This is a genomic window from Ruegeria sp. AH12 (assembly GCF_056541465.1).
Window position 1 is genome coordinate 56,578 of the sequence record NZ_JBQFYL010000011.1, and the last position, 56,476, is coordinate 113,053.

Genomic DNA, 56,476 nt, shown 5'->3' on the forward strand with positions numbered 1-56,476 from the left:
CCTGCGGGAAGTGCGCGACGCGCAGTTCGATTAAGAACCGGCAAATGGCGCATCTGCACCCCAAAGCTGCTTGACCCGCGCGTCCCGTCCGCAGGCTTTGCGGTAGGCTTTGTAGGCGTTCTTTTGGCGCTTGGGTCCAAAGCGGGTGAACACAACCTTTTCGCCCTTGTAGTAATCCTGATGATAGGCCTCGGCCGGATAAAAGGTGGTTTCCTGCAGGATCGGCGTCACTACGGTTTGGCCGAGCGCGGATTGGGCATCAGCCTTTGCTTGCTCGGCTAAGGTTTTTTCGCCTGTGTTAGAGACGAATATCGCCGTGCGATAGCTATCTCCCCGGTCACAGAACTGTCCGCCCGCATCGGTCGGATCAACAGAACGGAAGAACATGTCCAACAAGGTATCCCGAGAGACTTTGCTAGGATCAAAGGTGATCTGAACCGCCTCATAATGGCCGGTTCCGCCCTTGGTCACGTCCTTGTAGTTGGGGTTGGCGGTGGTGCCACCGGTATATCCGGACACCGCGCCAATTACGCCGGGTACAGTTTCAAAATCGGATTCGACACACCAGAAACATCCGCCCGCGACCGTTAGCGTCTCGGTCCCTGCGGCAGAACCCGGCAGGGCGCGCAGTAGTGCCGCCAGCAAGATCAGGACAAAAAGTACTGAGGGTTTTATACAATCGAGATAAGCAGTCCGTGTCATGGCAGGTCTCCTTCCGAGACCAAGCTGCCTGTAGACGCCCCGCCTTGCAATGCGCTGACATCGATTGTCACGCGCTGGTGAGACGATTTTATCGTCTATCCCAGCAGCTGCCCCAGCTTCATCGCAATACCCATATTGCCCGAAATCTTCAGCTTGCCCATGGCCACGCCGGTCATTGGATTCAGCTTACCAGTCAGCAATTTGTTCAGGTTGTCCTGCGAGATACGGATTGTACAATCGGCCTCCTGATCCTGCGTGGTGGCCTGATTGTCGGCCAGCACGATGACACCCGCCTCGCCGCAATCGAACTTGAGCGAGCCATCAAAGCTTTTGCCGTTCAGCCCTTTTTGAATTCCGTCGGCGATATCTTGCAGCATTGCGCGTCCTTCCTTGATTGACGCATGCGTAAAGATAACCCGTTGAGACAGGCAAGCTTGACCTGACGGGAAGTGGTGAACAAAAAACCCGGCACTCTTTTTGGGTGCCGGGTTTTTTTGTGGCTCTGCGAGCTGCCTTACTTACTCAGACGCTTGTCGCGTGCTGCCAGAAGCTTGAGCCGCAGCGCGTTCAGCTGAATAAAGCCTGCCGCGTCTTTCTGATCGTAGGCACCGGCGTCTTCTTCGAAGGTCACGTGCGCCTCGGAATAGAGCGAGTGATCCGACCAGCGGCCCACGGTCGAGGCGAGGCCCTTGTAGAGCTTCACCCGCACGGTGCCGGTGACATGCTCCTGGCTCTTGTCGATGGCCGCCTGCAGCATCTCGCGTTCGGGGCTGTACCAGAAGCCGTTATAGATCAGCTCGGCATATTGCGGCATGAGCTGGTCTTTCAGATGCATCGCGCCACGGTCCATGGTGATGGATTCGATACCACGATGTGCTTCCAGCAGGATGGTGCCGCCGGGCGTTTCATAGATACCGCGCGACTTCATGCCAACGAACCGGCCTTCGACCAGGTCCAGACGACCGATGCCGTGCTTGCCGCCATATTCGTTCAGCTTGGTCAGGATGGTGGCCGGGCTCATCGCCTCGCCATTGATGCTGACCGCGTCACCCTTTTCAAAGCCGATTTCGATGAATTCCGGCTCATTCGGCGCGTCCTCAGGGTGGACGGTGCGCTGGTAAACATAGTCGGGCGCCATATCGGCTGGGTCTTCCAGAACCTTACCCTCGGAAGAGGTGTGCAGCAGGTTGGCATCGACCGAAAATGGAGCTTCGCCGCGTTTGTCCTTGGCAATCGGGATCTGGTTCTGTTCGGCAAATTCCAGCAGCTTGGTGCGGCTGGACAGGTCCCATTCACGCCACGGCGCAATGACCTTGATGTCGGGGTTGAGCGCGTAAGCCGCCAGTTCGAACCGCACCTGATCGTTGCCCTTGCCGGTTGCGCCGTGGGCAACGGCATCAGCACCAGTGGCCTCGGCAATCTCAACCAGACGTTTCGAGATCAGAGGTCGCGCGATCGAGGTACCCAGCAGATACAGGCCTTCGTATTGCGCATTGGCGCGGAACATCGGGAAGACGAAGTCGCGGACAAACTCTTCGCGGATGTCCTCAATATAGATGTTTTCGGGCTTGATCCCCAGCAGCTCGGCCTTCTGACGAGCGGGCTCCAGCTCCTCGCCCTGACCCAGATCGGCGGTGAAGGTCACAATCTCACAGCCATACTCGGTCTGCAGCCATTTCAGAATGATCGAGGTATCAAGGCCACCGGAATAGGCCAGAACAACTTTCTTGGGCGCGGACATCTGATTTCCCTTTGTGCGAAGAACGACTGGCCCCTAGCGGGTTTTGAGCGCGGGGGCAAGTTGTGTGCGCTGACCATGCATGTGAATTGCGATGGCGCACCCAGAAACAGCGCCTGGATCGCGTAGGATACCTATTTTGAAAACATGAGGTCGTACACATATGTATTCCTTGCTCTTTTAGTCGGGATAGGCCACTGAAACGGTCATGACTGACTTCATGACTCGTGCCGGAACCGCCGAACAGGCGATGCGTACCGTGTTCCCTGCAACACCGTTGCAGCGAAACGCGCATTTGTCCGACCGTTATGGCGCGGATATTTGGCTGAAGCGCGAAGACCTCAGCCCAGTGCGGTCCTACAAGATCCGTGGGGCGTTCAATGCGATGCGCAAACAACAGGGGCAGGACCTGTTCGTTTGCGCCAGCGCGGGCAATCATGCGCAGGGCGTGGCCTATATGTGCAAGCATCTGGGCGTGAAGGGCGTGATCTTCATGCCGGTGACGACCCCACAGCAAAAAATCCAAAAAACCCGCATCTTTGGCGGTGACAATATCGAGGTTCACCTGACCGGGGACTATTTCGACGACACATTGGCCGCGGCGCAGGCGTGGTGCGCGGCGCAGGGCGGGCATTTTCTGTCGCCCTTCGACGATGAGGATGTGATCGAAGGTCAGGCCTCCTTGGCGGTCGAGATCGAAGAACAGTTGGGTCAAGTACCCGACCATGTGCTGCTGCCTGTGGGCGGCGGTGGCATGTCCGCTGGTGTGGCGACCTGGTTCGGGGACCGCACCCATTGCCTGTTTGTCGAACCCAAGGGCGGCGCCTGTCTGCATGCGGCGATGGCGGCGGGGCATCCGGTGGCGCTGGACCACGTGGACAACTTCGTCGATGGCGCAGCGGTTGGAAAGATTGGGGCCAAGCCATTCGAACTGCTGAAATCGCGGCATTTGTCAGATGTGCTGGTCCTATCCGAAGACCGCATTTGTACCACCATGATCGAGATGCTGAATGTCGAGGGCATCGTGCTGGAACCCGCAGGCGCACTGGCAATCGAAGCGATTGCAGATGTGCAAAGCTTTATTCGTGGCAAAACTGTTGTTTGCGTGACATCAGGCGGCAATTTCGATTTTGAACGCCTGCCCGAGGTCAAGGAGCGCGCACAGCGCTATTCCGGGGTCAAGAAATACTTCATTTTGCGCCTGCCGCAGCGCCCTGGCGCGTTGAAAGAATTCCTGAACATTCTCGGCCCCGAGGATGACATTGCCCGGTTTGAATATATGAAGAAATCCGCGCGCAACTTCGGGTCAGTCCTGATCGGGATCGAAACCCGCAAGCCCGAGAATTTTGCACGCTTGTTCGCGCATCTGGATGAGGCCGGGTTTACCTATACCGATATCACCGAAGATGAGACGCTGGCACAGTTCGTGATCTAGGTCAGTTTGCTAGGTAATTCGGCCTGAAACACAGATTTGGATGCGTCATAAGCGGCCAGGATTTCGGCCAGATCAACCTCTGCCGCTTGCCCGGCCGCGGCACGCCGCTCGCCATCCTGACAGAGTTTCGAGAACTGATCGAACCCCAGGCTCATGGCGCTGCCTTTCAGGAAGTGCAGGTTCTGTTCCAACTCAAGCCGTTCGGTATCGGCATGCAGGCGTGCGATCACTTCCTGCACCTCGTCCAGAAAGATTGCGATGACCTCATCAATCTCATCTGCGCCGACCTCGTCCCGCAATTGTCTGACTCGGGGCCAATGGATCATCGTCATCCTCCTGCAAAGGAATTGGGTTGATCTTTGCTAGCGCGGATCAGGTAAATGTGCGGTTAAGGCCAAAGACCATGGGACCTTCACGGGATGTTAAACCCCAGCGCGATAGGTTTGCCGCGTCCCTAAAAAAGGAAGCCTGGGGTTAAAGGGTGTCAGCACTAAGTCTTGAGCAAACCGGTTCTGAACTGGATTTCGGTGCGATCCGAAAGGTGCTAGTCGTGGATGACAGCCGCCTGCAAAGGCGCATTCTGGTGGCCTCGCTCAAGAAATGGGGATTTGAGGTGCTTGAGGCTGATAATGGTGAAAAGGCCCTTGAGCTTTGCGCCGAGTTTGCGCCCGATCTTGTGCTCAGCGATTGGGTCATGCCAGGCATGAGCGGACTGGAGTTCTGCCGTGATTTCCGCGCGCTCGATTCTGAACACTACAGCTATTTCATCCTTCTGACATCGAAAAGCGAAAAGCAGGAAGTCGCGCGTGGGCTGGATGCCGGGGCGGATGATTTTCTGATCAAGCCGCTAGAGGCTGATGAGCTGCGGGCCCGTATTTCTGCAGGCGCACGCATATTGGATATGCAGAGAGAGCTTTCGGATAAGAACCGCCTGATTGAATCTGCACTTGACGAACTGAAGCTGGCCCATGATGCGATCGACAAAGACCTGAAACAGGCCCGCAAGATACAGGAATCACTGGTCCCGGAATTGACGCGAGAGTTCGGTGTTTCCCGGGTCAGTCTGTTGTTGAAGCCCTGCGGTCATATTGGCGGCGATCTGGTGGGCATGTTCTCGCCCGGTCCGAACCGATTGGGATTCTACAGTATCGATGTCTCGGGCCATGGGATCACGTCAGCGATGATGACCGCGCGACTTGGCGGCTATCTGTCCAGCCAGCATTTCGATCAGAATGTGGCGCTGGAAAAGCGGATGAACAAGTTCTATGCGCTGTTGCCACCGCAGCAAGTGGCCGAAACGCTCAATTCACGTTTGATGGTGGACACCGGGATCGAGGAATACTTCACCATGGTCTACGCCATTGTCGATCTGCGCAGCGGGCATATGAAAATGGTGCAGGCCGGACATCCGCACCCCTTGCTGCTGAGGCAGGATGGCAGCACCGAATACCTTGGCGATGGCGGCCTTCCCATCGGATTGATCCCAGATGCGAGTTTTCATCAGATTGAAACAAAGCTGAATCCGGGTGACCGGCTTTTGCTGCATTCCGATGGTTTCACGGAATGTCACCTGGCAGAAGGCGGGTTGCTGGAGGAAGAGGGGCTGCGTGAAATGGCGTTGGACTGTGCGTCTGGCCAGGGTGGATCAGAATTTCTGGATGATATGTTCTGGCGGCTGACCCAGCGCATGCCGCCCAACGAAGGCATGGGAGATGACGTTTCGGCGGTATTTTTTGAATATAACGGGCACTAAAGACCGTTCAGGTGCTGGGCTGCAAAGTGGCGGTCGCCGTCATTTCCCAGCAGCTCAACCGCATCCGCGCTGTGCATCCAAAGTGCCTCGTGAAAGGCTTCGGTTGGCGGGCCCAATTGCAGGACAGGGCGGGCGCGGTAAATCAGGCAGACCTTCTCGGCCCATAAATCGTATTCAGGCATATAGGTGAAGCGGCGAAACGCACCGATGCGTTCCGGCGTGGCGATGCGCCATCCGGTTTCCTCATAAACCTCACGATGCAGCGCGGTAATGGGCGATTCGCCGGGATCAATGCCACCGCCCGGCAGTTGCAGATCGGGGCCCGGTTCGGTCTGGCAGGTCAAAAGCAGGTGCTTTTCACGCGGAAGCAACGCATAAACGCCCACCCGCCGCGTATAGGATCGCCCGGGTTCAGGGCTTTCACCAAACCGTCTGATCATGTATGGCCCCTTAAAACCCAAACTCTGTGACCTATATGGTGCCGGTATGCCAAGCTGTGGCGTGTAAGGAAACCCCATGTCTCTTGGAACAAAAATCGCGTGGGACGATACCGTCCTGCCCTTTCAACTTGATGTGTCGGACATGCGTGGCCGCGTCGCCCGCCTGGACGGGGTGCTGGATGGCATCCTGAAGCAGCATGACTATCCCGAACAGGTCGAGGCGCTGGTGGCCGAGATGGCTTTGCTGACAGCATTGATTGGCCAAACCGTTTCGCTGCGTTGGAAGCTGTCCTTGCAGGTTCAATCCAAGGGCGCGGTGCGCATGATCGCAACCGACTATTATGCGCCCACTGTCGAAGGTGAACCGGCGCGTATCCGCGCCTATGCCAGCTTTGACCGGGATCGACTGACCAAGAGCGCCCCCTTTGATCAGGTGGGCGAAGGGTATTTCGCGATCATGATCGATCAGGGCGAAGGCACGCAGCCTTATCAGGGTATTACTCCGCTGGACGGAGCGTCGATCAGCGCCTCGGCCGAGGCATATTTCGCCCAGTCCGAACAGCTGCCGACCCGTTTCTCGCTGAGCTTCGGCAAATCGACCGAACCTGAAGTGGGTGAGCATTGGCGTGCCGGTGGAATCATGTTGCAGCACATGCCCAAAGCTTCGCCCTTTGCGGCCTCGGGCGAGGGGACGGGTGAAATCCTCACCGCCAATGATCTGGTCGACGGCGAAGAAGGTGAAAACTGGGGCCGGGTCAACATCCTTCTGGATACGGTTGATGATCTGGAACTGATCGGCCCATCGATTGCGCCGACCGATCTGTTGATCCGCCTGTTTCACGAGGAAAGCCCACGCGTCTATGACGCGCAGATGGTACAGTTTGGCTGCACCTGCTCGGAAGAACGCGTTCGTCAAAGCCTGTCGATCTATTCGGCTAGGGACATCGAAAAGATGACAACGCCCGAGGGCATGGTCACTGCCGATTGTCAGTTCTGCGGGGCGCATTATGTGCTGGACCCTGCGACCGTTGGTTTTGATGCGGAAGACGCCAGCGGTGCATGATCCGACGGATCAGATTGCTGCGGCGTTGCAGCGTCCGGGCCATGGGTCTAGTGACTTTGATCTGAACCCCGAAACCGTGCGTCCGCCCGGGCGCAAATTGCGCCCGGCTGGGGTTCTGGTGCCGATCTCAGTTTCCGGGGATGTGCCACGTTTGGTCCTGACAAAGCGGTCATCGGCTTTGAAACACCACCCCGGCCAGATCGCCTTTCCTGGCGGCAAGCAGGATGAGGGCGATGCCGATATCACCGCTGCCGCACTGCGCGAAGCGCATGAGGAAATTGGCCTGCATCCAGAGTTGCCCGAAGTGATCGGCTTTCTACCCAGCCATGAAACCGTGACCTCGTTCGCTGTTACCCCGGTTGTGGCCATCATCCGCCAGGGTTTTGATCCAGTGCCTGAGCCGGGCGAAGTGGATGAGGTTTTCTCAGTTCCACTTGCACATCTGCTAAAGCCCGAGAATTATGTGATCGAGTCGCGCCGGTGGCGTGGCCAACGGCGAAAGTATTTCGCTGTTCCATACGGTCCTTATTACATCTGGGGCGCGACGGCTCGTATATTGCGCGGGCTTGCAGCACGGGTAAGTGAATGAAGCAGATCAGCGCGCCTTGGGTTTCGGACCCAGCGACTCAGGCGGTTTGTGAAGCCCTCACCAAAGGCGGGGCGCAGGCCCTGTTTGTGGGCGGATGCGTGCGTAACGCCCTGCTGGGCGCGCCCGTTTCGGATATTGATATTGCAACGGATGCCTATCCCGAACGGGTGATCGAACTGGCCCAAAAGGCTGGCCTTAAGGCGATTCCAACGGGGCTGGAACACGGTACGATCACCATCGTTTGTGACCATGTCCCACATGAGGTCACCACCTTTCGACGCGATGTGGAAACCGATGGTCGCCGTGCGGTTGTGGTCTTTGCTGACACCGTTGAAGAAGATGCCGCGCGCCGCGATTTCACGATGAACGCGATCTACGCGCAGCCCGACGGCACGGTGCTGGACCCGCTGTCAGGCTTGCCTGACCTTCAGGCGCGGCGCGTGCGGTTTATTGGAACCGCTGAGAACCGCATCCGCGAGGATTACCTACGCTCGCTGCGCTATTTCCGGTTTCATGCTTGGTACGGCGACGCCGATGCTGGGTTTGACGCGGATGCGCTCGCTGCGATTGCGTCCAATCTGGATGGGCTGACATCGCTGTCTCGCGAACGAGTTGGGGCTGAGCTGATAAAACTGCTAGGCGCGCCAGACCCTGCGCCTTCGGTGGCCGCGATGCGCCGTGCAGGTGTCTTGGCGCATCTGTTGCCCGGTGCAGATGACCGCGCTTTGGCCCCGCTGATCGCCATAGAACAGGCCGCCGGTACCGTGCCTGATCCGGTGCGCAGGCTGGCAGCAATTGCCACACCCGAGGATGCCGCGACACTGCGCTTGAGTCGGGCGCAACTGCAACGCATGACCCGAATGCGCGAGGAGGCGCAGGCCTCGACCAGCATCGAAGAGTTGGGCTATCGCTACGGTGACGACGGAGGCCTGCACGAAACCTTGCTGCGCTGTGCCTTCTTCGAACACCCCTGGTCCGAGGACTTACGCCAAGCTCTCCATCATGGTGCAGCAGCGCGTTTCCCGATCAGCGCCGCCGATCTGATCCCCGACTTTACCGGCCCCGCTCTGGGCAAGAAGCTGGCCGAGCTTGAGGCGCGTTGGATCGCGTCTGACTTCACCCTGACCCGCGCAGAATTGCTGACCAGCTGAACGAAGTCTCAAAAAGGGATGACAAACGATTTCGTTTGTGGTTACGTGCGCCTGACTCATGGATGGAGGAATGCGAATGTATTACGGGATCTGGTTCGGCTAAAGCCAGGGCACTTACCCCGTAAAGGGTGGTGTTCAGGCGCCATTCTTCTTCGCATGTCTGTATTTCTGCTCAATCGGAGCACTCTCCATGTTTCGCTATTTCGAAAACCTCGTTGACCCTTTTGTCGCCTATCGTGAAACCGATACGCCGCCGACGCGGCTGTGGCCGTTCATGCTGGACTACTCGCGCCCGTTTTTCCGGGTGTTCTTTTGGGCTGCATTGATTTCCATCATCGTGGCCGCTGTTGAGATAGGGTTGATCTACTATATGGGCCGCGTTGTTGACCTGTTGGGTGGCACCCCGGAAGAGGTCTGGCAAAACCACGGGACCGAGCTGTTGTTAATGGCAGGCTTTATCCTGCTGTTGCGTCCGCTGTTGCATTTGGTCGATGTGCTGCTCTTGAACAACACGATCCTGCCGAACTTTGGTACGCTGATCCGCTGGCGGGCACATAAACACGTTCTGCGTCAGTCCGTTGGCTGGTTCGAGAATGACTTTGCAGGCCGTATTGCCAACCGGATCATGCAGACCCCGCCTGCCGCGGGCGAGGTGGTGTTCCAGGTCTTTGATGCGATTTCGTTCTCGCTTGCCTATCTGATCGGCGCGGCGATCTTGCTTTATGCGGCTGATGCACGCCTGCTGATCCCTTTGCTCATCTGGTTTGCGTTCTATGGGCTGCTGGTGCACTGGACGGTGAAACGAGTCGGCCCCGCGTCTCAGGCTGCATCTGATGCTCGTTCGACTGTCACGGGCCGGGTTGTCGACAGCTACACCAACATCCACTCGGTCAAGATGTTCGCTCATGGCCGACAGGAGCTGGATTATGCGCGTGAAGCGATCGAGGAAACGCGTCGGACCTTTCAGGTCGAGATGCGGATATTCACGATCATGGATGCGGTTCTGGTTACTTTGAACGGCTTTCTGATCGTTGGGGTTGTTGGCTGGGCGATTGCTCTTTGGATGCAGGGTACCGCTTCGGTTGGCGTTGTTGCGGCTGCAACGGCGCTGACCCTGCGCTTGAACGCGATGACCGGATGGATCATGTGGGCGCTGACCAGCTTCTTCCGTCAGCTTGGTATCGTGGCCGAGGGGATGGAGACGATTGCTCAGCCAATCGACCTGCTGGATGTACCGGCCTCACAACCCTTGCAACTGAGCAAGGGCCAGATCGAAATCAGCGATCTGTCGCACCATTATGGTCGTGAAACGGGTGGTTTGGATCACATAAACCTGACCATTCAGCCGGGCGAAAAGATCGGTCTGATTGGCCGATCTGGTGCAGGGAAATCGACCCTAGTTAAGCTGCTTTTGCGGTTTTATGACGTCGAGAAAGGCGCGATCCTGATCGATGAACAGAATATTGCGCAGGTCACACAAGACAGTTTGCGCGGGCATATCGGCATGGTTCAGCAGGACAGCGCGTTGTTGCACCGGTCGGTGCGCGACAACATCCTCTATGGTCGTCCGGATGCGACTGAAGAACAGATGATTTCCGCCGCGAAGCAGGCCGAGGCGCACGAGTTCATTCTTGACCTGCAAGACCCGCAGGGGCGCACCGGATATGATGCGCATGTGGGTGAGCGGGGCGTGAAGCTGTCCGGTGGTCAGCGACAGCGGGTGACCCTTGCACGGGTGATTTTGAAGGACGCGCCGATCTTGTTGTTGGATGAGGCGACATCCGCGCTAGATTCCGAGGTTGAAGCGTCCATTCAGGAAACCCTCTACGGCATGATGCAAGGTAAAACCGTGATCGCCATTGCCCACAGGCTCAGCACCATCGCTCAGATGGACCGTATTCTGGTTATGGATGCAGGCCGGATCGTGGAAGAGGGCGCGCATGCTGACCTGTTGGCGCAGGGCGGCCTTTACGCGCAGTTCTGGGCGCGGCAATCTGGTGGCTTTATGAACCCGGAGGCCGCTGAATGAGGGTCGCTGACCTCATCAACCCGTTCAAAAACATCGAGACGCCCCCGCCGCAAACGTTGGGGGCGTTCATTCGCTGGGCACTATCCGGTGCCTGGCCCATGCTTTTTGTCGCGGCCTTCTTCTCGGCCGCAGCGGGCACGATGGAGGCGGGAACAGCCTGGATTCTGGGCCGCGTCATCGATGTGGCCACGACCAGCGGACCGGACGGGTTTCTGACCGGTGGCAATCTGTGGATGATCCTGGGCGGGGTTGCGTTCTTTATGCTCCTGCGGCCGGTCTTTTTTGGTTTCTCGGCGTTTTCGAACAACTATGTCGTCATGCCCAATATCACGCCACTGGTTTTGGCCAAGCTGAACCGATGGACATTGGGCCAGTCGGTCACGTATTTCGACGATGATTTCGCGGGACGGATCGCGCAGAAACAGGTTCAGACTGCGAATGCTCTGGCCTCGGTCGTCTCGGAAACGATCAGCGCGATTGTGTTTGCTTTGGCCTCTCTTGTCGGCTCTTTGCTTTTGTTAGGGTCTATTCATCCGTTGGTGATGTTGCCCTTTGTTGTCTGGCTGGTGGTCTATTTCATGTTGGTGCGCTGGTATTTGCCACGTATCCGCAAACGATCAAGTGCACGGGCAGGTGCGCGTGCGATGGTGTCGGGGCAAATCGTCGATACGATCACCAATATCAAAACGGTCAAACTGTTTGCACATGCCCAACACGAGGATCAGGCAGCGCGCAATTCGATGGTCGATCTGCGGGAACGCTCGTTAGAGTTCGGGCTGCTTTCGGCCAGCTTTCGGGTCATTCTTATGACTTTGGCGGGTGTGCTGCCCGTGATGCTGATCGGGGCGACGCTGTGGCTTTGGCAGAGCGGTGCTGCGACCACCGGTGACATCGTGGCGGCAGGGGCTGTTTCGGTCCGTATCTCGCAGATGACCGGTTGGGTCAGCTTCACGCTGATGGGGCTGTATGCCAATGTTGGCGAGATTGAGAACGGGATGAAAACCCTGGCCAAGCGCGACCGGGTCGAGGATGCATCGCAGGCCAAAGATCTGATGGTGACCCATGGTGCGATCACATTTGACGACGTCAGCTTTGCCTATGGCCGTGAAATCGGGGGCGTTTCAGAGCTGGATTTGACCATCAAGCCGGGCGAAAAGCTTGGGATCGTAGGGGTGTCCGGGGCAGGCAAATCTACCCTCGTTTCGCTGCTTCTTAGGCTCTACGATGGGGAAAATGGCGCCATTCGCATCGATGGGCAGGACATCTCGCAGGTGACCCAGGACAGTTTGCGCCGTCAGATTGGCATGGTCACACAGGAAACGGCCATGTTCAATCGGTCCGCACGTGAAAATATCCTGTATGGACGTCCAGATGCATCCGAGGATGAAATGATCGAGGCCGCCGAAAAGGCTGAGGCGCATGAGTTCATCCTTGGTTTGCAAGATGCGCAGGGCCGCAAAGGCTATGATGCGCATCTGGGTGAGCGTGGTGTGAAGCTCAGCGGTGGTCAGCGACAACGGATCGCGTTGGCCCGCGCCATTTTGAAAGATGCCCCGATCCTGGTGCTGGATGAGGCCACATCGGCGTTGGATTCTGAGGTCGAAGCCTCGATCCAAACCGCGCTGCATCGCGTCATGCAAGGAAAAACCGTTCTGGCCATCGCGCATCGCTTGTCCACACTCAGCGAGATGGATCGGATCGTCGTTCTGGATCAGGGACGCATCGTCGAAACCGGTACGCATGACGCGCTGTTGGACCAGGGCGGGCTGTATGCGCGGTTCTGGCATCGCCAGTCGGGTGGTTTCATTCAGGCAGAAGCCGCCGAATAAGGGTTTTGTTGCGGCCAAACCCCCGTTATCAGGCCCGGTATGACGGAAACCTACACCATAACCCGGCTTGGCCATCAGGGTGACGGCATCGCCGACGGCCCGGTCTATGCGCCCCGCACTCTTCCAGGTGAGGTGGTTTCAGGCACATTGCTGGGCCAGTTTCTCTCCGATATCCGCGTGGAAACTCCATCGGACCAACGCGTGAAAGCTCCTTGCCGCCACTACAAAGCCTGTGGGGGGTGCCAGCTACAGCATGCATCGGACGCTTTTGTTGCTGATTGGAAGGTGGATGTTGTCCGAACCGCGCTGTCCGCACAGGGGTTGGAGGCGCATATGCGTCCAATCCATATCTCGCCCGAACGCTCACGCCGTCGTGCGACAATCGCAGTGCGTCGGACCAAGAAGGGGACGCTGGCAGGGTTTTACGGGCGCGCATCTGACGTGATCACCGAAATCCCGGATTGCCATCTTCTGGATCCCGCATTGATCGCCGGTATTCCCGTGGCCGAGGCGCTTGCGATGCAGGGCGGCAGCCGCAAGGGCGTTCTGGCCGTAACACTGACCTTGTCCGACGGCGGGCTGGATGTTGCGGTTACGGGCGGCAAACCGCTGGATGGGCCGTTGGAGCTGGCCCTGGCGCAAGCGACCGAAAAGCACGGGCTTGCCCGGCTCAGCTGGGATGGTGAGGTCATTGCCACGCGCCAGCCCCCAATTCAGCGGTTCGGGCAGGCGACGGTCACACCGCCTCCGGGCGCATTCCTGCAGGCGACGAAGGATGGTGAGCAGGCTCTAACACAGGCTGTTTTGGAGGCAACGCAAGGTGCCAAGCGCGTTGTTGATCTGTTCGCGGGCAGCGGGACGTTTTCATTACCACAGGCTCAGACGGCCGAGGTTCATGCCGTTGAGGGCGAAGCCGCGATGACCCAATCGCTGGATCAGGGCTGGCGCAGGGCGACGGGGTTGAAGCGCGTCACGACCGAGGCGCGCGATCTGTTTCGCCGCCCGCTGATGCCCGATGAATTGAAGGCCGTTGATGCGGTCGTGCTGGACCCGCCACGCGCAGGGGCAGAGGCGCAAGTGAATGAACTGGCACAAGCGCTGCGCCCAGTGATCGCTTATGTGTCTTGTAACCCGGTGACCTTTGCGCGCGATGCAAAAATGCTTGTTAACGCCGGCTATACCCTTGAATGGGTACAGGTTGTTGACCAATTTCGGTGGTCGTCACATACGGAACTGGCCGCGCGGTTTGTGTTGAACCCCGCATCCTGAGGAGACAGCGAACATGGGCTTTCAACAGCGATTGCAGCACATTATCGAAACACCTATGTTCGGGCGTTTCATCACCGGTGTGATCATGTTCAACGCCGCGCTGCTGGGTATGGAAACCTCTCCGACCTTGATGGAGATCGCGGGCCCGCTGATTGTGGCGCTTGATAAGCTTTGCCTTGCCATTTTCGTTGCTGAGATTGCGATGAAGTTGGTGGCGACAGGGCGGAACTTCTTCAAAAGCGGCTGGAATCTGTTCGATTTCGTGATCGTGGGGATCGCTCTGGTACCCAGCGCTGGCAGTTTGTCGGTTCTGCGGGCGCTGCGGATCCTGCGGGTGTTGCGCGTGATTTCAGTTGCGCCACGGCTGCGGCGGGTGGTCGAAGGCTTCATCTCGGCCTTGCCGGGTATGGCCAGTGTGTTCCTGCTGATGGCGATCCTGTTTTATATCGGCTCCGTGATCTCGACCAAGCTGTTTTCGGAAAGTTTCCCAAACTGGTTCGGTGATCTAGGTCTGTCGGCCTATACATTGTTCCAGATCATGACGCTGGAAAGCTGGTCGATGGGCATCGTCCGCCCCGTGATGGAAGTGTATCCCTACGCCTGGCTGTTCTTTGTCCCGTTCATCATGGTGACGACCTTCGCGGTGGTGAACCTGCTGGTTGGTCTGATCGTGAACTCGATGCAGGATGCGCATCATGCCGAGGATGAGGTCAAAACCGATGCCTACCGTGATGAGGTGCTTGAGAGGCTGGAAGCCATCGAACGCCGCATAATTGAGCAATCGAACATCAAAAAGTGATTTCAGTTTTTTGATTTTTTGGCATAATAGCCAAAAAAAACCAGAGTAGCAGGCAGTGAAACATGGATCGTCGAGCATTTGGATTGGGTGCAATGGCAACGCTGAGCCTTTCGGCTTGTGCTTCAGCCAGCCCTAGAATTCTATCTTACAATGGGCCCGAGGTGACCTCTTTGGTTGTCAACAAGGGCGCGCGGAAGCTGTATCTTCTGCACAACGAACAGATACTTCGGCAATATGATGTCGATCTGGGCTTTGCGCCGAACGGCACCAAAACCAAGCGTGGCGACGGGCGCACGCCCGAGGGCACATATCTGATCGACCGCCGTAACCCACGCAGCCGGTATCATCTGTCCTTGGGAATTTCCTATCCAAACTCGGCTGATATCGCCAAGGCCAAAGCCGCCGGAGTCGATCCGGGCGGGGATATCTTTATCCACGGTCAGCCGAACCTGCGGTCTGAATTCAAGCGTGCGAAAAAGACGCCGGATTGGACGGCGGGCTGCATCGCGGTCAAGAACGACGAGATGGAAGAGATCTACGCGATGGTTAATCGGGGCACTTTGATTACCCTGCGGGCCTGACCGAGCGCCATTCGCCAAACCCGAATTGATCAAAGTCGCGCTGGTAGGTTTCAGCTGCCAGCGCCTGCAACCGGTCATCGCAGATTTGATCAAGTGCAAACGGAGTTTCCGTTGCGCTCGTCTTTGGTGTTGGCGGAGTGTCATGGCCCATGGTTCGCGCCAGATCGGGCAGGGCGGTTTCCAGTTCATCGTCGCGCAGGATCAGGTCAGGTATCGCGAAGGTTGATATACCCTCTAGTGCTTGCACCTGTGTGCACCAGCTTGCATCTACGCGGATTGGGGTTTGGCCCGCAAGGTTGTGGCGCAGAAAGGTCAGGAAGGCGGAAAATGCTTCATAATGCTGGTCTTTGGAATAGTTCTTTTCGCGCACCTGACCGGGGATCGGCAGTTTGAACCGATTGCGTAATTGCGAGCGGAGGTCTTCATAACACTCCGGCCCTTTGTTCAGGATATGGGTGCAGAACGCGCTATGCGCGCGCGCCAGGGGATGGCGTAGCACCGTGAATTTGCGGTGACCGGGCGAAGATCGCATCCAATCGCGGACCATGTCGGGCGCCAGTTCAGTGCGCAATTCACTGGTATTCACACCGTCCAGTGCGGCCATCCATTGGTGCACGATCGGTTCGATACCACCACGCAGGGGCATATAGATCAGCGGTGTTTCGGCTGCGATGATGTAACCATCCACTGCAGGATCGCGTTTGGGTTCAAAATTCGGGCTGCGCGCAATCGACAGAAGGTCCAGCCCGGATAGCGTTCTTTGCATTTCATCCGGGTTGGTGACTTTGGACAGGGCCGGTGTCGGGTTCTGCGGTTTCAGCCGGTCATCCAATCGGCCCAGCCTTGACGAAACCCCAAGCCAGGTGGCCAGGCCGTTCAGAATGCTCAGATCGGTCAGGTCGTTGTAATCAATGTAGAACGCGGCCTGGCCGGAGCGTTGCAGATGGGCACGCAGGCGGGACTGAAACCCATAGTGCTCATCCAGATAGTCCGAAAATTCGCGCCCGTCGAAGTCAACTTGGGCCTCAAGCCGTCGCTTGATGTTCTTTAGCTGCCACTGCTTGGTTTCGCGCACGATCTTGAGCGACAGATAGCTGTCCAGCGGATTGCGGGTCAGAATGATCTTGGCACAACGTGGATCATTCAGGGCCGGTTCCAGCACCCTGGGATCATGGTCCTCAAAATACCGAAAGCCGTTCAACGCATTTGCGTCAGAGCGCATCGCCTTTATCAGTTGTACGGGATCCTTATCCCTTTGTTCCAGCGTTATGCCCAACACATCCTGCGCTTTGACACGACCGATGAAATGCGGATTGAAGGCCTCCCCGTGGCAGGTGATGCCGTCCAGCGCGTTCAAATTGGCCTCGAGCAGGTTCGAGCCTGTGCGCATGGCGGCCAGTATGATGAAGTAGTCAAACGGTCGCGTCATCGGCCATCACTGAACCAGATAGGGCTTTCGGAACGGTTTGGTCTGGGTTCCAAACACGTCGTCGGCGGGGAAATCACCCATAAGTTTTGGGTGCATTCCTTGGTTTTTGAGGTTCTGCAGAAACTGACCAAAACCCGACAGATCGACCATCGTGGGTGCTTCGGTCAGATGGCTGGGCATTTGCGTGCCGATCTCGTCAATGATGGTGTGCAGCGGCTCCATTGGCGCTTCGACAAAGTCCGACAAGGTCCAGCTGCGCACATTGGCTTTGGTCCAGACCGAAGTTAGAACCTCAATTTGTTTGGTTTCAATCTGTTGCAGGCGCGCAGCCTCAAGCCTGATATCGGCGAAGTTCAAGTTTGACCGGAATAGCGGAACCGCCCAGGCACCGGTAATGACCGAGATTTGCGCATTCCGGTCCCGCGCCATGAACCAGTTGATGTCTTGGGTATCGTTAGGCCCGAATTGAAAGCACTGGCGCTCACCCCGCGTGTTCCAGATCAGGTTCGACAGAAACGCTGTGGGATTATAGTCGCGCAATGTCGCGCAATCACTGAGCGCACCATTGGTGATGGTCTGGTCTTTGGAAAATTCAGCACGATCAGGGCCAAACAGATGACCATGCACCCGAGCGCCAGTTGTGGTTTCTAGCCAGGCCTCAAAGCCCTCAAACAACTCGCTAAAGCCCTGAAACACCGAGTACGCCGATGAGGTCAGGCCATTTTCGCTGCCATGTTTGGGAAAGCGGCTTTGCATATACAGCCCATCGCGACCATGGGTCCGACGCTCGACCGCTTTGGCAAAGACCCGGTCGATCTTGCCGGGGTTGGGCTCTGCCGGTCGCAGTGCGCCGGACTGATCTGTGAGAAAGGTCTGATACAGACGATCTGCGCGCCACCAGATCTTGCGTGCCACAAAGCAGTCTGAGCGGCGCAGCAATTGCAGGTGGTCGTCGTAGAAGATGTGTGGACGCCCCTGATAGTCGAATTTCGACAACGTCAACGAGCGACTTTCGATATGGGTTGAATAGAGCCGCGCCAACGTTTGAAAATAGCTTTCATCCGGTATCCAGACATGCCGAAAGTAGCGATCATAGGTTTTACGTTTTGGGTCCTGAAGAATTGCAGAGAGTGTCTGGCGGGTCAGGCACCACCACTGGCTGCCCATATGGGGCATTAGGCCATCAGGGATTTGGCGGCGCAGACCCAGGGCGCGCTGCAGCCTGACATAGGTGTCGAACAGCTTTCGGTGCTTGCGCCAGGAAAACGGAAACCGCAGTGTGAAACGTTCATGATCCAGCCCACCAATGGTCCAGCTGACATCAGCGGTGGTTGCACTTTCAATAAAGTCCACACGGGGTCGTTCCGACAGGTAGCTTACAAGTTCTTGTACTGGGCGCAGGGGCAGGCAGGACCCTGATGACAGAAACACATGCCGCACATTCGGTAATTTCTCTAGCATTTGTTCGGACGCTGCCTGTGTTCCGGCAACTATACCCCAGCCACCCCAGTCGCATTTGTGGCGGTTGGAAAATGTGATTAGGGGGTTGTCAGCGCAAGAGGCGGTGAATTCCGAATACACCTGATCCGGGACTTTCTGGTCCACATGGATCACAACCGGGCAGCCCGCTGCGGTCCAATGCCGTGCCACCTGTTCGGCGCGATCCAAGGCCGTATGGACCAGCATAACAACGCCCAAAGAGCTCATGCCCAGTTTCCTTTTGACATGAGGCCCAGAATTTCAAGCTGTCGCCAATTGATATAGGTTTCAGAGAAATCGCACCAGAATACAGGCTTTTCATCCAATTGTTGGGCATAGGCTTTGTATTCGCCGGACCCGCGATAATGCTGGCCGCGCTGCAACTCTTCGCGGGCCTTATCGCCTAACGTGTTGATCAATTTGGCATGCAGCAGCGCGCCGCTGGTCTTTTCGCCGCCCCATTCGTCGTAAACTTGGTTCAGCCCGCGTGGCAGCAAGGAATGGGTCGAACTCACATAGACATAGCGCCGGTCCCATTTCACCAGGGGGATTTTGTTCAACGCTGGCGCTTTCGACGGGTTGTCGCCAAAGAACACACGTGCCCGCGCGCCGCCTTGAATCCAGAGGTTTTTATATTCTGGATTCTTGGTGATCATGTAGTTGCCCGCATCGAACCAGCGCGCAATCTCGAACGGGTCCTGCCCTTCGCGATAGGGTTCATCCTCGACGGGGCCTTGGGGGTACATATCAATCAGCATGGTGCCGAAACTGCGCACAGCGCTGCCATCCAGCCAATCTGTCAGGGCCCGGATCGGGCGGGTATCGCAGAACGGGTAGATAAAGAATTCATCCGGATCGACGGTCAGTACCCAGTGTTTATGGGCATATTTGCGCAGCAGGTAGTTTGACCAATCCAGACCGAAACCGGCGCGTTTATAGCTGGTTCTTGTGCGCCAGACCGAGACATCCGGTTGTGCCCTTAGGAATTCAAAGCTGCCATCATCGCTGTTGTTGTCGACAAACAGAAAATGATCAATGCCTAGCTTCCGGTAGAATTCCAGAAAAAAGGGCAGGCGGATTTTTTCGTTGCGCACAACGCTCATCAACAGGATGTCGTCGTGCCGAATTGCGGCGGTATTGTTGCTGGCGGGTTCAAGTTCGCGTCGGCGTCGCACACAGCGCAAAATACGGCGCTTGCGCCGCAATCTCATCCGATACGAATCCAACAGGCTCACGCGTTTAGCCTACCCTTATTGTGACGCGAGCATTCACCGCCCCTTTTTGAAAAAGGTCCGGGATTATGCTAAGTTATGTCATCTTTGCATATTGCAGGGCAATGGATTTAGAACCGGTTAGCAGAAAACATGACATATATGTGTATGTATTTGTCATGGCTGCCATCCTCCGGCATTCATTAACCCAAGTTGCTCTAGCTGTTCCCAACCTTCAAACGGCACCGATTGAGATGTCCAAAGGGTTGGGCCATCGATGATCCCGTCATAGTACGATCCAAACTGGTCGGGGTCGTGAAAGTGCTGGCGGCGCTGTTTTTCGATCCGAGATTTCTCGATGATTTCAGGCAGGAACTTGGTGTGGAGCAAAACGCCTGATGGTGTTTCCCCACCGGGCCCGTCATAGGCCGCGTTCAGCTGCCGCGGCAGAGCCGAATGGCAGGAATTCACACAGGCATAGTGCCTGGACCAGCGCACCAAGGGGATCTTGTTCAATGTAGGTGATCGTTGGCGTGTTTTCGCAAAAAACATGCGCTCGCGGACCCCGCCCTGAACCCAAAGGTTACCCAGAGGGCTTTGGCGCTGGGCGCGATACGGCGCTGCGTCGAACCAGTTCAGCACGTCGGTAGGATCGCTTGCGGGGTCATAACCTTGATCGCCCAATGCGCCCTTTGGATAAAGGTCCAGCATCAGCGCCCCAAAGGCCCGACGCCCGGATTGGTCCAGCCACGCCGTCAGATCATGCAGTGTTTGCCTTTGGTGATGAGCAAAGATCAACAGCTCATCCGCATCCACCATCAGGCACCAATGCCTATGGCCGTATCGCATCTGCAGCCAGGTCAGCCAGTCCAGCCCATAGCGCGACGCGCGATAGCTGGCATGAGTTTGCCAAAGCGAGATATCGGGCTGATCCAGCAGCAGCTCAGTCGAGCGATCGTCGCTGCCATTGTCGACGATCAGAAAATGATCAACACCCAGCTGCCGATAGTGTTGCAGAAACCAAGGAATCCGGGTGATTTCATTCCGCAGCGTGGTAAAGGCCAGGATGCTGCCGCGCCTGATCTTATGTGTCTGATCGTTCCGGCTGGTCAGTTGATGGCGGCTGCGCCAGGATCGCAGCAGCAGGCGGCGACGTTTCCAGCGCAGGCGATACGCGTCAGCCCATCCAATCCGGGGCAGGGTCTGCAGCGAAGCGCCGATCAACCCGGCCTCATTGGTCGTAGTGCCCGTTCTGATGCCAGCGCCAGGCATCGGCAATCATCGTCTCTAACGTTGATCTCTTGGGCTTCCAGTCCAGTTCAGCCTCGGCGCGGACCGAGCCTGAAACCAGTTTGGTGCAATCACCCTCGCGGCGGGCGCCAACGGTGTAAGGCACGGCTCGGTTGGTCACGGCTTTGGAATGCTCGATCACCTCAAGAACCGAAAAGCCCGAGCCGGTGCCCAGGTTGAAGACCTGACTGCCCTTGCCCTGTTCCAGCCAGTTCAGACCAAGCACATGGGCGTCGACCAGATCGCAGACATGCACATAATCGCGGATGCAGGTGCCATCGGGCGTATCATAATCTGTGCCGAACACTGTCAGCCCATCCCGCTTGCCGTCGATGGCATCCAACATAAGCGGGACCAGATGCGTCTCGGGCCGGTGGAACTCGCCCACCTCGCCTTCCGGGTCAGCGCCGGCCACATTGAAATAGCGGAAGATCACATGGCGCAGGCCATGGGCAGCCTCAAAATCGCGCAGGATATCTTCGATCGCGCGTTTTGAAGCGCCATAAGCGTTCAACGGGTGCTGCGACGTTGTTTCATCCAGAACCACATTGTCATGCTCGCCATAGGTGGCGCAGGTCGATGAAAACACAAAGTCCAGACATCCCGCTGCGACCGCAGCCTCGATCAAAGTCAGGGAGCCGGTCACGTTGTTGGACCAGTATTTCCCAGGTTCCGCCATCGCCTCGCCCACTTGGCTCAGCGCTGCGAAATGCATCACCGCCACAGGCTGGTGTTTGGCGAACACCTCGTCCAGACGGGCGCGGTCCAACAGGTCGCCCTGTTCGAACGGTCCGAATTTGACCGCATCCTGCCAGCCGGTGATCAGGTTGTCATAGGTGACGGGAACATACCCTGCCTGTGACAACGCCTTGCAGGCATGGGATCCGATATAGCCAGCGCCACCGGTGACAAGAACAGTTTTCATATGCGATCCATGGGGTCAGAGTTGGGCGTTCCTACGCCATCTTGGGTTAGGGGTCAGGGGGAAAAGAGGTCACTCCAGACCCATAGCCGCCATCATCTCTTCGATTTTTGGCACGTCCTCGGGGTTGTTGAGTTCCCAGAACTGACGGCCTTTGGCTTCGACTTCGACACATAGAACCTTGCGCCCATTTTCCATAAAGCGCAGCTGTTCCAGGCCTTCCAGCTGTTCCAGCGGGCCGATTGGCCAGCCGGGGTAGGCGGCCAGCGCATCCGGCCTGTAGGCATAAACACCGACGTGGTGGAACACCGGAGTTGGCGTATCGCCCGCGAATGTATCCGAGGTGAAGGGGACCACCTCTTTCGAGAAATACATCGCGCTGTTATCGCGGGCGAACACCGCCGTGGTACCGCCAACGCGCCCATGTTTGCGGTCATTCAAAAGGCTGTTCAGCGCATCACCGTCACAGCGCAGAACCGGGGTCGCCACACCCGCACCAGGTGCGGCGCGCAGGCCTGCGATCAGGTCTTCGACAAACCAATGCGGGGTCAGGGGGGCGTCGCCTTGCAGGTTGACGATGATGTCGTACCCGCCGCCCAGCACGGCATGCGCCTCGGCACAGCGTTCGGTGCCGTTCTGGCAGGTTTCCGAGGTCATCACGACCTCGGCCCCGAACCCTTCGGCGGCGTTGCGGATGCGGTCATCATCGGTGGCCACGACCACCTTATCCACGCCCGACACCGAACAGGCTGCCCGCCAGGATCGTTCAATTAGCGTCATCGCTTTGCCCGTCGCGCCGGTCAGTGGAACCAGAGGCTTGCCGGGATACCGGGTCGAGGCATAGCGGGCGGGGATGGCGATCAGAACAGACATCAGGCGTCTTTCAACTCAACACCCGGAGCGTAGGCGATGAAGAACGGGTTTGCATAGCCATCCTTGCCATAGGTCAGGGGTTCGTGGTTGTCGAACCGGACAACCTTGCCGCCCGCGCCGGCCAGAACGGCGTGACCGGCTGCGGTGTCCCACTCCATAGTGCGACCCACGCGCGGGTAGATATCGGCCTCACCCGTTGCGACCAGACAGAATTTCAAAGATGAGCCCGCGCTCTTGCTGTCCTGCACCTGATATTTGTTAATGTAGTCATCCGTGGCCTGATCGCGGTGGGATTTGGATGCCACCACCAGAAGCGCCGAATTGTCGGGGTCTGAGACCGAGATGGGCGTGACGTCACCAGCTTGAACTTTGTCCAATGTGCCTGTTTCTTCCACCGCCTGCCCGTCAGCTTGCGTATAGAACATGCGACCGCGCGCCGGAGCATAGACGACCCCGCGCGTGGGAATGCCATTTTCAACCAACGCGATATTGACGGTGAAATCTCCGCGCCGGTTGATGAACTCCTTGGTGCCGTCCAGCGGATCAACGATCAGGAATGTATCCCCCTTGGTCGAATGTGACGCGGCCTGTTCCTCGGTCACAAGCAGGATATCCGGGAAGGCTGCGCGCAACCCTTCGGAAATCAGGGCGTCGGCAGCTTCATCCGCTTCGGTTACCGGACTTGCATCTGATTTGACCTTCACGTCGAAATCATCCGCCTGGTAGATCTCCATGATCTTGTCGCCAGCTTCCAGGGCCAGACGCCGGATGACGGGGATAAGCGCATCGTAGGTCACAAAAATGCTCCGTTTACGTGGTTTGTTGATCCAAATCTCTGACGGACTTATGATGTGCCGGTTACCGAACGGCAAGGTATTCGTGCCAGTTTGAGGGCAACAAAACAGGAAAGACCCCTCGCGTGTTTTACTTCAAGCGCAGTCAATCGATGCTGGGCAGCGCCTTTACCATCGCAGAACTGGTGTTCCACGGTGTGGTACGCGACGTGCGCACACAACACTCAAATGCCGTGATCGCGATCTTGATCAATATCCTACAGATTCTTCTGATCGCTATGGTTTTTTATCTACTTATGTCCTTCATGGGCCCGCGCGTGGCTAAGATCAGGGGTGAATTCATCCTGTATCTGCTGTCGGGTGTGTTTCTTTTCATGATGCATACCCAGTCGATTGCAGCCATGTCCAAGTTAGGTGGAAAAAACAATCCAATGATGCAGCATTCTCCGATGAACGCTATGGTCATGTTGCTCGCCTCGGCATTTGGTGCGCTTTACAAGCAGATCATGTCGATTACCGTGATTTTATTCGTCTACAGCGTCGGAGTAGCGCCTCTTGAAATTCAGGACCCGGGCGGGGCCTTTGGGATGCTGATACTGGCGTGGTTCACCGGGTGTTCGATTGGTTTGGTGTTTATGGCGCTTAAGCCGTGGTTTCCTACAGTAGCAACAATGCTGAGCACGATCTATCGGCGGCTGAACATGGTGTTTTCAGGTAAGATGTTTCTGGGAAACGCGTTGGGTGGAACTGTTTTGATGATGTTTGCGTGGAACCCTTTGTTTCATCTTATCGATCAGTGCCGAGGGTTTGTGTTCCGCAACTATTATCCACGCAATTCCGACTGGGAGTATGCACTTTGGGTCGGGATCGCTCTGACAATGATTGGTTTGCTGGGCGATTTCTTTTCCCGCAAGCATATGTCCCAAAGCTGGGATGCCCGCCGCTAACGCGCCACGCGCAGGGTCAGGTTGATCCGCCCGCCTTTTGGCAACAGCCGGGATGATCCGGGCCTGATCCGATCAACGCCATGATAGGTTAGCCGGGCCGGGCCGCCCATGATCACCACATCGCCCGAGCTTAGCCAAACAGATTCCGTTTTGCCGCCGCGCGTTGTATTGCCAATGCGAAACAGGGCGTCATCCCCCAGTGAGATTGACAACACCGGCCAAGAAAAGTCCGCCTCATCCTTGTCCTGATGCACGCCCATTTTGGCACTGTCGCCATAGTAGTTGATCAGACAGCAATCGGGTTCACGTTCGGCGCTGACTAAATCATGCCAGATAGTCAGGATCGCCTCGGGTATTGCGGGCCATTTTTCACCTTTGGGGTGGTGATCCTGATAACGATAGCCTGATCTATCGGTAACCCAACCCAGCGCTCCGGCGGAGGTCATGCGCACCGACATCTCCTTGCCTGATGGCGTCACAGGCCTCACCAATGGCGCTGCTTTCAGAATCGGGCGCAGCGCTTCGATCAGCTGGGTCTGGGCTGTGCCGTCCAGATACCCTTTCCTGATATCGAACCCCCGCAAAAGCAGCCGTGCCATACCCGAATCCCCATTCCTTACCAAATCCTTGCCAAAAAAGGCCGCAGATTCCCGAAAACCTGCGATTCAGAGTGCTTGCAGGCCATTGGTCCGGACCTTATATACGCCGGGACGCGCGATGGTGTAGTGCTGTCGCGCACATCAGATCGGGGACAGGATGCCATAACGGGTCCGGCCCTCGGGACATCGCCTTAAATTGAAAGGGATCAAAATTATGGGAAAAGTAATCGGCATTGACCTTGGTACCACAAACTCGTGCGTTGCCATCATGGACGGCTCGCAGCCGAAGGTCATCGAAAACGCTGAAGGGGCGCGGACCACGCCCTCGATCGTCGCTTTTACGGAAGATGAGCGACTGGTCGGTCAGCCTGCAAAACGTCAGGCGGTCACCAACCCCGACAACACGATTTTCGGCGTCAAGCGTCTGATCGGTCGTCGTGTGGATGATGCAGAAGTCGAAAAAGACAAGAAAATGGTGCCCTATGCCATCGTTGATGGCGGCAATGGCGACGCATGGGTTGAAGCCCGCGGTGAAAAGTACTCCCCAAGTCAGATCTCGGCGTTCACTCTGGGCAAGATGAAGGAAACGGCTGAAAGCTATCTGGGTGAGGAAGTCACGCAGGCGGTTATCACCGTTCCGGCATACTTCAACGACGCCCAGCGACAGGCCACCAAAGACGCCGGTAAAATCGCCGGCCTGGAAGTGCTGCGGATCATCAACGAACCAACAGCGGCTGCTCTGGCCTATGGTCTGGACAAGGAAGAAACCCAAACCATCGCGGTTTATGACCTTGGTGGCGGTACCTTCGACGTGACCATTCTGGAAATCGACGACGGCCTGTTCGAGGTCAAATCGACCAATGGTGACACATTCCTGGGTGGTGAAGACTTTGACATGCGCATCGTCAACTATCTGGCGGATGAGTTCAAAAAAGAGCATGGCGTCGATCTGTCTGCCGACAAGATGGCCCTGCAGCGTCTGAAGGAAGCAGCTGAAAAAGCCAAGATCGAACTGTCCTCGACTTCGCAGACTGAAATCAACCAGCCGTTCATCTCGATGGGTTCGAACGGTCAGCCGTTGCACATGGTCATGAAGCTGACCCGTGCCAAGCTGGAATCGCTGGTTGCTGATCTGATCAAGAAGTCGATGAAGCCTTGCGCCGCCGCTCTGAAAGACGCGGGTCTGTCGGCTGCTGACGTCGACGAAGTCGTACTGGTCGGTGGTATGACCCGGATGCCGAAAGTGATCGAAGAGGTTACCAAATTTTTCGGCAAAGAGCCGCACAAAGGTGTGAACCCGGACGAAGTGGTTGCCATGGGCGCCGCCATTCAGGCCGGTGTTCTGCAGGGCGACGTCAAAGACGTGGTTCTGCTGGACGTGACCCCGCTGTCGCTGGGGATTGAGACACTGGGTGGCGTGTTCACCCGACTGATCGACCGCAACACGACCATTCCGACCAAAAAGTCTCAGGTCTTCTCGACCGCCGAAGACAACCAGAACGCCGTAACCATCCGCGTGTTCCAGGGTGAGCGCGAAATGGCTGCGGACAACAAGATCCTGGGTCAGTTCAACCTTGAAGACATCCCGCCGGCACCGCGCGGTATGCCTCAGATCGAGGTGACTTTTGACATCGACGCCAACGGCATTGTCTCGGTTTCGGCCAAGGACAAAGGCACCGGCAAAGAACAGAAGATCACCATCCAGGCCTCGGGCGGTCTGTCCGACGAGGACATCGAAAAGATGGTCAAGGACGCCGAAGAGAACGCGGAAGCCGACAAGGAACGCCGCGAGCTGGTCGACGCCAAGAACCAGGCCGAAAGCCTCATCCACTCGACCGAGAAGTCGATGGAAGAGCATGCCGATAAGGTCGACCCGACCACCATCGAAGCCATCGAGCTGGCGATTGCCGCGCTGAAGGACGAGCTGGAGACCGAGAATGCCGACAAGATCAAGTCGGGCATCCAGAACGTGACCGAAGCCGCCATGAAGCTGGGCGAAGCCATCTACAAGGCGCAAGCCGAAGAGGGCGAGGATGAGCCTGCGGCAGCTGACGAAGCGCCAGCCGACGATGACATTGTCGACGCCGAGTTCGAAGATTTGGACGACGACAAACGTAAGTAACGGGTAACCTGGCCAATTTGGGCCGGTCCGGTTGCCGGGCCGGCCCGATTACGTTGAGGCAGAAGGAAACACTGATGTCAAAACGCGACTATTACGATGTGCTCGGCGTGACCAAGGGCGCATCGGCGGACGAGATCAAAAAGGGTTTTCGCAAGAAAGCCAAAGAGCTGCATCCCGATCGCAACAAAGACAACCCGGATGCCGAGGCGCAGTTCAAAGAAGCGAACGAGGCCTATGACGTGCTGAAGGACGCGGACCGCAAGGCCGCGTATGACCGATTTGGCCATGCCGCCTTTGAAAACGGCATGGGCGGTGGCGGTCGACCTGGCGGTGGCTTTGGGCAGGGTGATTTCTCTAGTGCATTCTCGGATGTGTTTGACGACCTGTTCGGCGATTTCATGGGTGGCCAGCGCGGCGGCGGCGGTGGTCGTCGGGCCGCGCGCGGATCAGACCTGCGCTACAACCTACGCGTGACGCTGGAAGAGGCCTATGCAGGCCTGCAAAAAACCATCAATGTCCCTGCTGCTGTGGCTTGTTCGTCTTGTGATGGAACCGGGGCCGAGGGCGGCGCCGAGCCGGTAACCTGCCCAACCTGTTCCGGCATGGGCAAAGTACGCGCGCAACAAGGGTTCTTTACCGTTGAACGCACATGCCCCACCTGTTCCGGTCTGGGTCAGATTATCAAAAACCCCTGTAAGGTTTGCAGCGGCTCTGGCCGGGTGGAAAAAGAACGCGCCCTGTCGGTGAACATTCCCGCAGGTGTTGAAACGGGCACACGCATTCGCCTGGCGGGCGAAGGTGAGGCAGGAATGCGCGGTGGCCCTCCGGGCGATCTCTATATCTTTGTCGAGGTCTCCGAGCATAAGCTGTTCGAGCGGGACAGCGTAAACCTTTATTGTCGTGTGCCGGTCAGCATGGCCAAGGCCGCGCTGGGTGGGTCGATCGAAGTGCCTACGATTGACGGTGGCCGCGGACGCGTGCAGATTCCGGCGGGCAGCCAGTCTGGTCGCCAGATGCGCCTGCGCGGTAAGGGCATGCCAGCCCTGCGTGGCGGTGGTGTTGGAGACATGTTCATCGAACTGGCTGTGGAAACGCCGGTCAATCTAACCAGCCGCCAGAAAGAGCTGCTGCGAGAATTCGATGATCTGGGTGAAGATAACCATCCGGAATCAAAAAGTTTTTTCTCGTCTGTCAAGTCTTTCTGGGATGGGATGAAAAGCTAGAGCAAGAAACAGGCCGCTCCAAAATGGGGCGGCCTTTTGCATTGGGGGCTCTGCCCCCGCCGCCCTTCGGGCGTCTCCCCCGGGATATTTAGAGCCAGATGAAGTTTGGATCTCCTGCTTCATCTGGCTCTAAATATCCCGGAGCGCGAGGCAGAGCCTCGCACGGATTCAACGTCAATTGGTCTTATTTCCTTGTCGGATGTGGCCATATGACCCGCGTATTGGTGCTTGATTTCTGGGGCCTGTCCTGAGATTGTCTCAATCAACCGTTGGGGTGCCCTGAATTCAGGGCTGAGAGGCGCGTGCGTCAACCCATCGAACCTGATCCGGGCAATACCGGCGGAGGGAACGGTCTAACACAAACAGACGTTTTCCATGCCGCGTTGCCTAAGTAAGCGGAGCAACGACGTGGTGCCAATTGCCTTGACCATTGCGGGATCTGACAGCGGCGGCGGGGCGGGCATTCAGGCCGATCTCAAGGCCATGTCAGCTTTAGGTGTCTTCGGGGCCAGCGTGATCACCGCTGTTACGGCGCAAAACACGCAGGCTGTGACGGCTGTGCATGGTATTCCGCTGGATGTGATTGCCGCTCAGATCGACGCTGTTCTGTATGACTTGGATGTGCGGGCCATCAAGATTGGGATGTTGGCCACGCCTGAGATCATCCAGACGGTGGCGGACGGGATTTCAAGATATGGCGGACCTGTCGTACTCGACCCGGTTATGGTGGCAAAATCCGGTGACGCTTTGTTGGCGCAAGAGGCGGTTCAAACCTTGCGCGAGGTCTTGCTGCCGTGCGCGACGGTCCTGACCCCGAACCTGCCCGAGGCGGCTTGTCTGCTGGGGCAGTGTGGCGCGGCTTCACCCGCAGAGATGATCACTCAAGGTAAAGCGCTGTGCGCGTTGGGCGCAGGGGCGGTCTTGATGAAGGGTGGGCATGGCGCGGGTGCTATTTGTCATGATCTTCTGGTCGATGAAACGGGCGTGATCGCCGAGTTTCAGGCCCCGCGGCAGAACACAACAAACACGCATGGAACCGGCTGCACGCTGTCGTCCTCGATTGCTACCGGTTTGGCCAAAGGACTGTCCCTGATCGATGCGGTAGGTGAAGCGCATAGTTATCTGCAAGGCGCCATTGCACAGGCAGATACACTCGATGTCGGTGCGGGCCACGGCCCAGTGCATCACTTCTACCGGATGTGGTCTGCGTGACGATCTGGTCCGTCATAGGGGCCGGTGTGGCGGGGCTGGCCGTCGCCAGCGAGCTGACCGCGCGCGGGGCGAAGGTACAGTTGTTCGATCTCAAAGGCCCGCCTGGCCCGCATGGGTGTTCCTGGTGGGCAGGTGGCATGTTGGCGCCTTGGTGTGAATATGAAAATGCCGAAGAACCGGTTTTGCGACTGGGCCAAGAAGCCATCGCGTGGTGGGCGGATCGTACCTGCGTGAGCCGGTGCGGCACACTGGTTGTTGCCAACGCTCGGGATGTGCCTGACTTGCGGCGTTTCGCGCGCAGGACCGAAGCGTTTTGCGAGGCAGATAGGGAAAGAATCGCCGAATTAGAGCCTGATCTGCATGGATTCAGCAAAGGGTTGTACTTCGGACAAGAGGCGCACCTTGATCCAAGGCAAGCGCTGAGTGATCTGTACCATGGCTTGAAAGACCAAGGTGTGGTGTTTCATCACAAGCTCGCACCCGCGCAGTTGGAGAATGCGATCGACTGCAGGGGGCTTCAAGCGCGGGATGCTTTGCCTGATTTGCGGGGCGTAAAGGGCGAGATGCTGGTTGTGCGTTGCCCTGATGTGACGCTGAACCGTCCTGTGCGCCTGCTGCATCCGCGGATGCCGCTTTATATCGTGCCGCGTGGTGAGGGCATTTACATGCTGGGCGCGACCATGATCGAAAGCGAAGACAGCAGCCGGATCACCGCGCGCTCAATGCTGGAACTGCTCAGCGCGGCCTACGCTCTGAACCCGGCCTTTGGTGAGGCTGAGGTGCTGGAAATCGGCGTCGATCTGCGTCCTGCCTTTCCCGACAACCTGCCGCGTATCCGGCGCTTGGGCCGGACGATCTATGCGAATGGCCTTTACCGCCATGGCTACCTGTTGGCCCCAGCCTTGGCACAAGGCGTGGCCGATCTGGCGCTAGAGAACAAACATTCGGAGATGGTCGATGAAGATCGTGCTTAATGGCGACCCCAAGGACGTAAAGGCCGCCACACTGGCGGAGTTGCTAGAGGAATGCGACTTCTCGGGCCGTGTCGCAACGGCGGTGAACGAGGAATTCGTGCCCTCCAGTCTGCGCATTGCCCATGCTCTATCCGAAGGTGACCGGGTCGAAATCCTGTCGCCGATGCAAGGAGGGTGAGGATGAAAAGCTTTTATGACGTCGCTCTGCCCAACCCGCTGATGCTGGGCACCGCGCAATATCCCAGCCCTGCTATCCTCGAACAGGCGTTCCGCGACAGCGGCGCGGGCGTGGCCACAGTTTCTCTGCGGCGGGAATCGGGGGCCGGGCAGACCTTTTGGCAGATGATCCGCGATCTGGGCGTGCTGGTGCTGCCCAACACGGCCGGCTGTCATACGGTGAAAGAGGCGGTGACCACCGCGCATATGGCCCGCGAAGTGTTCGAGACCAAGTGGATCAAGTTGGAGCTGATCGGTCATACCGACAGTCTGCAACCGGACGTCTTCCAACTGGTCGAGGCCGCGCGCATCTTGACCGAGGACGGGTTCGAGGTCTTCCCGTATACCACCGACGACCTGATCGTGGGCGAGCGGCTGCTTGAGGCCGGGTGCAAGGTTCTGATGCCCTGGGGTGCGCCCATCGGCTCGGGCCGGGGGCTGAACAATGGATACGCCCTGCGCGCGATGCGGGCCGAGTTCCCGGATGTGCCGCTGGTGATTGATGCCGGGATCGGCCTGCCCAGCCATGCGGCCCATGCGATGGAGCTGGGATATGATGCCGTTTTGCTGAACACAGCCGTCGCGCGCGCCGGCGATCCGGTCTTGATGGCAAAGGCGATGATGCGCGCGGTTGAGGCCGGGCAGCTGGCCCATCAGGCCGACCCGATTGAGGCGCGGGACATGGCCGAACCCTCAACCCCTGTCGTCGGAAAGGCGTTCCTGTCATGAGTTTGGACCGTTTCTACCCGATCTTTGACCACTCTGACTGGCTGCGACGGATGTTGCCGTTGGGAGTGAAGCTGGTGCAGCTGCGCATGAAGGATCAGCCGGACGATGTTGTCCGGGCCGAGATCGCGACCTCTCGCGATCTATGCAATCAGCATGGCGCGGTTCTGGTGGTGAACGACTATTGGCAGGCTGCGATAGATGCGCGCTGCGACTGGATTCATCTGGGGCAGGAAGATCTGGATGACGCCGACCTCAAAGCGATCCGAAAAGCGGGTCTAAAGCTGGGCGTTTCCACCCATGACGATGACGAGCTAGAGCGCGTTCTGGCCATGGACCCCGACTATGTCGCGCTGGGGCCGGTCTATCCGACGATCCTGAAAAAGATGAAGTGGGAGCAGCAGGGCCTGCCGCGAGTCACCGAGTGGAAAACCCGTGTGGGCGATATCCCTCTGGTCGGGATTGGCGGTATGAGCGTCGAACGCGCGCCCGGCGTGCTTGAGGCGGGTGCCGACATTGTCTCGGCCGTTACGGACATCACCCTGAACGCCGACCCCGAGGCGCGGGTCCGCCAGTGGATCGAGGTCACCAGATGAGCCGCTACGCTCGCCAGATGATCCTGCCTGAGGTGGGGGGTGAAGGGCAGGCGCGCCTATCCAAGGCGCGTGTTCTGGTTGTCGGGGCGGGCGGATTGGCCGCTCCGGTCCTGCCTTTGCTGGCCGGGGCAGGCGTTGGGCATCTGACGATCCTCGATGCGGATGACGTGGCCCTGTCGAACCTGCATCGCCAGACGCTGTTTACCGAAGCGGATTGCGGACGCCCAAAGGCCGAAGTTGCAGCCGATCGTTGTCGTGACTTGAATTCTGATATCGACGTCGTTGCACATAAACAGGCTCTAACAAACAAGAATGCGGCTGGTTTTGTCTCACGGGCCAATCTGATCCTCGACTGTGCGGACAGCTATGCCGCCAGCTACACCTTGTCGGATATCTGCCTGACCTTGGGCAAGCCTTTGCTCAGCGCCTCAGTGCTGGGCTTGTCCGGCTATGTGGGTGCGTTCTGCGGTGGTGCGCCGTCACTGCGGGCCGTGTTTCCCGAAGCCCCGACCAGCGGGGCGAGCTGCGCCACGGCAGGTGTGCTGGGGCCGGTCGTGGGGATGATTGGAGCGATGCAGGCGCAGATGGCGTTGACTTTGATCCTGGGCCTCGACCCATCGCCCCTTGGCCAGATGGTGCAGGTGGATGCCCAGACCTTCCGAAGCTCCAGCTTCCGCTTTGACGCAGCGCCTGAGCCTGAGCAGTCCTTCGCCTTCGTTGCCGCCTCGCAGCTGTCTTCAGGCGATGTGATTGTTGAGCTTCGGGACGAGGACGAAGCCCCTCAACCCATCCACCCCCTGGCGCGGCGCCTGAGTGTGGATCAACTGAAATCAGAGCCTAACAAAGCAAAAAGACTGGCTTTGTGCTGTGCAACTGGTCTGCGGGCCTGGCGCGCAGCTGAACAGATTGAACCGGATTGGCCGGGCGAGATTGTCCTCGTTGCGGCCTCAACCTCGTGAGTGAAAAGGAAACGCGAGACATGAAGAAACTGATCGCTGCTATTGCCCTGCTGGCCGCTGCGCCAGCCTGGGCCGAAGACAAGATGACCGTTCTGCTGGATTGGTTCATCAACCCCGATCATGGGCCCATCATCGTGGCGCAGGAAAACGGCTATTTCGCCGAGCAGGGCCTTGAGGTCGAGATCGTTCCCCCCGCCGATCCTTCCGCCCCGCCGCGTCTGGTGGCCGCAGGTCAAGCCGAACTTGCTGTATCTTATCAGCCGCAGCTGCATCTGCAGATCCATGAAGGCCTGCCGCTGAAGCGTGTTGGTACGCTGGTCGCGACCCCCCTGAACTGCCTGCTGGTTCTGGAGGACGGCCCGATCAAGTCGCCTGCCGACCTGAAGGGCAAGAAAATCGGCTTCTCGGTTGCGGGCGTGGAAGAAGCGGTCTTAACCACCGTGCTAGGAAAATACGGCGTAGCTCTGGACGATGTTGAGTTGATCAACGTGAACTTCTCGCTGTCTCCGTCGCTGATGACAGGTCAGGTGGATGCGGTGATCGGCGCCTATCGCAACTTCGAGCTGAACCAGATGGATATCGAAGGTGTCCCCGGCACCTGCTTCTATATCGAGGAAGAGGGCGTGCCGTCCTATGACGAGTTGATCTACGTCGCTAACCCCGAGACGATGGACAAGGACAAGATCGCGCGTTTCCTGGCAGCAACCGAAAAAGCGACACAGTATATCGTGAACAACCCCGAAAAAAGCTGGGAAATTTTTGCTTCCACTTCGCCAGAGTTGCAGGATGAGCTGAACGCGCGCGCTTGGGTTGACACGCTGCCCCGCTTTGCTTTGCGCCCTGCCGGTTTTGACGCGGGTCGGTATGCACGGTTCGAACAGTTCCTGAAAGACAGCGGCATGATCGACAGCATCAACCCGGTCAGCGACATCACAATTGATGTGACCGCGCAATGAGCGACTATGGCAACGCCTTCACGCTGATGCGTGATGCGGCGCAGGGGCCGTGGCGGGAGTATACCCGCCATGCCTTTGTCGAGGGCCTGAAGGACGGAACGCTGCCGCGAAACGCGTTTCTTCATTATCTGCGACAGGATTATGTGTTCCTCACCCATTTCTCGCGTGCTTGGGCGCTGGCCGTGGTCAAGGCACAGACGCATGAGGAAATGCAGGTAGCCGCCGCAACGGTAAACGGGCTGATGCATGAAGAGATGATGCTGCATGTTGGCGTCTGCGAAGCTGAGGGCATTTCTCGTGAGGAATTGATGGCGACGCCTGAGCGGCCTGAAAACCTCGCCTATACGCGCTTTGTGCTCGAATCCGGTTATTCGGGTGACTATCTGAACCTGCTGGCTGCTCTGCTGCCATGCGTCATCGGCTATGCCGAGATCGGTGCGCGTTTGGCGCAAGAGGCAACATCCGAGACCTATCGCCGCTGGATCGATACCTATGCGGGTGATCAGTACCAAAGCTATTGCCATGACATCGGCGCGCTGATGGATGGCGCTTTGGTTCGACGGCTTGGCCCGGACTATGCAACTCTGCCGGTCTGGGCTGACCTCTGCAAGACCTTTGAGATGGCGACGCAGCTTGAAGTCAAGTTCTGGCAAATGGGCCTGACACCATGACGCCAACGCCCGATCTGACCATCAGCGGCACGGCCTCCATCGACGGTGTGCCTTTGTTCGCGCCGTTGACCCTGACCCTTGGGGCCGGGGCGTGGACGTGCCTGTTGGGCGGATCGGGCGTGGGCAAAACCACCGTTCTGCGGCTGATCGCTGGGCTGGAAACCGGGGCAGTCTTCACTGGCCAGATCACCGCAAGCGATGGGCAGCCGGTGCCGGATCGCGTCGCCTATATGGCGCAGGACGATCTGCTGCTGCCTTGGGCAAGCGTGGCGCAGAATGTCTCGCTGGGTGCTCGACTACGGGGTGAAAAACCTGATCTGGACCGCCGCGACCGTCTGATTGAACGGATGCGCTTGCAGGATCACATGACCAAGAAACCGACCGAACTATCGGGCGGCCAACGCCAGCGCGTGGCTTTGGCCCGCACGTTGATGGAAGATCGCCCCATTGTCCTGCTGGATGAGCCGTTTTCAGCCCTCGATGCCCGAACCCGTGCGGATATGCAGGATCTGGCGGCTGAGGTGTTGCAAGGGCGGACCGTTCTGCTGGTTACCCATGATCCGGCTGAGGCCGCGCGCTTGGGTCAAACCATAACGGTCATGACGCAGGATGGTCTGACGCCCTGCGTTCCACCCAAGGCACCGGCGCCGCGCCATGTGGACGACCTTGAGACGCTGGAGACTCAGGGTGCATTGCTCAAGCTGCTGAGAGAGGCATCATGAAATACCTCTCTGCCCTCGCCGCGACGGTGTTTGCCGTGGCCATCTGGCAGGCCATCGTCTCGGTCACCGGCTTGCCGAAATTCATACTGCCCGGACCTGCCGTGGTGGCCGAGACCTGGTGGCAGAACCGCTGGCTGATTGCGGAACACACCTGGATCACCGCTATCGAGGTGCTGATTGGTCTGGCTTTCGGAACGCTTCTGGGCGTGGTCACGGCGCTGCAACTGGCAAATTCGCGTGCCGCGCGTGTGTTGGTGCAGCCGCTGTTGGTGTTCACTCAGGCGCTCCCGGTCTTTGCGCTGGCACCGCTTCTGACGCTCTGGCTGGGCTATGGTCTCTGGTCCAAGGTCGCGATGGCGGTGCTGATCATTTACTTCCCAATCACCTCATCCTTCTTTGACGGTCTGATGAGGACCCCGCCCGGATATCTCGATCTTGCGCGTACAATGCAGGCCAGCAAACGCGCGGTCCTTTGTCACATCCGTATCCCTGCGGCCTTGCCATCCTTGGCGTCGGGGATGCGATTGGCGGCAGTCTATGCGCCGATTGGGGCGGTGATCGGTGAATGGGTCGGCTCGTCTCAAGGGCTGGGTTATCTGATGCTGCTGGCCAATGGCCGCGCGAAGACAGACCTGATGTTTGCCGCAATGCTGACGCTGGGCGTGTTTTCGATTGCTCTGCACATGGTTGTCCGCCGCGCCACGGCGCGTATGGCGGGTGAGATGCGTTAACCATTCAGAAACCGATTCTGCGCCAAGGTGAGGCCCATGACACAGGACGCCTTTGCCGAAGCCCCCATGCTATTCGATACGGACGAAGCGCCGGCGCAGCCGCTGCCGACGGGTCGGTTACCCTCCTACATCAAAGACCATCGCAAGCGGCTGCGCGAACGGTTCATGGCGGGCGGCTCGGCCGCGATGCCGGATTATGAGCTGTTGGAGCTGGCCCTGTTCCGATCCATCCCGCGGCAGGACGTGAAACCGCTGGCCCGCGCGCTGATGGATACGTTTGGGGATTTCAACCGCGTTCTGACAGCGCCCGAGGAGCGGCTGCGGCAGATCAAGGGTGTAGGGGATACAGTGATAACTGACCTGAAAATCCTTGAAGCTTGCGCCCATCGAATGGCCCGGGCACGGGTGATGCAGCGGCATGTGATCTCGGGTTGGGATGCGCTGCTGGACTATTGTCACACTACCATGGCTCATCGAGAAACCGAGCAGTTCCGTGTATTCTATCTGGATCGCAAGAACGTGCTGATCGCAGATGAAGAACAGGCCAAGGGCACCGTTGATCACGTGCCGGTCTATCCGCGAGAGGTGGCGAAACGTGCGCTGGAGCTGAACGCCTCGGCCCTGATCCTGGTGCACAACCACCCGTCAGGCGACCCGACACCGTCGAAATCCGATATCGATATGACCAACCGCATTCAAGATGCCTGCACCGCGTTGGGCCTGACCCTGCATGATCATCTGATCATTGGTAAATCGACCGAGCTGAGTTTTCGGTCCGAAGGATACCTCTAGCGGGTCATTCGACCCAGATTTCAACGCGGCGGTTGACTTTGCGGCCCCATTCGGTGTCGTCGCAGGCCATGGGCATCGCCTCACCGAACCCGTCGACCGCGATCTCGATGCTGTCGGGTATCTCGGTCTCAACAGCCCCGAGAACCGAGTTCCGGACGGTTTGCGCACGGCGCAGGGCGATGCGGGCATTGGTGCTGGCAGGCCCATCCCCGTCACTGAATCCGACAAACAGTAGTTTTCGGGCGTTCAGAGTTCCGGTCTCAAGCGCCTGAGCAAGGTATTGGATATTCGACCGCGATTGTGCGTCGGGCCGCGATGATCCGGGCTCGAATCGAACTGACAGCGACAAACGCGCCATCGGACGCAAGGTTTCGACCATGCGTTGAACCTCTTCCAACCCAACCTCTGCCCCGCCGGATACAATGGCGTTGGACAGGCGGTCGCCCTGTAGACCAATCCGCGTTCTTTCCGGTGTCTGATCAACAAACCCTGCCTGACGAATGGCCAATTGGGCATCAGCGCCCAAGCTATAGGCCAGCAATTGACGCGCAATTCGTGGCAGGCGCCGTTCCGGCAGGTAGAGGAACATCGGTAGCGTCAGCGGATAGTCTTCGGTCTTGATGGCGTCACGTGATGCGGCGAGCGCATGCCCGCACCCGCCAGTCAAGGGCAGGGCCCGTGTATTGTCGGCCGAGGCATGACTAGCAATCCCGATGGCAAACGCGTCTCGCGCGACCGCCTGTACCAGATCGCCATTGCGCCCGTGGCGTATCGCATCCGAGGACAGGGTCACTCCTGCCGGGGCCAACAGTTGATCTTCTACTGCTTGGGCCAAACCCGACCCCGCATCCGGCATATGCAGCGCGATAGGCGCATCAGGTCCACCCAGATCCGCCCAGTTCGCGACTTCACCAGACAAAACACGTGCCAGATCGGCAGGTGAAATCTGACTGGTAATGTTGTCCTGGGCAACAACCGGCACCATGGCGTCCAACGCAATCACCCGTGACCGGCGAGGGCGAGTCAGATCGCCCAACCCGGCCTCTGCCGCCGCGGCCTGTTCAGCCTCACGGATTTCACGCAGGGCCATCACGATGTCAGCATCATTTGCGATCAGGTCGGCAAATCCCCGATCCGTGTTTCCAACGCGAAAGAACAATCGCGCAAGCGGCGCTGTTCGCCCGCTTTGAAACAGTTCATAGGCAAAGCTGCGTTCGTCCACCCGTTTCGGCGTTGCGGTAAACCCCTCCTGCCGCGCGAAACCGATGATCAGGGCGGGCAAAACGGTTTCGGCCATGACCGACGAGCCCGAAAACCAGACCTCGGCCACGAAATCCGTCAGGTTGGGACAGGCCGGGCCATCACATCTAACGCCCGAGCCGTCGACTGTCAGCTCTCCGAATTGTGTGTCGACGCGGTAGAATTCGCCATCAAAACCCAGCAGGTCACCCGTGATCTCGACCTTGCCATCATGCGAAGTGAGGGTGATGTCCTGCGCCACAACACTTGTTCCAAGTGTTGCTGAGATCAGCGCGGCCACGGCCACACGGAAAAATGTCATCAGAGAGTCGAGCCTGTCTGCGGGTTACTTTGCCGCGATTGTCAGGTCTTGGAGCAGATTATTCAACACCAGAAACTCGCCCAATTGCGAGCAATCCGGTACAGACACGCTCAGATCACGTGACCGCAGGCCTGTGTTGGCCCGCAGCTCAATGGACTGAACGTTCAATGTGTGACCGCAATTGTTTTCGGTCACTTCCGCTTCGACTGTCAGGTCGATGGTTCCAGATTGCGGGGACTGGCCCGCCGGGAACGAATATACTTCGATATTTTGGGCGTCTGTCAGTCCTGAATGGCCCAAGCTGACAACACTGCCAGCGCCTGCTGTGGCGCTGTTTGACCAGACGTGACCCTCACCACCATAGCTGGCTCCGAATTCCAGTGCGTGAATTTGCAACGCTTTGTCGCCTTTCCACTGCAGCGCCACGCGATCATATTCCTTTAGGTCGGGCACATGGGTGGTGGCGACGGTCCCGGTTTGATCCGGGAATGAGATCAGAAAGATCGCATATTCTGACAGCGCCGGGATGGTTACTTTCAGCGTGCCGTTCTGATCGGTGACCTGCGTCAGGGTTAGGCCGCTGTGGTGAATGCTGATCCGTTCATTGCCGCGGCAAGGGGATTTGATGGTCAGGCGGGCCTGCGCGCCGGGTACGGCAACAGCGCGGGCGCTTAGGTTACAGGATTTCTGCGCGGGCTTCTGTCGGGGTTCGACACGGGTGGTTTTGGGCGCAACAACAGCGTCGTCAGCGCCAGATGCGGTTGCCGAGGCTGAGGTCAGCACGATGCTATCCAACCCTGCCAGAACCGACGTTTGATTTGTTTGCGTAGCCGCAACAATTTGGCTCTGCGCATCGCTTGGCTGCGCAGCTGTTCCATATTGCATCAAGTAACCAATGCCTAGGGCACAGGCGATTGTGCCGCACATGGTCACGTAGTTTCTTACAACAAACAAGACACCCTCCCCAGTTGAAGGAGCGAGTCGCACACTGATCCTGAATCGAGGCTTATTTGTGTCCTCGAAACGGACTCATTGTGATCAGGGCGTCGATGACGTTAGGTTAACCTGCCGTGGCAATGTTTGAACTTCTTGCCCGATCCGCAGGGGCAAGGGTCGTTTCGCGACGGGTTCCCCCAGGTCGACGGATCGGTTTCGTCAAAGCCCGGCAACGCGTCACCTGACGCGGCAGCTTCGGCTTTGGCCTCGGCCCGATCGGTTGCCTGATCCACCGCAGCTTGCGTCTCAGCCTGCTGTGCCGCCATCTGCGCCAGCATCTCTTTCTGCTCTTCTTCGGTCAGCGGACGAACGCGTGAAAGCTGCTGTGTCACGGTTTCGCGCAGGGAATCCAGCATGCCTTCGAACAGTTGGAAGCTTTCGGTTTTGTATTCATTCAGCGGATCGCGCTGGGCGTAGCCCCGGAATCCAACGACCGAGCGCAGATGTTCCAGCGTCAGCAGATGCTCGCGCCACTTGCTGTCGATGGTTTGCAGTAGCACCTGCTTTTCGATGTTGCGCATGTTTTCGGGGCCAAAGGCGACGGCCTTCTGCGCCATCATTTCGTCGGCGGATTTAATCAGGCGTTCACGCACCTGTTCATCATCCACGCCTTCCTCGGCGGCCCAGGCCTGAACCGGCGCGTCGATGGTCAGCTTGTCTTTGATGGCCTCATGCAGACCCTCGGTATCCCACTGATCCGCATAGGATTTCGGCGGCATGTATTCGTCGATCAGATCGTCGATCACCTGCTCGCGCATATCCGAGACGATCTCGGACAGGTCGTCTGCCGACATGATCTCGCGCCGTTGGCTAAAGACCACTTTCCGCTGATCGTTCATCACGTCGTCGAATTTCAGAACGTTTTTGCGCATGTCAAAGTTACGGCCTTCGACTTTGGATTGCGCGCGTTCCAGAGATTTGTTGACCCAGGGGTGAATGATGGCTTCGCCTTCTTTCATGCCCAGTGTGGTCAGCACTTTGTCCAGCCGTTCCGAGCCGAAGATGCGCATCAGATCGTCTTCGAGGCTCAGGTAGAACACGGTGCGGCCCGGATCACCCTGACGGCCCGAACGACCACGCAGCTGGTTGTCAATCCGACGGCTTTCGTGGCGCTCGGACGCCATGACATACAGACCGCCCGCATCCAGAACCTTTTGTTTTTCTTCTGCGTGCTTGGCCTCTTCTGCCGTACGCAATTCGGCCGGGTCGGCTTCGGGGTTCTCGGCCAGTGCCTGCAGAACCTTCATTTCCACATTGCCGCCCAGCTGAATGTCGGTGCCGCGACCGGCCATGTTGGTCGCGATGGTCACTGCCCCATAGCGGCCCGCATCGGCCACGATCTGAGCTTCTTGTTCATGCTGGCGAGCGTTCAGAACGTTGTGCTCGATCTTTTCCTTGCCCAGCATTTGGCTTAGCACTTCGGATTTCTCAATCGAGGTGGTGCCAATCAGAACCGGCTGGCCTTTTTCACTGGCCTCTTTCGCTTCTTTGATGATCGCGCCGTATTTCTCCATCGCTGTACGATAGACCTGATCATCTTCGTCCAGTCGCGCAATTGGCTTGTTGGTCGGCACTTCGACGACACCAAGGCCATAGATTTCGGCGAACTCTTCGGCTTCGGTCAGCGCTGTACCGGTCATGCCGCCCAGTTTACCATAGAGGCGAAAGTAATTCTGGAACGTGACACTGGCCAAAGTCACGTTCTCGGGCTGGATCGGTGCGCCTTCCTTGGCTTCGATGGCTTGGTGCAAGCCTTCTGACAGGCGGCGGCCTGGCATCATCCGGCCGGTGAATTCGTCGATCAGAACCACATTGCCATCGCGGACGATGTAATCCTTGTCGCGCTGGAACAGCTTATGTGCCCGCAGGCCCTGGTTCACATGGTGCACCACCGTAGTGCTTTCGGGATCGTATAGGGAATGTCCTTCGGGGATCAGGCCTGCCTCGATCAGTTGCTGTTCCAGGAATTCATTGCCTTCATCGGTAAAGGTCACGTTGCGGGACTTTTCGTCCAGCGTGAAATGCTCATCGCTCAGCGACGGGATCAGGGCGTCAATCGCAGTATAGAGGTCTGAGCGATCCTGCGACGGCCCCGAGATGATCAGTGGTGTCCGCGCCTCATCAATCAGGATCGAATCGACCTCATCCACAATCGCGAAATTGTGGTGCTTTTGATAAATCTCGGCCAGATCAGCCTTCATGTTATCGCGCAGGTAGTCGAACCCAAGTTCGTTATTGGTGGCGTAGGTCACATCGCAGGCATAGGCGGCTTTTTTGTCTGGATCGGGCTGGCCCGACCAGATCACACCGGTTGTCATACCAAGGGCCGCAAACACCTTGCCCATCCATTCCGCATCGCGCTTGGCCAGGTATTCGTTCACGGTAACGACATGCACGCCCTTGCCCGTCAACGCGTTCAGATAGGCGGGGAAGGTGGCAACAAGCGTCTTACCCTCACCCGTTTTCATTTCCGAGATATTGCCCTGATGCAGAAAGGCGCCGCCCATCAACTGCACGTCAAAGGCACGCAGACCCAGCGCGCGCCGCGCCCCTTCACGGACATTGGCAAAAGCTTCGGGCAGCAGCGCATCCAAGCTTTCGCCCCCCAGCGCGCGTTTTCTTAGTTCCTCAGTCTTTTCCTTCAGACCATCGTCAGAGAGTTGTTCGAACTCGGGCTCCAGCGCATTGATCTTTTCGACCAGCGGGCGGGTCGCCTTGATCTTGCGGTCGTTCGGCGTTCCGAAGACCTTTTTGGCGAGCGTTCCGAATCCCAGCATGTTCACTCCAGCGGATCTGTTCTTGTCTTGGTTGCGACAGGCTTGCCCACCTTGCGCGCAACCCATAGATACGGGGGGTGAAAGGCGGCCCTGTCCAAGGCTTCAAAGCGATGTAAGCGGCAGGTTCTGAAGTGTCAACGCTGCGCCCTGTCGCGGCAAAGAAATAGGATGATTCCATGCCCAAAGGCCTCACTTTTCTGCCATCGCTGGCTCTGGCTGCCGTGATGGCGCTGCCGCTGGCCGCCGAAACCAAGTCTGACGCCAGCACCGTATTGGCGCGCGTCAACGGCGATGAGATCACATTGGGTCACATCATCGCCACCGTCGCAGCGCTGCCGCCGCAATACACGCAGATCGAAGATGATGTTCTGTATGATTTCGTGCTCGAGCAACTGATTCAGCAGCAACTGTTAGGTCAGCAGCAGCAAGAGCTGACCTCGCAGAATGCGCTGACTCTGGACAACGAAAAACGGTCCTTGCTGGCGGTGCAGACCGTGGGTGCCCTGACTGAAGCGGTTGTAACGGATGAAGCCATTCAGGCCGCCTATGACGCGCAATATGCCGAGTTCGAAGGTGAAGACGAGTTCGATGCCAGCCACATCCTGGTTGAAAGCGAAGACGAAGCCAAAGTGATCAAAGCACAGCTGGATGATGGCGCGGATTTTGCCGAGATGGCGCGCGAACATTCCACCGGGCCGTCCGGTCCCAATGGCGGATCGCTGGGCTGGTTCGGCAAGGGTCAGATGGTGCCAGAATTCGAAAACGCTGTCATTGGTCTGGAAAAGGGTCAGATCTCGGACCCGGTTCAAACCCAGTTCGGGTGGCATCTTGTGATCCTGAATGACAAACGCAAATCCGAGGCCCCTGCGTTGGAGGCCGTTCGGGATGAGCTTGCTCAGACCCTTCAGCAGGACGCTATTCAGGCGCGTATCGATGAACTGACCCAGCAGGCGCAAATCGAACGCTCGCCGTTGGAAGGGGCGGGCCCCGAGATCATCCGCCAGCTGGACCTGATTCAGGAGTAATCTGCGTGGCCACGATCACCAAGGTTTCGCCACTGGCCCCCGCCGGTTTCCCTGACTTGCCCGCAATCGACGGTGTGCGGTTCGCCACTGTCGAGGCCGGGGTGCGGTATCAGGGTCGGACGGACGTCATGCTGGCTGTTCTGGACCCCGGCACCTCGGTCGCCGGGGTTTTCACCCGATCTGCTACACGTGCGGCGCCTGTACTGGATTGTCAGGACAAGATCGGCGGGTCAAGTGACGGCCCGGCGGCGATCTTGGTGAATTCGGGCAACGCCAATGCCTTCACTGGTCACTATGGCCAAACCTCGGTGGTCGAGGTCACGCAGGCCGTGTCCAAAGCGACCGGAGTACCGGTTGAGCGAGTCTTTACCTCCTCCACCGGCGTGATTGGTGAGCCGCTGCCACATGACAAAATCGTTGCGCAGCTTGAGGCGTTGAAATCAGGTCTTAGCCGCCATGCGATCGAAGACGCAGCGCGCGCCATCATGACCACCGATACCTTCCCGAAAGGGGCGCGTGCGCAGGTCGAGATTGATGGCAAAACAGTCTCTATTGCGGGGATTGCGAAGGGATCGGGAATGATCGCGCCGGATATGGCGACGATGCTGGTTTATGTCTTCACCGATGCGCAGGTGGACCAATCCGCGCTGCAAGCGATGCTGGGCGCGCAAACGGACCGGACGTTCAACTGCATTACTGTGGATAGTGATACATCCACCTCTGATAGCCTGCTTTTATGCGCCACCGGGGCCTCTGGCGTTGATGCCACTGGAAATGCTGCATTTGCCGAAGCGCTTGAAGTGGTGATGCTGGACCTCGCGCAGCAGGTTGTGCGCGATGGCGAAGGGGCCACGAAATTCGTAGAAATCTGCGTGACCGGCGCGGCCACCGATGCCGACGCCAAGACCCATGGTCTGGCCATCGCCAATTCCCCGCTGGTCAAAACCGCCATCGCGGGCGAGGACCCAAACTGGGGCCGTGTGGTTATGGCCATCGGCAAATCCGGAGCCGCAGCCGACCGCGACCGCCTGAGCATCTCGTTCGGAGACATCCTTGTGGCCGAAAAAGGCTGGGTCAGTCCCGATTACCGCGAAGAAGACGCCGCCGCGTACATGAAAGGTCAGAACCTTGTGATCGCTGTCGATCTGGGGCTTGGCGAAGGGCAATCCACCGTTTGGACCTGCGATCTGACCCATGGCTATATCGAGATCAACGCGGATTATCGCTCGTGAAAACAGTTCTTGTTTCCGCTGTCGCCCTGATCGACATTGAGGGTCGCGTGTTGCTGGCCCAACGCCCCGAGGGCAAATCCATGGCAGGCCTCTGGGAATTCCCCGGCGGCAAAATCGAACCCGGCGAAACCCCCGAAGCCGCGCTGATCCGCGAGTTGGAAGAGGAGCTGGGCATCAACACCTGGACCTCCTGCCTCGCGCCGCTGACCTTCGCCAGCCACAGCTATGATGATTTTCACTTGCTGATGCCCTTATTCGCTTGCCGAAAATGGGAGGGGATTCCACAGTCGAAAGAGGGGCAGGCGTTGAAATGGGTGCGTGGGAATGATCTGCGGAACTATCCCATGCCTGCGGCGGATATACCGTTGATTCCGATTTTGCGGGATTGGTTGTAGTCGCAGGCTTGTGCCAAGGTTGTGTTCGTTTGTCTGGTTCAGCGGACAAACCTGACTTTCGCCATCCGCTGAGGTCAATCAAACCGGTTCAATTTAGCGGCTCAAGTCTAGCTGGATTGTTTGGCCGTCTTCTGACATCTCTGCCATAACAATCGTCAAGTTTTCTCGCCCTTGGTGTCTTATGCGACCAGCTAAATCGTAGTGGCCAGCATATTTTTTGGCCAAAGAACCCACCAAAATGACCTGCCCGCAACAATGGTATCCAGCCTGGGTTCTCAGAAACCTCGGCAACGGCGAAAAACCATTCGCCGTTCAAAGTTAGATTTTCATCCGTCGCTGGTACTGGCTCGGCCCGTCCTAACACATTGGAATAGTGCACTTCCCAGAGGTCTGGATCGTCTTGATCGGCGGCAAGCGTTTTATCATCTTCGTTTCTACGCCAAACTATTATTGGAAGGTTATTGAGCAGAACGACCCGAACTTCCCCCGGCTCGAAATCATTAACGCTCAAGCGAGGGGTCTGCGCTTCAACTCGTGCGAGCACATCGGCTGAAGGCTGAGCGGTTTGTACCAAAAAGTACAAAGCTATGAAAAATGCACAGCATAAGGCTGAAGCCGTACCTACATACAAGAAATTTGCCTTTTTCATCTCGTATCACGTTAGCAAAACGCGAGCGAATTGAAAATCGCGTAGGTTAGGTTTAGGCTCAAAGCTGACAATCTCAAACATCGAAGCAGCACCGTTTTCCGATACAGGATTCAGATGCCCGGGCAATCCCCGAGCACCCTGATTCTAACCCGAAAGCCCTACATATTGGGGAAGTAATCCTCGCACTCGCCGTCCCGATACACATCCGCGGTACAGCAATGCAGGCCGCCGCCAAAGGCATAGGCGTCGCGGAGTTCGACCTCGACCACTTCCATGCCCAGCTTGTCCATCTGCTCGGCCTGATAGACCTCGGATTTCTCGACGCAGACGGTTTTCGGGTCCAGCACCAGCACGTTCATCGACAGCCAGGTCGAGGAATAGCAGAGCGGCGGCGGCGTGTTGTGAGCAGGTTGGGCGGCGTCCACGATCTCCCAACCGTTTTTCTCGAACATGCCGCGCTGGTCTTCGGGCAAGCGGCGCTGCGGGTTGTTGAGGATCAGGCCGGGGCGCAGCGGGGTAAACGTCGCGTCGATATGGATCGGATAGGGGTCACCGGGGAAGTTCACCGTATGGACGCGGTGGTCGGGGAAGTGACGGCGCAGCCACTCGATCCCTTTCAGGTTCGTCGTAAATCCATGCTGGACCACCAGATCGCGGCCAAAGCGCAGCACGTCGGCGGCGTCAAACAGAGGCTCTTCCTCGGTGGTAACAAAGAACTTCTCAGCCGCCCATTGCAGGCGCTTTTCGACGCCGATTTTGTCGCTCAGGTAATCGGGGTGGTAATCCGCATCGGTCAGGCGCGGCTTGGGCGCGGCCTCGTGGCGGAAGTTGGGGTCTTCGTCCCAATATTGCTGCATCAGCGGGCGATAATTCAGGTATTCGAACCAGCGGCATCGGTAGGACATGGTCGCTTCGAGGATCTCATGCCCGACGGTCAGCAGCACATCGCGCGGGGGCATGCAGCCAAACTGGCTGTCGGTGTGAAAATCCGGTGTGGTGGCCGGTTGAGAATGGTCGATGGACGTGGGGCGATCCACACGGATACCGCGTTGGCGCAGCTGATCGGCGAAATTATCCAGCAATTCATTGGCGCGGTCGATCGTCTCTTGCGGGCGCCGGCCCCACTGGCCGCGCATGTCGCTGTCTTCAGGCACCTTGGCGTCCAGCGCGGGTTCTTCAGGCGGAATGTGGCAATCATCTGCACGGCCTACGATGACGTGGCGCAGGGGGTCCCATTCGTTCCAGCTTTTGACTTCGGTTTTGTCTGGCGACCAGGCCATGATTGCCTCCTGCTATGGCAGAGATCGGGGCGGGGCCCTCAATCCCGTGATTGAAAGTCCCGGCGTACAGGATGTGGGGTGAACACGAGTGGTGTCCGGCGACGCCATCGCCAGAGTGTATGGCAGCCCCCATAGCATCGCCGACACGTCTTGAAAAGAAGGGCCTTGGGGCAGGGGCGGTTTGCGGCGCCCCCTGTTACAATTCGTAAGAATTGAGAAAACATCAGGCAAAACTTGACGTCGATCTTTCGTGCGTCCCTTATCGGGGCATCGGCATTCGGGGCGTGGTCCCGGCCTGCCGGTTCTGGCCCGGGGAGGGGCCGGATGGGGAGGAGAGAAAGATTGGCTCAGACGCAGTCGGGCGCTGAAGGGATGCAGTCCCTTCCGGCGCTGTTACACCGCAATGCGACCCAGTTCGGGGATGCCCCGGCCTATCGGGAAAAGGAATTCGGGATCTGGCAATGCTGGACCTGGGCAGAAGCGGCCAAGGAAATCCGCGCCATCGCGCTGGGTTTTCTGGAGTTGGGCGTTGAAAAAGGCGACCATATCGCCGTTATAGGCCGCAACCGTCCGGCGCATTATTGGTCTATGGTGGCCGCGCAGATGGTGGGCGCGGTTCCGGTGCCTCTGTATCAGGACTCGGTCGCGGAAGAGATGGCCTATGTGCTGGAACATTGCGGCGCGAAATATGTGGTCTGTGGCGATCAGGAGCAGGTCGATAAGGTCGTCGAGATTCAGGAAAACCTGCATCAGGTCAAACACATCCTCTATACCGACAAGCGCGGGATGCGGAAGTATGACCACTCCCAGATGAACGCGCTTGAGGACATCATGGCTGAGGGTAGCGCTGGGCACGCGCGGTTCGATAACGAGTTGGACAAGCGCATCGCCGCGATCACCTATGACGATACTTGCGTGATGCTCTATACCTCCGGCACGACGGGTAAGCCCAAAGGCGTGGTGCTGTCGAACCGGAATGTTATTGAAAGCGCCAAGAATTCTGCAGAGTTTGATCATCTGACCCGAAGTGAGGATATCCTGTCCTACCTGCCGATGGCGTGGGTTGGGGATTTCATCTTCTCCATCGGTCAGGCCTACTGGTGCGGTTTCTGTGTGAACTGCCCCGAAAGCGCCGACACGATGATGACCGACCTGCGCGAGATCGGGCCGACCTATTTCTTTGCTCCGCCACGCGTGTTCGAAACCCAGCTGACCAATGTGATGATCCGGATGGAGGATGCGGGCAAGCTGAAACAGCGCATGTTCCATCACTTCATGGCCCATGCCAAGAAAGTTGGTGGCTTGTTGCTGGACGGCAAGCCAGTGGGCTTTGGCGATAAGCTGAAATACGCGCTGGGCAATCTGCTGGTCTACGGACCGCTTAAGGATACGCTGGGCTACGGTCGGTTCCGCGTTGGCTATACGGCGGGCGAGGCGATTGGGCCGGAAATCTTTGATTTCTACCGTTCACTTGGCATCAATCTAAAGCAACTTTACGGTCAGACCGAAGCAACGGTGTTCATCACCGTGCAGCCGGATGGCGAAGTGCGTGCGGATACAGTTGGCGTGCCCGCACCCGATGTTGAGTTGAAAATCGATGACAAAGGCGAGATCCACTATCGCTCGCCCGGTGTGTTTGTCGAGTATTACAACAATCCCGATTCCACCGCCTCGACCAAGGATGCCGAGGGCTGGGTGGCGACGGGGGATGCCGGGTTCATCGAGGAGAACTCGGGCCATCTACGCATCATCGATCGTGCCAAAGACGTGGGCAAGATGGCTGATGGGTCGATGTTTGCGCCGAAATATGTCGAGAACAAACTGAAATTCTATCCTGACATTCTTGAGGTCGTGCTGTTCGGCAATGGCAAGGATCGCTGCGTGGCCTTCATCAATATCGATCTGACGGCGGTCGGAAACTGGGCTGAGCGCAACAACGTGGCTTATGCGTCATATCAAGAACTGGCAGGCCATCCGCGTGTGTTAGAGACGATCAAATCCCACGTGGAAGAGGTGAACAAATCGGTCGCAGCGGATGAGATGCTGTCGGGCTGTCAGGTGCATCGCTTTGTGGTTCTGCACAAGGAACTGGATGCTGATGATGGCGAGATGACCCGGACCCGCAAGGTGCGTCGCGGCTTTGTTGAGGACAAGTTCCACGACATTATTGCCGCGCTATATGACGGGTCCTCGAGCGTTTCGACGACCACCGAAGTGACCTATGAGGATGGACGCAAGGGGTCGATTTCGGCGACGCTTGAGATTGTTGATGCGCCGGTTGTGGCGGTCGCGCAGCATAAGGTGGCGGCGGAATGACGGGCCTGACGCGCGCCGCTCGACCTGCGGTCATCGCCCCGCCCGCCGTCCCGTTTTTGCGTAAGTCTGGGAGAGGCTGATGCTGGATAGTTCCGAAGGATATGTCACCGAAGACGGTCGCAAGATCGGCGGCGTGGTGATGGAGATGAAGAACATCACGCTGCGTTTCGGCGGTGTTGTGGCGATCAAGGATATCTCGTTCGACATTCGAGAGGGTGAAATCCGCGCCATTATCGGGCCGAACGGGGCAGGCAAGTCCTCGATGCTGAATGTGATCTCGGGGTTCTATGTCCCGCAGGAGGGGGAGGTTTGGTTCCACGGCTCCAAGCGCCCGCAAATGCGGCCTTTTGAGGTCGCTCAGCAGGGCATTGCGCGGACCTTCCAGAACATCGCCTTGTTCGAAGGCATGAGCGTTCTGGACAACGTCATGACCGGGCGCCTGAGCTTTATGAAGACCAATATCCTTCAGCAGGCTTGGTGGAAGGGGAAAGCCGAAGCCGAGGAGACCGAGAATCGTGAGGCGGTTGAGCGAATTATCGACTTCCTCGAAATCCAGCACATCCGCAAGACGCCGGTGTCGCGCCTGCCTTACGGGTTGAAAAAACGGGTGGAACTTGCGCGCGCTTTGGCGGCGGAACCAAAGTTGCTGCTGCTGGATGAACCCATGGCGGGCATGAACGTTGAAGAGAAAGAGGACATGAGCCGCTTCATCCTCGACGTGAATGACGAATTTGGCACCACCATTGCCTTGATCGAGCACGACATGGGCGTGGTGATGGATCTGAGCGACCGGGTCGTCGTGATGGATTACGGCAAGAAAATTGGCGACGGCACGCCCGACGAGGTGCGCAACAACCAAGAGGTCATCGACGCCTATCTGGGGGTCAGCCATGACTGACATCGGGATAGTCAATTGGGGAGGCACCTATGCCTGAACAACTCGTATTTGCGATGGAGGTCATCCTCAACGGTCTGATGGCCGGGGTGCTTTATGCGCTGGTCGCGCTGGGCTTTGTGCTGATCTACAAGGCGTCGGGGATTTTCAATTATGCGCAAGGGGTTATGGCCCTGTTTGCGGCGATGACATTGGTCGGGATCATGAAGGGGCAGGTGCCCTTTGCCCACTTGATCAACGCGATCTTTGGGACGCATATCCACTATTTCGGCTGGAACGTGCCCGCACTGCTGGCGATCCTTTTGACCATGGCGGTGATGGTGTTGCTGGCCTGGGCGGTGCAGCGCTTTGTGATGCGCCATCTGGTCGGGCAGGAACCGATCATTCTGTTCATGGCCACCATTGGTCTGGCTTACTTCCTTGAGGGCGTGGCCGACTTGATGTGGGGCTCCGAGATCAAGACGCTGGATGTCGGCCTGCCGCAGGGCATCAACCTGTGGATTGACGAGACGACCTTTAACATCTTTGACTATGGCTTCTTCATCGACAACCTGGATATCGTGGCAACGGTGATCGCTGCGTTGCTGGTGGCGGCTCTGGTCGCGTTCAGTCAGTATACCAAACAGGGCCGGGCGATGCGCGCGGTGGCGGATGACCATCAGGCGGCGCTGTCCGTTGGCATCTCGCTGAACTTCATTTGGATCATGGTTTGGTCGGTCGCCGGTTTCGTCGCTCTGGTCGCGGGGATCATGTGGGGCACCAAGTCGGGCGTGCAGTTCTCGCTATCGCTTATCGCGCTCAAGGCGTTGCCGGTATTGATGCTGGGTGGCTTCACCTCGATCCCCGGCGCTATCGTCGGCGGGCTGATCATCGGGGTGGGCGAGAAGCTGTTTGAATTCGCCATTGGCCCCTTAGTCGGCGGTGCGACCGAGAATTGGTTTGCCTATGTGCTGGCTTTGATCTTCCTCGTGTTCCGGCCTCAGGGCCTGTTCGGCGAGAAGATCATCGAGAGGGTTTAGCCATGCACAAGCTGATCGCCATCATCAACGTCATCGCATGGGCCGGGTTCTGGGCTTTTGGGTACATCGCCCTCACCTCGGATGATCTGAGCGATAGTCAACTGGTCGTGGCGGCAATCCTGGCTTTTGCCGGGCTGGTCACCGGCATCATGGCCTACATGAAACTGGTCCGCGCGTCCGAGGCGAGCGGATATGCCAAAGGGTCCAATCAACTGGATGCTGCTGCCCGGGGTCGGGCACAGGAACAATGGGGAAAGTGACGCATGTTCTATCGTGAGGCCGGGGATTTCAAAACCTCGTATATTGCCGACAGCCAGACCTTCCCGATCAAGTTTGACCGGTATCGCTACTATGTCGTGCTGGCGGTGGCGTTTGGCATCATTCCGTTCATCATCAATGATTATTGGGCGAACGCCCTGCTGCTGCCTTTTCTGATCTATGCGATCGCCGCGATTGGGCTGAATATTCTGGTCGGCTATTGCGGACAGGTCAGCCTGGGGACCGGGGGTTTCATGGCCGTGGGGGCCTATGCCTGCTACAAGCTGATGACGGCGTTCCCCGATGTCAGCATGTTCATCCATGTTCTGCTGGCTGGTGGCATAACCGCGATTGTTGGCGTGCTGTTTGGCCTACCTTCGCTGCGGATCAAAGGGTTCTATCTTGCAGTGGCCACACTGGCGGCACAGTTCTTTCTGGTGTGGCTGTTCAACCGGGTGCCGTGGTTCTACAACTACTCAGCTTCGGGTCAGATCAATGCGCCGGAGCGCGATGTATTTGGCATCATCATCACCGGGCCGAACGCGCCCGCATGGGCGACCTATCTGTTCTGCCTAATCTTTCTGACGGTCTGCGCCATTGTCGCCCGCAACCTGACGCGCGGCACCACGGGCCGGACATGGATGGCGATCCGCGACATGGACATCGCGGCTGAGATCATCGGGGTGAACCCGCTCAAGGCGAAGCTAACTGCCTTTGCCGTCAGCTCGTTCTTTGTGGGCGTGGCCGGAGCGCTGTTCTTTGCCGTATATCTGGGCGCGGTCGAGGTCGGCGAAGTCTTTGGCATCCAGAAATCATTCCTGGTGCTGTTCATGGTCATTATCGGTGGACTGGGTTCGATCTTCGGATCCTTTGCCGGGGCCGCGTTTCTGGTGTTGCTGCCTGTTGTTCTGAAACTGGTTGGCGTCGATCTGCTGGGTTGGCCCACGGATATCGTGGCACATCTCAATCTGGTGATCGTTGGTGCTTTGATCATCATGTTCCTGATCCTCGAACCGCATGGGCTGGCACAGCTGTGGCGCGTCGCGAAGGAAAAACTCAGACTCTGGCCGTTCCCGCACTAAGGACCGGCCCAATCAAAAGACGGGCAGCTCAAGCCCGAAACCCAACATCGGACTAACCAAGGGAGGAGACACCCGATGAACAAGAAACTGGCAACCCTAGCGCTGGGCGCCGTGATGGCCGCAGGTCCAGTCATGGCCGACCTCGTGTTCCCGTCACTCAGCTATCGGACGGGACCTTATGCGGCGGGCGGTATCCCGTTTGCGGATGGCTATGCTGATTACTTTACCCTGCTGAACGAGCGGGACGGTGGAATCGGCGGTGTTCCGGCCCGTGTGCTGGAATGTGAGACCGGGTATAACACCGAAAAAGGTGTGGAATGCTATGAGTCCACCAAGGGCGAAGGCGCGTTGGTGTATCAGCCGCTGTCGACCGGTATCACCTATCAGCTGATCCCCAAAGTGACTGCAGATGGCATTCCGCTGCACACGATGGGCTATGGCCGGACCTCGGCCGCGAACGGCAAAGTGTTCAGCCATGTGTTCAACTACCCTGCCAACTACTGGAACGGTGCTTCGGGCGCGATCAACTATCTGCTGGATCAGAATGGCGGAGATCTGGGTGGCAAGAAAATTGCTCTAGTCTATCACAACTCTGCTTATGGCAAAGAGCCGATCCGCACGCTGGAAACACTGGCTGAAAAGCATGGCTATGACCTGACCCTGCTGCCGGTGGATCATCCAGGGCAAGAGCAGAAGTCTCAGTGGCTGCAAATCCGTCGTGAGAAGCCCGACTATGTGATCATGTGGGGCTGGGGTGTGATGAACCAGGTTGCAGTGCAAGAGGCCGCCAACATCCGCTTCCCCATGGAGAACTTCATTGGTGTCTGGTGGTCCGGTGCGGAATTCGACGTGCAGCCTGCAGGTGACAAAGCCACCGGTTATAAGGCGCTGACCTTCACAGGTCTGGGCGATGACTACCCGGTTTATGACGATCTGCAGAAATACGTTGTCGATGCGGGCAAAGCCGCTGGCGCGGGTGATCAACTGGGCACGGTGCAGTATAACCGTGGTCTCTATGCCGCGATGCTGGCTGCCGAAGCGGTGAAAACCGCACAGGACATGCACGGCACCGCAGAAATCGACGCATCGATGATGCGCGATGGCATGGAAGCGCTGGAAATGACCAACGCCAAGATGGAAGCGCTGGGCATGTCTGGTTTCGGCCCCGAATTCTCGGTCAGCTGTGAAAACCATGGTGGTCCCGGCCTTGTCGGCGTCGTTCAGTGGGATGCAGCAGCAGGCACGTGGAACTCGGTTCAGGATTTCAAACCGACCGATGCTGACGTGATCAATGCGCTGATCGAAGAAGATTCAGGCGCTTACGCGGCTGAAAACAACATCTCGCAGCGCTGCGAGTAAGAAACTGAGCGCGCGCCCCGGGTTTTTCGGGGCGCCCCAGACAAACGGAGCGGCGGGTTGCTTGCCGCTCCTCACGAACCGCCCTTACTGGGCAGGTATGAGGATACGCGCTGATGCTGGATGCGGCACAAACCACAGATGTACAGGCGGAAACCCTGCTTGAGGTCAACAATATCGAGGTGATCTACAATCATGTGATCCTTGTGCTGAAAGGGGTTAGCCTGACCGTTCCCAAAGGCGGAATTACGGCTTTGCTGGGCGGCAATGGCGCGGGCAAGACCACGACGCTAAAGGCGATTTCGAACCTGCTGCATTCTGAACGCGGCGAGGTGACCAAAGGCACGATCAAGTATCGCGGTCAAAGCGTACATGAAAGCGACCCTGCCGATCTGGTTGAAAAGGGCGTTATCCAGGTGATGGAAGGCCGCCACTGTTTTGAACACCTGACAGTCGAAGAAAACCTGCTGACCGGCGCCTATACCCGCAAGGACGGGAGTGCCGCGATCCAGCAGGATCTGGAACTTGTTTACAACTACTTTCCACGTTTGAAAGAGCGTCGCCGGTCGCAGGCCGGCTATACGTCGGGCGGGGAGCAGCAGATGGTCGCGATGGGCCGAGCTTTGATGTCGCGACCTGAGACCATCTTGCTAGACGAACCCTCGATGGGTCTGGCGCCGCAGCTGGTCGAAGAGATTTTCGGCATCGTGAAGGATTTGAACGAGAAAGAAGGCGTATCCTTCCTGCTGGCCGAACAGAACACCAATGTGGCGCTGCGCTTTGCGCATTATGGCTACATTCTGGAATCCGGTCGCGTCGTGATGGATGGCCCCGCTGCCGAACTGCGCGAAAACCCGGATGTGAAAGAATTCTACCTTGGCATGTCGGAAGAAGGCCGGAAGAGCTTTCGCGACGTGCGGTCTTATCGCCGCCGCAAGCGGTGGTTGTGATCTGATGGAGGATATGGCGATGACCTATTTCGACACACTCGAAACGCGCTCTGTCGATCAGCGCGCCTCGGATCAGGCCGCAGCTTTGCGGGCGCAGCTTGTGCAGGTGGCATCCGCATCCGGTTTTGCAGAACATCTTGCCGAAATAGACACTAATAAGGTCAATTCTGCCGAAGATTTGCCCCTGTTGCCGGTTCTACGCAAGTCAGACCTGACCCGCGCGCAGGCCGCCCATTCGCCATTCGGCGGGTTCACCGTGAAGCCAGCGCATGAGTTCCATCACGTGTTCCAGTCTCCGGGGCCAATCTATGAGCCCGGCAATATCGATCAGGATTGGTGGCGCATGGGTCGCTTCCTGAATGCCGTTGGCATTGGCGCGGGAGACATCGTTCATAACTGCTTTGGCTATCATCTGACACCGGCTGGCATGATCTTTGAAAGCGGCGCACGCGCAGTTGGTGCCGCGGTCCTGCCCGCAGGAACAGGTCAGACCGAGCTGCAGGTCACCGCCGCGCGCGACATCGGATGTACCGCCTATGCGGGCACCCCCGATTACCTGAAGGTCATTTTGGACAAGGCTGACGCGATGGGCGTTGAGCTGAAATTCTCCAAAGCTGCCGTGGGTGGCGGGGCACTGTTCCCGTCACTACGTCAGGACTATGCGGATCGCGGGATCTCCTGCCTGCAATGCTATGCCACAGCAGATCTGGGCAATGTAGCCTATGAAAGCGCAGCGATGGAGGGGATGATCATCGACGAGCATGTGATCGTCGAGATTGTGACCCCCGGAACTGGCATTCCTGTGTCCTTGGGTGAGGTGGGTGAGGTGGTCGTGACCTCGTTGAACCCCGACTATCCCCTGATCCGCTTTGCCACCGGCGATCTGTCGGCCCTGATGCCGGGTGTCTCGCCGTGTGGACGGACCAATATGCGGATCAAAGGCTGGATGGGTCGTGCCGATCAGACCACTAAGATCAAGGGGATGTTTGTTCGCCCTGAACAGGTCGCCGCTTTGGTCGAAAAGCATGACGAGATCGTCAAAGCTCGCGTGATTGCCGCGCGGCAGGGAGAGATGGATACTATGACTGTCCAGATCGAAAGCCCGGGTGGCGATGACATGGCCTATGCCAAATCCGTGGCCGAAGTGCTGAAGCTGAAAGGCGCGATCGAGGTGGTTGCCCCCGGTTCCCTGCCGAAAGACGGTTTGGTGATCGAGGATCAGCGGGTTTATGAGTAAGGTCTGCGGCAGTATGTGTCGCAGATTTGTTGCCCGCACACTGGTGTTTCCGAGCGTTTTGGTCGATTAAAGGCGAAGACTTCGGCATCAACGCAGCAGGGCAATGACCCAGATCGACTATTCTGAAAACGGATCGCGAAACCGCGGCGTGCGCGGGACCCGGATTTTGGCCGGGCTGGCCTATGTCGTGGCCGGTGTGTGCCTGTTGCCGATGATCGCGGTTGTTCTGGCTGCATTGACCGGTGGGACCGATGCAATAACGCATTTGGCCGAGACGGTGTTGCCCAGATACACAGTCACCACGATTATCCTGGTCATATTGGTGGCTATCGGCACGTTCTGCATCGGAACTGGTGCAGCCTGGTTAGTCACGATGACGCGGTTCCCCGGTGTACGGTTGCTGGAGATTGCGCTGGTTCTGCCGTTGGCCTTTCCGGCCTATGTGCTTGCCTATGCCTACACCTTTGTTCTGGATCACCCAGGCATCGTACAGACCACCCTGCGCGACGTGACGGGTTGGGGCCCGCGCGACTATTGGTTCCCCGAGATCCGCTCGACCGAGGGTGCGGCGGCGATGCTGATCCTTGTACTTTATCCTTATGTCTACCTGCTGGCCCGCGCCGCGT

General features: G+C 57.9%; 55 protein-coding genes and 1 riboswitch (2 of these 56 running past the window's edge). Of the genes, 37 read left to right on the forward strand and 18 right to left on the reverse strand.

The window, feature by feature from the left end:
- Positions 1-34, forward strand: partial view of a ribokinase gene (locus tag ACR0EL_RS15505; protein ID WP_480500857.1) — the 3' end only. Its footprint begins 839 nt before the window's first position; 34 of the gene's 873 nt are visible here — the last part of the coding sequence; its start codon lies beyond the left edge, outside the window; it ends in the stop codon at positions 32-34.
- Here ACR0EL_RS15505 and msrA read toward each other — a convergent pair.
- The 3 genes from msrA to ACR0EL_RS15520 form a co-directional block, all read right to left on the reverse strand.
- Entirely contained in the window at positions 31-702 is a 672-nt protein-coding gene (msrA, locus tag ACR0EL_RS15510; RefSeq protein ID WP_480500858.1) for a peptide-methionine (S)-S-oxide reductase MsrA, read from the reverse strand. The genes ACR0EL_RS15505 and msrA overlap by 4 nt on opposite strands.
- A gap of 95 nt (positions 703-797) precedes the next feature.
- Complete coding sequence (locus tag ACR0EL_RS15515; RefSeq protein ID WP_480500859.1) at positions 798-1,079, reverse strand: SCP2 sterol-binding domain-containing protein; 282 nt, start codon at positions 1,077-1,079, stop codon at positions 798-800.
- A gap of 137 nt (positions 1,080-1,216) precedes the next feature.
- Positions 1,217-2,443: an argininosuccinate synthase gene (locus ACR0EL_RS15520; protein ID WP_480500860.1), complete on the reverse strand. Its 1,227-nt coding sequence runs from the start codon at positions 2,441-2,443 to the stop codon at positions 1,217-1,219.
- A gap of 205 nt (positions 2,444-2,648) precedes the next feature.
- Here ACR0EL_RS15520 and ilvA point away from each other — a divergent pair, with 205 nt between their 5' ends.
- Complete coding sequence (ilvA, locus tag ACR0EL_RS15525; RefSeq protein ID WP_353008505.1) at positions 2,649-3,875, forward strand: threonine ammonia-lyase IlvA; 1,227 nt, start codon at positions 2,649-2,651, stop codon at positions 3,873-3,875.
- Here the strand turns inward: ilvA and ACR0EL_RS15530 are convergent.
- Positions 3,872-4,201, reverse strand: coding sequence for an Hpt domain-containing protein (locus ACR0EL_RS15530; RefSeq protein ID WP_480500862.1), 330 nt, complete (start codon positions 4,199-4,201; stop codon positions 3,872-3,874). The two genes, ilvA and ACR0EL_RS15530, sit on opposite strands and share 4 nt — an antisense overlap.
- A 155-nt stretch (positions 4,202-4,356) precedes the next feature.
- Between ACR0EL_RS15530 and ACR0EL_RS15535 the strand changes: the two genes are divergently transcribed.
- Positions 4,357-5,628 carry a PP2C family protein-serine/threonine phosphatase gene (locus tag ACR0EL_RS15535; protein ID WP_480500863.1) on the forward strand — a complete coding sequence of 424 codons (1,272 nt, stop codon included), beginning with the start codon at positions 4,357-4,359 and terminating at the stop codon, positions 5,626-5,628.
- Here ACR0EL_RS15535 and ACR0EL_RS15540 read toward each other — a convergent pair.
- A complete protein-coding gene (locus ACR0EL_RS15540; protein ID WP_480500864.1) occupies positions 5,625-6,068 on the reverse strand; it encodes an NUDIX hydrolase in 444 nt (147 codons plus the stop codon). The two genes, ACR0EL_RS15535 and ACR0EL_RS15540, sit on opposite strands and share 4 nt — an antisense overlap.
- 76 nt (positions 6,069-6,144) lie before the next feature.
- Between ACR0EL_RS15540 and hslO the strand changes: the two genes are divergently transcribed.
- The 8 genes from hslO to ACR0EL_RS15580 all read left to right on the forward strand — a co-directional run bounded on the left by hslO (position 6,145) and on the right by ACR0EL_RS15580 (position 15,378).
- Positions 6,145-7,131: an Hsp33 family molecular chaperone HslO gene (gene hslO / locus ACR0EL_RS15545; RefSeq protein ID WP_480500866.1), complete on the forward strand. Its 987-nt coding sequence runs from the start codon at positions 6,145-6,147 to the stop codon at positions 7,129-7,131.
- Positions 7,106-7,720: a CoA pyrophosphatase gene (locus ACR0EL_RS15550; protein ID WP_480500867.1), complete on the forward strand. Its 615-nt coding sequence runs from the start codon at positions 7,106-7,108 to the stop codon at positions 7,718-7,720. The genes hslO and ACR0EL_RS15550 overlap by 26 nt, the downstream gene beginning before the upstream one ends.
- On the forward strand, positions 7,717-8,871 hold the full coding sequence (locus ACR0EL_RS15555) for a CCA tRNA nucleotidyltransferase (protein WP_480500868.1): 1,155 nt from the start codon (positions 7,717-7,719) through the stop codon (positions 8,869-8,871). Before ACR0EL_RS15550 ends, ACR0EL_RS15555 begins: the two co-directional genes overlap by 4 nt.
- Before the next feature lie 190 nt (positions 8,872-9,061).
- A complete protein-coding gene (locus ACR0EL_RS15560) occupies positions 9,062-10,900 on the forward strand; it encodes an ABC transporter ATP-binding protein (protein WP_480500869.1) in 1,839 nt (612 codons plus the stop codon).
- Complete coding sequence (locus ACR0EL_RS15565) at positions 10,897-12,729, forward strand: ABC transporter ATP-binding protein (RefSeq protein WP_480500870.1); 1,833 nt, start codon at positions 10,897-10,899, stop codon at positions 12,727-12,729. Before ACR0EL_RS15560 ends, ACR0EL_RS15565 begins: the two co-directional genes overlap by 4 nt.
- Before the next feature lie 39 nt (positions 12,730-12,768).
- A complete protein-coding gene (locus ACR0EL_RS15570; protein ID WP_480500871.1) occupies positions 12,769-13,998 on the forward strand; it encodes a class I SAM-dependent RNA methyltransferase in 1,230 nt (409 codons plus the stop codon).
- A gap of 13 nt (positions 13,999-14,011) precedes the next feature.
- On the forward strand, positions 14,012-14,797 hold the full coding sequence (locus ACR0EL_RS15575) for an ion transporter (RefSeq protein ID WP_480500873.1): 786 nt from the start codon (positions 14,012-14,014) through the stop codon (positions 14,795-14,797).
- Positions 14,798-14,859: 62 nt separating this feature from the next.
- Complete coding sequence (locus tag ACR0EL_RS15580; RefSeq protein ID WP_353008519.1) at positions 14,860-15,378, forward strand: L,D-transpeptidase family protein; 519 nt, start codon at positions 14,860-14,862, stop codon at positions 15,376-15,378.
- Here ACR0EL_RS15580 and ACR0EL_RS15585 read toward each other — a convergent pair.
- The 7 genes from ACR0EL_RS15585 to cysQ all read right to left on the reverse strand — a co-directional run bounded on the left by ACR0EL_RS15585 (position 15,362) and on the right by cysQ (position 23,379).
- Entirely contained in the window at positions 15,362-16,807 is a 1,446-nt protein-coding gene (locus tag ACR0EL_RS15585) for a sulfotransferase family 2 domain-containing protein (RefSeq protein WP_480500874.1), read from the reverse strand. The two genes, ACR0EL_RS15580 and ACR0EL_RS15585, sit on opposite strands and share 17 nt — an antisense overlap.
- Positions 16,808-16,813: 6 nt before the next feature.
- Positions 16,814-18,514 carry a DUF5927 domain-containing protein gene (locus ACR0EL_RS15590; RefSeq protein ID WP_480500876.1) on the reverse strand — a complete coding sequence of 567 codons (1,701 nt, stop codon included), beginning with the start codon at positions 18,512-18,514 and terminating at the stop codon, positions 16,814-16,816.
- On the reverse strand, positions 18,511-19,497 hold the full coding sequence (locus tag ACR0EL_RS15595; RefSeq protein WP_480500969.1) for a glycosyltransferase family 2 protein: 987 nt from the start codon (positions 19,495-19,497) through the stop codon (positions 18,511-18,513). The genes ACR0EL_RS15590 and ACR0EL_RS15595 overlap by 4 nt, the downstream gene beginning before the upstream one ends.
- Before the next feature lie 177 nt (positions 19,498-19,674).
- Entirely contained in the window at positions 19,675-20,769 is a 1,095-nt protein-coding gene (locus tag ACR0EL_RS15600) for a glycosyltransferase family 2 protein (protein WP_480500878.1), read from the reverse strand.
- A complete protein-coding gene (gene galE, locus ACR0EL_RS15605) occupies positions 20,729-21,712 on the reverse strand; it encodes a UDP-glucose 4-epimerase GalE (protein ID WP_480500880.1) in 984 nt (327 codons plus the stop codon). The genes ACR0EL_RS15600 and galE overlap by 41 nt, the downstream gene beginning before the upstream one ends.
- A 69-nt stretch (positions 21,713-21,781) precedes the next feature.
- Complete coding sequence (locus ACR0EL_RS15610; protein WP_480500882.1) at positions 21,782-22,582, reverse strand: 3-deoxy-manno-octulosonate cytidylyltransferase family protein; 801 nt, start codon at positions 22,580-22,582, stop codon at positions 21,782-21,784.
- Positions 22,582-23,379 carry a 3'(2'),5'-bisphosphate nucleotidase CysQ gene (gene cysQ, locus ACR0EL_RS15615; RefSeq protein ID WP_480500884.1) on the reverse strand — a complete coding sequence of 266 codons (798 nt, stop codon included), beginning with the start codon at positions 23,377-23,379 and terminating at the stop codon, positions 22,582-22,584. Before cysQ ends, ACR0EL_RS15610 begins: the two co-directional genes overlap by 1 nt.
- A 122-nt stretch (positions 23,380-23,501) precedes the next feature.
- Here cysQ and ACR0EL_RS15620 point away from each other — a divergent pair, with 122 nt between their 5' ends.
- A complete protein-coding gene (locus ACR0EL_RS15620; RefSeq protein WP_480500886.1) occupies positions 23,502-24,323 on the forward strand; it encodes an ABC transporter permease in 822 nt (273 codons plus the stop codon).
- On the opposite strand, the gene ACR0EL_RS15625 is transcribed toward ACR0EL_RS15620, so the two are convergent.
- A complete protein-coding gene (locus ACR0EL_RS15625; RefSeq protein ID WP_480500888.1) occupies positions 24,320-24,922 on the reverse strand; it encodes an alpha-ketoglutarate-dependent dioxygenase AlkB family protein in 603 nt (200 codons plus the stop codon). The genes ACR0EL_RS15620 and ACR0EL_RS15625 overlap by 4 nt on opposite strands.
- Positions 24,923-25,136: 214 nt before the next feature.
- Between ACR0EL_RS15625 and dnaK the strand changes: the two genes are divergently transcribed.
- The 13 genes from dnaK to radC all read left to right on the forward strand — a co-directional run bounded on the left by dnaK (position 25,137) and on the right by radC (position 36,822).
- Positions 25,137-27,044, forward strand: coding sequence for a molecular chaperone DnaK (gene dnaK, locus ACR0EL_RS15630; RefSeq protein WP_480500890.1), 1,908 nt, complete (start codon positions 25,137-25,139; stop codon positions 27,042-27,044).
- A gap of 74 nt (positions 27,045-27,118) precedes the next feature.
- Positions 27,119-28,267 (forward strand): molecular chaperone DnaJ, encoded by a 1,149-nt coding sequence (gene dnaJ, locus ACR0EL_RS15635; protein WP_480500892.1) that lies wholly within the window; start codon positions 27,119-27,121, stop codon positions 28,265-28,267.
- Between the two features lie 260 nt (positions 28,268-28,527).
- A riboswitch (TPP riboswitch) is annotated at positions 28,528-28,632 on the forward strand.
- Positions 28,633-28,675: 43 nt separating this feature from the next.
- Entirely contained in the window at positions 28,676-29,479 is an 804-nt protein-coding gene (gene thiD / locus ACR0EL_RS15640; protein ID WP_480500894.1) for a bifunctional hydroxymethylpyrimidine kinase/phosphomethylpyrimidine kinase, read from the forward strand.
- Entirely contained in the window at positions 29,476-30,453 is a 978-nt protein-coding gene (gene thiO, locus ACR0EL_RS15645; protein ID WP_480500896.1) for a glycine oxidase ThiO, read from the forward strand. The genes thiD and thiO overlap by 4 nt, the downstream gene beginning before the upstream one ends.
- On the forward strand, positions 30,437-30,631 hold the full coding sequence (gene thiS, locus ACR0EL_RS15650; RefSeq protein WP_480500897.1) for a sulfur carrier protein ThiS: 195 nt from the start codon (positions 30,437-30,439) through the stop codon (positions 30,629-30,631). Before thiO ends, thiS begins: the two co-directional genes overlap by 17 nt.
- A gap of 2 nt (positions 30,632-30,633) precedes the next feature.
- On the forward strand, positions 30,634-31,398 hold the full coding sequence (locus ACR0EL_RS15655) for a thiazole synthase (protein WP_480500898.1): 765 nt from the start codon (positions 30,634-30,636) through the stop codon (positions 31,396-31,398).
- Positions 31,395-31,991: a thiamine phosphate synthase gene (locus ACR0EL_RS15660; protein WP_480500899.1), complete on the forward strand. Its 597-nt coding sequence runs from the start codon at positions 31,395-31,397 to the stop codon at positions 31,989-31,991. The genes ACR0EL_RS15655 and ACR0EL_RS15660 overlap by 4 nt, the downstream gene beginning before the upstream one ends.
- Positions 31,988-32,950 carry a HesA/MoeB/ThiF family protein gene (locus tag ACR0EL_RS15665; protein ID WP_480500900.1) on the forward strand — a complete coding sequence of 321 codons (963 nt, stop codon included), beginning with the start codon at positions 31,988-31,990 and terminating at the stop codon, positions 32,948-32,950. The genes ACR0EL_RS15660 and ACR0EL_RS15665 overlap by 4 nt, the downstream gene beginning before the upstream one ends.
- Before the next feature lie 20 nt (positions 32,951-32,970).
- Positions 32,971-33,906 (forward strand): ABC transporter substrate-binding protein, encoded by a 936-nt coding sequence (locus ACR0EL_RS15670; RefSeq protein ID WP_480500902.1) that lies wholly within the window; start codon positions 32,971-32,973, stop codon positions 33,904-33,906.
- On the forward strand, positions 33,903-34,577 hold the full coding sequence (gene tenA, locus ACR0EL_RS15675) for a thiaminase II (protein ID WP_480500904.1): 675 nt from the start codon (positions 33,903-33,905) through the stop codon (positions 34,575-34,577). The genes ACR0EL_RS15670 and tenA overlap by 4 nt, the downstream gene beginning before the upstream one ends.
- Positions 34,574-35,299, forward strand: coding sequence for an ABC transporter ATP-binding protein (locus ACR0EL_RS15680; RefSeq protein WP_353008552.1), 726 nt, complete (start codon positions 34,574-34,576; stop codon positions 35,297-35,299). The genes tenA and ACR0EL_RS15680 overlap by 4 nt, the downstream gene beginning before the upstream one ends.
- The gene (locus ACR0EL_RS15685; RefSeq protein ID WP_480500906.1) at positions 35,296-36,030 is read left to right on the forward strand and encodes an ABC transporter permease; all 735 of its coding nucleotides are present in this window, start codon (positions 35,296-35,298) and stop codon (positions 36,028-36,030) included. The genes ACR0EL_RS15680 and ACR0EL_RS15685 overlap by 4 nt, the downstream gene beginning before the upstream one ends.
- A 36-nt stretch (positions 36,031-36,066) precedes the next feature.
- Positions 36,067-36,822 carry a RadC family protein gene (radC, locus tag ACR0EL_RS15690; protein ID WP_480500908.1) on the forward strand — a complete coding sequence of 252 codons (756 nt, stop codon included), beginning with the start codon at positions 36,067-36,069 and terminating at the stop codon, positions 36,820-36,822.
- Between the two features lie 4 nt (positions 36,823-36,826).
- On the opposite strand, the gene ACR0EL_RS15695 is transcribed toward radC, so the two are convergent.
- The 3 genes from ACR0EL_RS15695 to secA all read right to left on the reverse strand — a co-directional run bounded on the left by ACR0EL_RS15695 (position 36,827) and on the right by secA (position 42,156).
- Complete coding sequence (locus tag ACR0EL_RS15695) at positions 36,827-38,383, reverse strand: phosphate ABC transporter substrate-binding/OmpA family protein (RefSeq protein WP_480500910.1); 1,557 nt, start codon at positions 38,381-38,383, stop codon at positions 36,827-36,829.
- Positions 38,384-38,407: 24 nt separating this feature from the next.
- A complete protein-coding gene (locus ACR0EL_RS15700; protein ID WP_480500911.1) occupies positions 38,408-39,337 on the reverse strand; it encodes a hypothetical protein in 930 nt (309 codons plus the stop codon).
- A gap of 101 nt (positions 39,338-39,438) precedes the next feature.
- Complete coding sequence (gene secA / locus ACR0EL_RS15705; protein WP_480500913.1) at positions 39,439-42,156, reverse strand: preprotein translocase subunit SecA; 2,718 nt, start codon at positions 42,154-42,156, stop codon at positions 39,439-39,441.
- Positions 42,157-42,332: 176 nt separating this feature from the next.
- Here secA and ACR0EL_RS15710 point away from each other — a divergent pair, with 176 nt between their 5' ends.
- The 3 genes from ACR0EL_RS15710 to mutT are packed head-to-tail and all read left to right on the forward strand — an operon-like array spanning position 42,333 to position 44,808.
- Positions 42,333-43,181 carry a peptidylprolyl isomerase gene (locus tag ACR0EL_RS15710; protein ID WP_480500915.1) on the forward strand — a complete coding sequence of 283 codons (849 nt, stop codon included), beginning with the start codon at positions 42,333-42,335 and terminating at the stop codon, positions 43,179-43,181.
- A 5-nt stretch (positions 43,182-43,186) separates the two neighbouring features.
- Positions 43,187-44,413: a bifunctional glutamate N-acetyltransferase/amino-acid acetyltransferase ArgJ gene (gene argJ / locus ACR0EL_RS15715; RefSeq protein WP_480500917.1), complete on the forward strand. Its 1,227-nt coding sequence runs from the start codon at positions 43,187-43,189 to the stop codon at positions 44,411-44,413.
- Positions 44,410-44,808 (forward strand): 8-oxo-dGTP diphosphatase MutT, encoded by a 399-nt coding sequence (gene mutT / locus ACR0EL_RS15720; RefSeq protein WP_480500919.1) that lies wholly within the window; start codon positions 44,410-44,412, stop codon positions 44,806-44,808. Before argJ ends, mutT begins: the two co-directional genes overlap by 4 nt.
- Positions 44,809-44,896: 88 nt before the next feature.
- Here mutT and ACR0EL_RS15725 read toward each other — a convergent pair whose 3' ends face one another.
- Positions 44,897-45,457, reverse strand: a complete 561-nt coding sequence (locus tag ACR0EL_RS15725) for a Rieske (2Fe-2S) protein (protein ID WP_480500921.1) — start codon at positions 45,455-45,457, stop codon at positions 44,897-44,899.
- Positions 45,458-45,615: 158 nt separating this feature from the next.
- Positions 45,616-46,737 carry a serine/threonine protein kinase gene (locus ACR0EL_RS15730; protein WP_480500923.1) on the reverse strand — a complete coding sequence of 374 codons (1,122 nt, stop codon included), beginning with the start codon at positions 46,735-46,737 and terminating at the stop codon, positions 45,616-45,618.
- Positions 46,738-47,109: 372 nt separating this feature from the next.
- Between ACR0EL_RS15730 and ACR0EL_RS15735 the strand changes: the two genes are divergently transcribed.
- The 9 genes from ACR0EL_RS15735 to ACR0EL_RS15775 all read left to right on the forward strand — a co-directional run.
- On the forward strand, positions 47,110-49,053 hold the full coding sequence (locus ACR0EL_RS15735; RefSeq protein WP_480500971.1) for an AMP-binding protein: 1,944 nt from the start codon (positions 47,110-47,112) through the stop codon (positions 49,051-49,053).
- A gap of 79 nt (positions 49,054-49,132) precedes the next feature.
- Positions 49,133-49,951 (forward strand): ABC transporter ATP-binding protein, encoded by an 819-nt coding sequence (locus ACR0EL_RS15740; RefSeq protein ID WP_480500925.1) that lies wholly within the window; start codon positions 49,133-49,135, stop codon positions 49,949-49,951.
- A gap of 29 nt (positions 49,952-49,980) precedes the next feature.
- On the forward strand, positions 49,981-50,967 hold the full coding sequence (locus ACR0EL_RS15745) for a branched-chain amino acid ABC transporter permease (protein ID WP_480500927.1): 987 nt from the start codon (positions 49,981-49,983) through the stop codon (positions 50,965-50,967).
- Positions 50,968-50,969: 2 nt separating this feature from the next.
- Complete coding sequence (locus ACR0EL_RS15750) at positions 50,970-51,227, forward strand: hypothetical protein (protein ID WP_480500929.1); 258 nt, start codon at positions 50,970-50,972, stop codon at positions 51,225-51,227.
- Between the two features lie 3 nt (positions 51,228-51,230).
- On the forward strand, positions 51,231-52,307 hold the full coding sequence (locus ACR0EL_RS15755; protein ID WP_480500931.1) for a branched-chain amino acid ABC transporter permease: 1,077 nt from the start codon (positions 51,231-51,233) through the stop codon (positions 52,305-52,307).
- A 75-nt stretch (positions 52,308-52,382) separates the two neighbouring features.
- On the forward strand, positions 52,383-53,666 hold the full coding sequence (locus ACR0EL_RS15760) for an ABC transporter substrate-binding protein (RefSeq protein ID WP_480500933.1): 1,284 nt from the start codon (positions 52,383-52,385) through the stop codon (positions 53,664-53,666).
- A 113-nt stretch (positions 53,667-53,779) separates the two neighbouring features.
- Positions 53,780-54,613: an ABC transporter ATP-binding protein gene (locus ACR0EL_RS15765; RefSeq protein ID WP_480500935.1), complete on the forward strand. Its 834-nt coding sequence runs from the start codon at positions 53,780-53,782 to the stop codon at positions 54,611-54,613.
- A 19-nt stretch (positions 54,614-54,632) separates the two neighbouring features.
- Positions 54,633-55,850 carry a phenylacetate--CoA ligase family protein gene (locus ACR0EL_RS15770; protein ID WP_480500937.1) on the forward strand — a complete coding sequence of 406 codons (1,218 nt, stop codon included), beginning with the start codon at positions 54,633-54,635 and terminating at the stop codon, positions 55,848-55,850.
- A gap of 103 nt (positions 55,851-55,953) precedes the next feature.
- Positions 55,954-56,476, forward strand: the 5' end (the start) of a protein-coding gene (locus ACR0EL_RS15775; protein WP_480500939.1) for an ABC transporter permease. It continues 1,142 nt past the right edge of the window; the window shows 523 of its 1,665 coding nt (coding positions 1-523); the start codon lies at positions 55,954-55,956; its stop codon lies off the right edge, out of view.

What these genes read in the sequence shown, in the direction of transcription:
- msrA (WP_480500858.1), bottom strand. Translation starts at nt 702, where the DNA reads ATGACACGGACTGCTTATCTCGATTGTATAAAACCCTCAGTACTTTTT.
- ACR0EL_RS15515 (WP_480500859.1), bottom strand. Translation starts at nt 1,079, where the DNA reads ATGCTGCAAGATATCGCCGACGGAATTCAAAAAGGGCTGAACGGCAAA.
- ACR0EL_RS15520 (WP_480500860.1), bottom strand. Translation starts at nt 2,443, where the DNA reads ATGTCCGCGCCCAAGAAAGTTGTTCTGGCCTATTCCGGTGGCCTTGAT.
- ilvA (WP_353008505.1), top strand. Translation starts at nt 2,649, where the DNA reads ATGACTGACTTCATGACTCGTGCCGGAACCGCCGAACAGGCGATGCGT.
- ACR0EL_RS15530 (WP_480500862.1), bottom strand. Translation starts at nt 4,201, where the DNA reads ATGATCCATTGGCCCCGAGTCAGACAATTGCGGGACGAGGTCGGCGCA.
- ACR0EL_RS15540 (WP_480500864.1), bottom strand. Translation starts at nt 6,068, where the DNA reads ATGATCAGACGGTTTGGTGAAAGCCCTGAACCCGGGCGATCCTATACG.
- hslO (WP_480500866.1), top strand. Translation starts at nt 6,145, where the DNA reads ATGTCTCTTGGAACAAAAATCGCGTGGGACGATACCGTCCTGCCCTTT.
- ACR0EL_RS15550 (WP_480500867.1), top strand. Translation starts at nt 7,106, where the DNA reads ATGCGGAAGACGCCAGCGGTGCATGATCCGACGGATCAGATTGCTGCG.
- ACR0EL_RS15555 (WP_480500868.1), top strand. Translation starts at nt 7,717, where the DNA reads ATGAAGCAGATCAGCGCGCCTTGGGTTTCGGACCCAGCGACTCAGGCG.
- ACR0EL_RS15560 (WP_480500869.1), top strand. Translation starts at nt 9,062, where the DNA reads ATGTTTCGCTATTTCGAAAACCTCGTTGACCCTTTTGTCGCCTATCGT.
- ACR0EL_RS15565 (WP_480500870.1), top strand. Translation starts at nt 10,897, where the DNA reads ATGAGGGTCGCTGACCTCATCAACCCGTTCAAAAACATCGAGACGCCC.
- ACR0EL_RS15570 (WP_480500871.1), top strand. Translation starts at nt 12,769, where the DNA reads ATGACGGAAACCTACACCATAACCCGGCTTGGCCATCAGGGTGACGGC.
- ACR0EL_RS15575 (WP_480500873.1), top strand. Translation starts at nt 14,012, where the DNA reads ATGGGCTTTCAACAGCGATTGCAGCACATTATCGAAACACCTATGTTC.
- ACR0EL_RS15580 (WP_353008519.1), top strand. Translation starts at nt 14,860, where the DNA reads ATGGATCGTCGAGCATTTGGATTGGGTGCAATGGCAACGCTGAGCCTT.
- ACR0EL_RS15585 (WP_480500874.1), bottom strand. Translation starts at nt 16,807, where the DNA reads ATGACGCGACCGTTTGACTACTTCATCATACTGGCCGCCATGCGCACA.
- ACR0EL_RS15590 (WP_480500876.1), bottom strand. Translation starts at nt 18,514, where the DNA reads ATGAGCTCTTTGGGCGTTGTTATGCTGGTCCATACGGCCTTGGATCGC.
- ACR0EL_RS15595 (WP_480500969.1), bottom strand. Translation starts at nt 19,497, where the DNA reads ATGAGATTGCGGCGCAAGCGCCGTATTTTGCGCTGTGTGCGACGCCGA.
- ACR0EL_RS15600 (WP_480500878.1), bottom strand. Translation starts at nt 20,769, where the DNA reads ATGCCTGGCGCTGGCATCAGAACGGGCACTACGACCAATGAGGCCGGG.
- galE (WP_480500880.1), bottom strand. Translation starts at nt 21,712, where the DNA reads ATGAAAACTGTTCTTGTCACCGGTGGCGCTGGCTATATCGGATCCCAT.
- ACR0EL_RS15610 (WP_480500882.1), bottom strand. Translation starts at nt 22,582, where the DNA reads ATGTCTGTTCTGATCGCCATCCCCGCCCGCTATGCCTCGACCCGGTAT.
- ACR0EL_RS15625 (WP_480500888.1), bottom strand. Translation starts at nt 24,922, where the DNA reads ATGGCACGGCTGCTTTTGCGGGGGTTCGATATCAGGAAAGGGTATCTG.
- dnaK (WP_480500890.1), top strand. Translation starts at nt 25,137, where the DNA reads ATGGGAAAAGTAATCGGCATTGACCTTGGTACCACAAACTCGTGCGTT.
- dnaJ (WP_480500892.1), top strand. Translation starts at nt 27,119, where the DNA reads ATGTCAAAACGCGACTATTACGATGTGCTCGGCGTGACCAAGGGCGCA.
- thiS (WP_480500897.1), top strand. Translation starts at nt 30,437, where the DNA reads ATGAAGATCGTGCTTAATGGCGACCCCAAGGACGTAAAGGCCGCCACA.
- ACR0EL_RS15655 (WP_480500898.1), top strand. Translation starts at nt 30,634, where the DNA reads ATGAAAAGCTTTTATGACGTCGCTCTGCCCAACCCGCTGATGCTGGGC.
- ACR0EL_RS15660 (WP_480500899.1), top strand. Translation starts at nt 31,395, where the DNA reads ATGAGTTTGGACCGTTTCTACCCGATCTTTGACCACTCTGACTGGCTG.
- ACR0EL_RS15665 (WP_480500900.1), top strand. Translation starts at nt 31,988, where the DNA reads ATGAGCCGCTACGCTCGCCAGATGATCCTGCCTGAGGTGGGGGGTGAA.
- ACR0EL_RS15670 (WP_480500902.1), top strand. Translation starts at nt 32,971, where the DNA reads ATGAAGAAACTGATCGCTGCTATTGCCCTGCTGGCCGCTGCGCCAGCC.
- tenA (WP_480500904.1), top strand. Translation starts at nt 33,903, where the DNA reads ATGAGCGACTATGGCAACGCCTTCACGCTGATGCGTGATGCGGCGCAG.
- ACR0EL_RS15680 (WP_353008552.1), top strand. Translation starts at nt 34,574, where the DNA reads ATGACGCCAACGCCCGATCTGACCATCAGCGGCACGGCCTCCATCGAC.
- ACR0EL_RS15685 (WP_480500906.1), top strand. Translation starts at nt 35,296, where the DNA reads ATGAAATACCTCTCTGCCCTCGCCGCGACGGTGTTTGCCGTGGCCATC.
- radC (WP_480500908.1), top strand. Translation starts at nt 36,067, where the DNA reads ATGACACAGGACGCCTTTGCCGAAGCCCCCATGCTATTCGATACGGAC.
- ACR0EL_RS15695 (WP_480500910.1), bottom strand. Translation starts at nt 38,383, where the DNA reads ATGACATTTTTCCGTGTGGCCGTGGCCGCGCTGATCTCAGCAACACTT.
- secA (WP_480500913.1), bottom strand. Translation starts at nt 42,156, where the DNA reads ATGCTGGGATTCGGAACGCTCGCCAAAAAGGTCTTCGGAACGCCGAAC.
- ACR0EL_RS15710 (WP_480500915.1), top strand. Translation starts at nt 42,333, where the DNA reads ATGCCCAAAGGCCTCACTTTTCTGCCATCGCTGGCTCTGGCTGCCGTG.
- ACR0EL_RS15725 (WP_480500921.1), bottom strand. Translation starts at nt 45,457, where the DNA reads ATGAAAAAGGCAAATTTCTTGTATGTAGGTACGGCTTCAGCCTTATGC.
- ACR0EL_RS15730 (WP_480500923.1), bottom strand. Translation starts at nt 46,737, where the DNA reads ATGGCCTGGTCGCCAGACAAAACCGAAGTCAAAAGCTGGAACGAATGG.
- ACR0EL_RS15735 (WP_480500971.1), top strand. Translation starts at nt 47,110, where the DNA reads ATGCAGTCCCTTCCGGCGCTGTTACACCGCAATGCGACCCAGTTCGGG.
- ACR0EL_RS15740 (WP_480500925.1), top strand. Translation starts at nt 49,133, where the DNA reads ATGCTGGATAGTTCCGAAGGATATGTCACCGAAGACGGTCGCAAGATC.
- ACR0EL_RS15745 (WP_480500927.1), top strand. Translation starts at nt 49,981, where the DNA reads ATGCCTGAACAACTCGTATTTGCGATGGAGGTCATCCTCAACGGTCTG.
- ACR0EL_RS15750 (WP_480500929.1), top strand. Translation starts at nt 50,970, where the DNA reads ATGCACAAGCTGATCGCCATCATCAACGTCATCGCATGGGCCGGGTTC.
- ACR0EL_RS15755 (WP_480500931.1), top strand. Translation starts at nt 51,231, where the DNA reads ATGTTCTATCGTGAGGCCGGGGATTTCAAAACCTCGTATATTGCCGAC.
- ACR0EL_RS15760 (WP_480500933.1), top strand. Translation starts at nt 52,383, where the DNA reads ATGAACAAGAAACTGGCAACCCTAGCGCTGGGCGCCGTGATGGCCGCA.
- ACR0EL_RS15765 (WP_480500935.1), top strand. Translation starts at nt 53,780, where the DNA reads ATGCTGGATGCGGCACAAACCACAGATGTACAGGCGGAAACCCTGCTT.
- ACR0EL_RS15770 (WP_480500937.1), top strand. Translation starts at nt 54,633, where the DNA reads ATGACCTATTTCGACACACTCGAAACGCGCTCTGTCGATCAGCGCGCC.